The organism is Lysobacter fragariae (assembly GCF_054779775.1).
In genome coordinates this window covers 115,344-171,358 of record NZ_BAAGXP010000007.1, presented here as the reverse complement: position 1 = coordinate 171,358, position 56,015 = coordinate 115,344, and the positions used below count along the sequence as shown (strand labels likewise).

The window sequence follows — 56,015 nt, the reverse complement described above, 5'->3', positions numbered from 1 at the left end:
CCTGCACGGCTGGATCGGCCAGCCCGCGTACAACCGCGCGAGTGCGGACCAGCAGTACCTCTACGTCAACGGTCGTGCCGTGCGCGACCGCAGCATCGCCCACGCGGTGAAGCAGGCGTATGCGGACGTGCTGTTCCACGGTCGCCAGCCGGCGTACGTGCTGTTCCTCGAACTCGATCCGCGTCGCGTCGACGTCAACGTCCATCCGGCCAAGCACGAAGTCCGCTTCCGCGATGCGCGGCTGATCCACGACTTCGTCTACCGCACGCTCAACGATGCGCTCGCGCAGACACGGGCCGGCATTTCCGTTGGCGTGGATGCCAATGCAGGCGCTTCGCATGGCGACGATGCACAATCAGGTTATCGCTGGAATGCACCCCAGGCCCCGCTGGGCCTGCAGGTCGCCGACACGCGTGCCGGCTACGCGGCGCTGTATGGAAATCCTGTGGGGCAGCCGGCAGCGTCCTACGCCACGCCTTTCGCGTCGGGACCGGCAGCAGCGACCATGCCGATGCCGTCCAGCGACGACGCCACCCTGCCACCGCTGGGCTATGCGATCGCGCAACTGCACGGCATCTACATCCTGGCGGAGAACGCCGACGGCCTGATCGTCGTGGACATGCACGCCGCACACGAGCGCATCGGCTACGAGAAACTCAAGTGCGCGCACGACGGTGAAGGCCTGCGCACGCAGCCGTTGCTGGTGCCGATGAACGTGGCCGTGTCCGAACGCGAAGCCGACGTTGCCGAGCGTGAAACGGCGACGCTGGCTGCGCTCGGCTTCGAGGTGACCCGTAGCGGACCGCAGTCACTCACCCTGCGCAGCGTCCCCGCGCTGCTCGCGCACGGCGACGTCGAAGCGCTGCTGCGCGACGTGCTGGCGGACCTGCGCGAACACGGCGAGTCGCGCCGGATCGGCGAGGCCCGTGACGAACTGCTGGCGACGATGGCCTGCCATGGCGCCGTGCGCGCCAACCGGCGTCTCACTTTGCCGGAAATGAATGCGCTGCTGCGGGAAATGGAAGTGACCGAGCGTTCCGGCCAGTGCAATCATGGTCGTCCCACCTGGGCGCGTTTTTCCCTTCCCGAAATCGATCGCTGGTTCCTGCGAGGACGCTGATGTTCCAATTCCAGAAATCCGCCCAGAAATCCGCCGCACTTGTGATGGCGGCGCTGTGCATCGCCGGTTGCTCCGGCAACGACGCCGAAGTGGCACGGCAGGCACAGGCCAAGGCACAGGCCTTCGCAGCAACACAGAAAACCTGGCGCGACGAACGCCGCGCGCGCCTGACGCTTCCCGACGGCTGGACCAGCCTGGTCGGACTGCACTGGCTGGATCGAGGCGCGCACTACATCGGTCATAACACCGACAACGGCATCCCGCTGGCCGCCGGCCCCGAACACATGGGCATGATCGAACTGACGAAGGACAACGCGATCCGCTTCGTCCCGGACAGGGACGCGGTACTGACACTCGACGGCGCACCGCTGCAGGGCAGCACGACGCTGCTGAGCGACGCCAGCGATGCCGGCCCGAGCAAACTCGGCTTCGATGAAGGCAAGGGCCTGCTCACGGTGATCAAGCGCGGCGATCGTTATGCGCTGCGCGTCAAACACGCCGATGCGCCCACGCGGACCGGCTTCAAGGGCATCGAGTATTGGCCGGGCGGACCGGACTGGGTCGTGCAGGCGAAGTTCGTGCCGCATCCGGCCGGTACGACCATCCCAGTCGTGAACATCGTCGGCACCACCGAAGCGGTCAGCAATCCCGGCGCGGTGGAATTCCAGCGCGACGAACAGACCTGGCGCCTCGAGGCGCTGGACGAAGGCGATGGCGAGCTGATGCTGGTGTTTGCCGACGGCACCAGCGGCAAGGGCAGTTATCCCGCCGGACGTTTCCTCTACGCGTCGATGCCGGATGCCAAGGGCAACGTGAGCCTCGACTTCAACAAGGCCTACAACCCGCCGTGTGCATTCACCGCTTACGCCACGTGCCCGCTGCCGCCGCCGGAGAATCGCCTCGAGAAGCTCAAGGTCGAAGCTGGCGAGAAGGCCTATCACTACGAGGAACGCAAGTCGCAATGAAGCACCGCCGCCCCCTTCGCAATCGCGTTGCCGCGTCGCTGTCCGCGTGCGTGCTGCTCGCTTTCGCAGCCAATGCCGCGCAGACCGTACCTGCGGCTGGCATGCCTGCCGCCAAGCAGGCCGCTACTGCGGCCGAGGCAGCTTCGACCCCGCCGCGTCCGGTAATGTGGAAAGTGTCCGACAAGGACAACGCGATCTACCTCCTGGGCTCCTTCCACATGCTCAAGAGCAGCGACTACCCGTTGTCCGCAGATGTCGATCGCGCGTTCGCGGATGCGGAGAAGCTGGTGTTCGAAGTTCCACCGGCCGACCTGCTCAACCCGGAGAACGGGCCGAAGATGATCGCGGCCGCCAGCTATGGCGACGACCGCAAGCTCAGCACCGTGCTGCCGGCCGACCTGCGACAGAAAGTCACGGCCCTATTGGGCGAAGCGGCGATGACGCAGATGGACGGGTACGAACCGTGGTTCGTGAACCTGTCGCTGGTGCTCGGCGTGGCCCAGACGATGGGTTACCAGGCGGACCAGGGCCTGGACCTGCACCTGATGAAGCGCGCGCAGGAAGCCGGCAAGCCGACGCAGGGGCTGGAGACGATGGACGAGCAGCTCAAGGTCCTCGATTCGTCGCCGATGAGCGAACAGATCTCCGGACTGCAGGACCTCATCGAGCATCCCCGTGACATGGTGGAGATGTTCAATGGCATGCACGAGTCCTGGCGTAATGCCGACATCGACGGCCTGTACGCGCTTGTCGTCAAGGAGATGGAAACCAAGACGCCCGAGACTTACCGTCGCATCAACGTGGAGCGCAACGATGCCTGGGTACCAATGTTGAGCCGGATGCTCGACGCGCCCGGAAAGGACGACACGCTGGTCGTGGTCGGTGTGATGCACCTGCTCGGCAAGGATGGCGTCGTCGAGAAGCTGCGCGCGAAGGGTTACAAGGTCGAGCGCATCTGCAGTGATTGCACCCGCGCAGCGCGATAGACGTTACCAGCCGTGCCTGGATCGCGCTTCCGGGCATGGTGCTGACAGGTAGTTGAAGTAGGGTTGCCGCAGTCGCGTCGCAGCGCGTCGGGATCAGGCCGTCGGCACCAAGACGATGCAGTCGACCGGACAGGCGGGAAGGCACAACTCGCAGCCCGTGCACAACGGCTCGATCACGGTGTGCATGTGCTTGGAGCCGCCGATGATGGCGTCCACCGGGCAGGCCTGGATGCATTTGGTGCAGCCGATGCAGTCGGCCTCCACGATCAGCGCGACCTGCGCGGCCTTGTGTTCGCCACGAGTGCGATCGAAGGGTTGGGCGGGCAGACCCAGTGCCTTCGCTAGTGCGCGCGCACCGGTGTCGCCGCCAGGTGGACAGTGATCGATGCCTGCTTCGCCGCGTGCCATCGCTTCCGCGTACGGCCGGCAACCCGCATAGCCGCACTGACCGCACTGGGTTTGCGGTAGGAGGCGGTCCAGGCGTTCGATCAGGTCAATGTCCACGGTCTTCGGCAGGATTGGGTCTGTGGTTCCCGCTCATGCGGTGGCGTGGCTTACATCCAGGCAGTCGGATACCACCGGGTTGCCGCACGCGCGGTAACAACCGCGAGCATCAGCGTACCGGCATGCCTGGCAGCGCACCGCCGTCGGCATCGAGCAGGTGCAGACCGCTACCGTCGAAACCGGCCGACAGGATCATGCCTTCGCTGATGCCGAAACGCATCTTGCGCGGCGCCAGGTTGGCGATGAACACCACGCTGCGGCCGACCAGCTTCTCCGGTTCGCTGTAGGAGCCGCGGATGCCGGAGAAAATCTGGCGCTTGCCCAGGTCGCCGGCGTCGAGTTCGAAGCGCAGCAGCTTGTCGGAGCCTTCCACGAATTCGCACGCCAGCACCTTGCCCACGCGCAGGTCGAGCTTCGCGAAGTCGTCGATGCCGATCGTCGCCACCGCGTCTGCTGCGTTGGCCGCGGGCGCCGTCGCTGCGACAGGCGCGACGGGCTTGGCCGGCGTCGCGGCTGCGACCGGAGCGGTGGGGGCGAGGGTTTCCTTCGATGCTTCGGTCATGGCTTCGATCTGTTTCGGGTCGATACGGGTGAACAGTGGCGCGTAGGCGGCGATGCGATGCGCCAGCAGCGGCGCGGCGACATCGCGCCAACCCGCGACCGGCGCGTTGAGGAATGCTTCCGCCTGCGCCGCCACCTGCGGCAGTACCGGCTTGAGCGCGGTCGCGAGCACGCGGAACAGGTTCAGGCCCTGCGTGCACACGGCCTGCAGTTGCGCATCCACGCCTTCCTGCTTGGCCAGCACCCACGGTTTGTGTTCGTCGATGTACTTGTTGGCGTCATCGGCCAGCGCCATGGTCAGGCGCAGGGCAGTGGCGGCTTCGTTGCGGCCGTACGCATCGAAGATCGGGCCCAGCTGTTCGACGAAGCGCGCATACATCGCGGCATCGGGAAGCTCGAACGCCAGCGCGCCATCGAAGCGCTTCTCGATGAAGCCGGCACAACGACTGGCGAGGTTGACGAATTTGCCGACGATGTCCGAATTCACCCGCGCGGTGAAATCGGCGAAGTTGAGGTCCACGTCGTCGACGCCGCCGGTGGCCTTGGTGCCGAAGTAGTAGCGCAGCGCTTCGGGCGCGAGGCCGTGTTCGAGGAACGTGCGCGCCATGACGAACGTGCCGCGCGACTTCGACATCTTCTCGCCGTTCACCATCAGGTAGCCGTTGACGTGCAGTCGCGTCGGCGCGCGATAACCCGCGCCCTTCAGCACCGCCGGCCAGAACAGGCCGTGGAAGTTGACGATGTCCTTGCCGATGAAGTGATGCATTTCCGTCGCGCTGTCCGGCACGATGTAGCGCGCGAAGTCGATGCCTTCGCGTTCGCTCAGTGCCTTGAAGCTGGCGAGGTAGCCGATGGGCGCATCCAGCCAGACGTACAGGTACTTGCCGGGGTGGCCGGGGATCTCGAAGCCGAAGTACGGCGCATCGCGCGAGATGTCCCACGCGCGCAGGCCGCCTTCGGCATCCAGCCATTCCAGCAGCTTGGCCTTCACGCCGGGAGCGGCGACGTCGCCCGCAAGCCATTCGCGCAGGAAGTGGCTGAAGTCGCCGACTTCGAAGAAGAAGTGTTCGGACTCGCGCACTTCGGGCGTGGCGCCACTCAGCACCGAGCGCGGCTCTTTCAGCTCGCTCGGCGAATAAGTGGCGCCGCAGTTTTCGCAGTTGTCGCCGTACTGGTCGGGCGTGCCGCAATTCGGGCAGATGCCCTTGACGTAGCGGTCGGGCAGGAACATGCCCTTGACCGGATCGTACAGCTGCGCAACGGCGCGCCGCTGGATGTGGCCGTTGGCTTCGAGCTTCAGGTAGAAGCTCTCGGTCAGGACGCGGTTGTGTTCGGAGTTGGTCGAGTCGTAGTGGTCGACCGTCACGCCGAAAGCCTGCAGGTCGCGTTCGTGCGATTCCTGCATGCCGGCGATGAAGGACTCCGGTGTCATTCCGGCCTTTTCCGCCGCCAGCATGATCGGGGTGCCGTGGGTATCGTCAGCGCTGACGAAGCGCACCGTATCGCCGTCCATTCGCCGCGCACGCACCCAGATGTCGGCCTGGATGTAGCCGACCAGGTGGCCGAGATGCAGCGCACCGTTGGCGTAGGGCAGGGCGAAGGTGACCAGGAGATCGCGGGGCATGGCGACGGCGGTTGCGAGGGGATCGCGATTATCGCATGCGGCCACGGCCTGCCTGCCGCCGTAGCCCCGGGCTCGGCTCGTCGGCGTGGGCGCGGCGCGCCGTGTCGCTCAGAGCTCGCGCTGCCATTCCTGCGAGCGGCAGATGAAGGCGATGCAACCCGACACGCCGAGCTTGCTTCCGCCGTCGCGCAGTTCGAGTTTCGACCTGTAGGTCTTGCCTTTCTCCGGATCCAGGACCGTGCCACCTCCCCAGCCGTGGCTCGCGGGCTTGAGCCCCCACAAGATCACCATGCCCTTGATCGGCTTGTTGTGGTTGCCGCCGGAGCACTTGTCGCACAACGGATTGGGGCCGTCCTTCGTGTCGAGGATCTCCACGACCTTGCCGGAATAGCCGCCATCGCGCGCCAGGTAGACCTCGACGACGGACTTGGTCTTGCCGGTGGCATCGTCGATCGTGCGCCAGCGGCCGGCGGGCGATGATGGTTGCTGCGCTAGTGCGATCGCCGGCAGGGTCAACAGCAGTACGGTCAGGGTGCGCTTCAGGAGCATGGGAGGTTCCGGTCTGGTGCTTCGGGGCCCCTCAAGACAAACGGCCCGAAAGGCGGGCCGTTTGTTGGGGCAACGTTCCTGTTCGGATGCCAGCGATCAGTTCTCGCGGGTCCAGGTCTGGTGCTTGCAGATGAAGCCAATGCAGCCGGCCACTTCGAACTTCTTGCCGCCGTCGATCAGCTCGGCCTTCGACTTGTAGGTCTTGCCGTTGCTCAGCTTGAGCACTGTGCCACCCGAGAACTCATTCTCGCCATCGGGCTTGAGGTTCCACAGGATCACCATGTCCTTGATCGGCTTGTCCTTGTTGGCGCCGGTGCAGGCCGTGCAGTTGGCGTTGGGCGCGAACAGCGTTTCCACGACCTTGGCGGCGTAGCTGCCGTTCTTGGCCAGGTAGATGTCGACGATCAGGCGCGGCTTGCCGGTATCTTCGTCGTAAGTCTTCCAGCGCCCGGCCGGCGAACCGGAATTCTGGAAGGCAGCCGCCGTGGAGGCGAGCAGGGGCAGGGCAAGCAACAGGGCAAGCAGTTTGATACGCATCGTTAGTCCCCCTCCGGACCTGGTTGAGCATGTCCACGCCATCGGGGCGCGGTCGGGGTCTTTTATACCGCATCCGGAGCCGTACGGCGGCTGAAGCCGGGGCGGTCAGTCCTCGTGTGCACCTCCATCGGTTCAGCTGGTGCCGCGAGGGGAACGCTTGTCCTGCGGGATACGATAGGAGGATGAATTCGACCACTCCGATCGATCCCGCGCAGCTCTACCACCAGGCCGTCGAAGCCCTCAATCGCAGCGACTGGCCGCGGGCATTGACCCTGGCGCGGCAGCTGGTGCCTATCAAATCCGATCACGCCGGGGTGCACTTCGTGGCCGGCGTTGCCGCGATGCAGTTGAAGCAGATGCCGATGGCGCTGCAACACCTGAAGGCGGCCGTCACGCTCAATCCGAACCGGGCTGATTACGCGGCCCAGTGGGCCAGAGCGCTGGCGTCGGCCAGCCTGTTCCGCGAGGCCGTGGAAGCGGCGGATGTTGCGGTCAACCTGGGCCCCGCGGATCCCTTGACCTTCGACACGCTGGGCGTGGTTTATTCGCAAGCCAACGCCCACGAAAAAGCAGCGCAGATGTTCCGGCGCGCCGCCGTGATGTTGCCGGACGTGCCCAGTTTCAGGTTCAACCTCGCCACATCGCTCACGTTCAGCGGCGACCTGGCTGCGGCGGAGCAGGAGTACGAGGAATGCCTGGCGCGCGATCCCCGCTACTGGAAGGCCCACCTGGGGTTGGCGCAGCTGCGTAGGCAGGAACAGGACAACAACCATGTCCGGCGGCTGGAGTCCCTGGTCCAGCAGTATCCCGGCGATACAACCGCGCAGATGTACCTGCACCTCGCCTTGTCGAAGGAGCTCGAAGACCTTGGCCAGCGCGAACAGTCCTTCGACCACCTCGTCGTGGGCAAGTCGGCGGGCCGCAGAACCGGCTATGCGAGTGATCGTGATGCCGCGATGTTCGACGCCCTGCAGCAGGTCTTTGCGAATCCCGTCGCGGCGGGTGCCGGGCATTCCAGCGAAGAACCGATCTTTGTAATCGGCCTGCCTCGCACGGGAACGACGCTGGTCGAGCGCATCCTGTCCAGCCATCCGCAGGTACATTCCGCGGGCGAATTGCAGAATTTCGGCGTCATCCTGAAGCGTGCATCCGGTAGTCGCACACCGGACCTGCTTGATCCGGACACGATCGCGCGCGCGGCGGGGCTCGACTGGGATCGCGTGGGGCGGGCCTATATCGCCAGCACGCGCCCGGGGACTGGGCACACGCCGCGGTTCATCGACAAGCTTCCACACAACTTCCTCTTCGCCGGCCACATCGCGCAGGCGCTACCCAATGCGAAGATCGTCTGCCTGCGCCGCAATCCGTTGGATAGCTGCCTGAGCAACTTCCGTCAGTTGTTCGCACAGGCCTCCCCGCACTACGACTATTCCTTCGACCTGCTCGACACCGGCCGCTACTACGTGATGTTCGATCGGCTGATGGCGCATTGGCAGCGCGTCCTGCCCGGACGGATCCTCGAGATCGACTACGAAACCATCGTCGACGCGCAGGAAGCGAGCACGCGACGTCTGCTCGAATTCTGTGGTCTTCCGTGGGATGAGGACTGCCTGCGCTTCGAGCAGAACCAGGCGCCGGTCAGCACAGCCAGTGCGGTGCAGGTGCGCGAACCGATCTATCGCAGCGCGTTGCAACGTTGGAAACAGTACGAAAGCCAGCTTGCCGGATTGCGCGTGCTGCTGGAGTCTGCGGGTATCGACGTCGAGCGATAAGCGCCGAGCCAGGCGGGCGATGCAGTCGTCGTGCCGGGGCGGCATTACTGTCCGCAAGGCGTACATAAAAAAGCCCCGCCGTGAGGCGGGGCTTTTGGTTACATCACCACCAGAAGCAGTTATTCCTTGTTGCCAAAGCGGTAACGGGCTTCGAGGAAGTACGCACGACCGTACACGTCGTAGTTGTTGTCGTTATACGGCTGGCCGCTCAGGCCGGTGTAGGAGTGCTGATCCATGTCGGGCATGCGGTTGCCAACGTTGGTCACCAGGAACGACAGCCCCAGGTCCGGCGTCGCTTCCCAGTTCACGCTCGTGTTGAACGTGGTGTACGAACCCACATCGCCGCGGCCATACGCCGACAGGGACGCGGTGGTGAACGCAACGTTGTTGCCGGTACCGCTCAGGTAGTTGGCGTAGATCGTCGCGGTCCAGGCATCCTTGTTCCAGGACAGCGAGGCGTTGGCCTTGTACCTGGGATCGGTGGTCTGGTACTCGTCGTACACCAGGTTGAGGGGTGCGTCGCCCGGGAAGGTCACCTGCTCGTGCTTCAGGTTGCGGGTCCACGAACCGTTCAGGTGCAGGTCACCCAGCGAACCCAGGCTCTGGCTCCAGTGCAGATCCACGGTGACGGCTTCAACTTCGCGATGGGCGATGTTGATCTTGGTCAGCGCGATCGATTGCAGCGCGCCCTGCAGGTTGCGATCAATGGCGGCGAACGCCGCCTGGCAGGTGCCGGAGGTCGGATCCAGCGTGCCCGAGCCACCGTTGGCCACCGAGGTGCAGTCGTACTCGTCGCGCATCAGGCGGGAGGCGCTCTGCAGCTGGGTCTCGTCGTCGATCTTCCAGTTGTAGTAGTCGACGCCAACCGAGAACTTCGAACTCGGAGCCCACACCACGCCAAAGTTCCACACGTCGGCGTTGATCGGCTTCAGGTCCGGGTTGCCGACCTGGGTGCCGAAGTACTGCGCTGCTTCGAGGTTGTTCGGGCAGCCCGCTTCATCCGGGTCGAAACCGGCGATGCTGCAGCGCAGGTCGTCGCGGACGCTGCTGTAGAAGCCGCTGACACCCTGGAACATGTCGGACAGCGTCGGGGCGCGGAAGGCCGTGCCGTACTTGCCGCGGAACAGCAGGCTTTCGATCGGGCGGAACTCCAGGCCCAGGCTGTAGGTCGGCTTGTCGAGCGTGCGGCCGCCAGCATGGAAGGAGTCATAGCGGCCGGAGACCGAGATGGTCAGCGGTTCCCACACCGGCAGGCGCATTTCGCCGGTCACGGCGTAGCGGGTACGCTCACCGGCGCCGCTCACCGAGGTGGTGCCCCAGATCTGCGACTGCAGCGTGACCGGATCCGGGACCAGCAGTGCATCAGGATTGTATTCCCAGCCCTGCTTGCCGCCTTCGAGCGCGATCGCGAGGCCGGCGTCACCGCCCGGCAGCGAGAACAGCGAACCGTTGGTGATCAGACCACGGAGCATGTTGTCGTAGGTCTTGCTGTGCGAGTGCGTGGTCGTGGTGAAGCTCTCGAACGCACCGGCCGGCAACAGCTGGTAGAACGCGGCGTAATCCGGGGTGTAGACCTGATAGGCGCCGAAGTACGGATCCAGGAGCGGATCGCCGTTCGCATCGGTCTGCGCCGGGCCCATGATGTTCGTTTCGAACCAGTCGTTGATCGGGTCGGCCAGGCGTGCCCAGCTGTTTTCGGTCAGCTTGTACTCGGTGCGGGTGAAGCCCAGGTCGTAATCCCAGTTCGAGTCGCCGAACGTGCCGTTGACGCCGAGGGTGACCGCGTACGACTTGCTGTTGTCATGATTCATCGACTGCTGCCAGCCGCCGGCCATGTCTTCAGGCGCGAAGGCGCGCTGCAGCTGGAAGAAGTCGTCCAGGTTCGGGTCGTAGAAGTAGCCCCACTTGACGCTGCTGCCCCACCAGGTGAAGCCCGAGCCGATGTGGTAGTCGACGCGTTCCTTGTTGTACAGCACGTCGCCGTACAGCTGGGTGTTGTCGTTGATGTCGAACGTGGCGTGCGTATAGACCTGGGTCGATTCCTTGCCGTTGCGCAGGGTGCGGTAGCCCGGGGTGAACATCGAGCCGCAGTACGGCGCCGGACGCGCGGGACGGGTCTGCACCGTGGTGGTGCCACCGAAGGCCGAGGCGACGTTGGCGCAGTTGGCCGGGTCAAGGAAGTTGTAGCTGGTGAACGGGCTGAAGACCAGCCAGTCGCGGCTGGCGACCGGCACGCCGTCGGTCGAGCTGGCCGGGTTGTCCAGCGGGTGCTGGTTGAACTGCTTGGTCAGGTCGCGCTGGTAACCCCAGATCGGGTCGCGGTCATCGTGCTGGATGCCGGCCAGGATGTTCAGACGGTCGTCGAACGCACTGAAGCTGTCGGCGATGCTGATGCGACGGCTGCTGCCGCCACCTTCGTGGTAGCCGCCCACGCGGCCGGTGATGACGCCACCATCCATCTTCTTCTTGAGGATGACGTTGACGACGCCGGCGATGGCGTCCGAGCCGTACAGCGAGGACTGGCCGCCCGGCAGGATTTCGATGCGCTCGACCAGTTCGACCGGGATGCCGCTGATGTTGTTGAACGTGTCGGTGCCGTTGTACAGCGCCGGGTAGTTGGCCATCGGGCGGCCGTCAATCAGGTACTTGGTGTAACCAACCGGCAGGCCGAACAGGCTGTTGGTTTCCGCGCCCTGGGTGAAGGACGCCGACGATTGGTTGCCCTGCACGCCACCGGTGGCCATGGAGCTCTGCGAGAGTGCTTCCTGGACGTTGTTGAAGCCACGGGACCGGAGGTCTTCCGCGGAAATGACCGTGACCGGCTTGAAGGTTTCGAGCGTCGTCTGCGGGATCAGCGAACCCGTGACCACGACCTTGTCGAGATCGGTCGCCTTCTTGTTGGTGCCGGTGTTCTGGTCAGCGGTCTGGGCGTCCTGCGCCATCGCCGCATTCGCGGACAGGAGCAGGGCGCTCATCAGCGCCGCCGTCAGCCTGCTGCGCTGCAGGCGATTGGTGTTGCGAAGTGCCATCGTTTTTCCCCTTGGATCAATAGATAGGCATTGCTTTGGAGTGCCAGCCTTGGCGGTTGGATTTGTAACCAACATCCCGAAATTAACATGGGTTTAACGCGGAAGTCATTCTGCAATAGCAAAAAACTGAGATGCCAGATCCAGCACAGTCCGCCAGCCCGGATTTCCCGGGCGACGGGACGGGCGGGCCGCCGTAACATGTTGCAGAGCGGCAAACCTGCCGCGCGCCACAGGCCTTCCCCTTGAACGACTCCTTCCAGTCCCGCCTTGCCGATCTGATCCTCCCTGATCTCGGGCTCACGCTCGGCGAAGCCGGGGCCAAGATCCGGGTCGCCGAGGCCGACGGCCGGTTGGCGATCGAGGTCACGCTGGGCCTGCCGGTGGCATGGCTCGAGCCATGGCTGCGCGTCGAGGCAGCCCGCATTGCCGGTGAAACCGGGTCGTCGCTGGCTTCGCTCGCCCTCAACCAGCGGATTGCCAGCCACGCGGTGCAGGAGAAGCTCTCCCCGCTGCCCAACGTGCGCAACATCATTGCCGTCGGTTCGGGCAAGGGCGGCGTCGGCAAATCCACGGTGGCGGTGAACCTGGCGTTGGCGTTGGCGGCGGACGGCGCCCGGGTCGGTGTCCTCGACGCCGACATCTACGGCCCGAGCGTCCCGCTGATGTTGGGCCTCTCCGGCCGACCGGACAGCCCGGACGGCAAGACCATTGAACCCATGCGTGCCCATGGCGTGGAAGCGATGTCGATCGGCCTGCTGGTCGACCAGGACACGCCGATGATCTGGCGCGGCCCGATGGCTACCTCCGCGCTGACGCAGCTGCTGACCGAAACCCGCTGGGGCGACCTCGATTACCTGGTCCTGGACCTGCCGCCCGGTACCGGCGACATCCAGCTAACCATGGCGCAGAAGATTCCCGTAGCCGGCGCGGTCGTCGTCACCACGCCGCAGGACGTCGCGACGCTCGATGCGCGCAAGGCCTTGAAGATGTTCGAGAAAGTCGAGGTCCCGGTGCTGGGCCTGGTCGAGAACATGGCGGTGCATGTGTGCTCGAACTGCGGTCACGCCGAGCACGTTTTCGGCGAAGGTGGTGGCCAACGCATGGCGGCGCAGTACAACGTGCCGTTGCTGGGGAGCCTGCCGCTGGAGATCGGCATTCGCGAACAGGGCGACGCCGGGTCACCGATCGTGATCGCCGCGCCCGAATCCGCGGCCGCGCAGGCTTTCAGGCTCACCGCGCGCCGGTTGGCGGTTGAACTTGCCCGGCGACCCCATGTTGCGCGCCCTCTGGCGGTGTCACTGCTCGGCTGAAGCTGGATTTTCCAGGCCTGCTGCGCTAACGACACGCAGGTCGGAGCCGCTAGAATCGCGCCTTCCTCCAGACACCGGAACGCCCCGCCGCATGAGCATCAAGTCCGACCGCTGGATCCGTCGCATGGCCGAGCAACAGGGCATGATCGAGCCGTTCGAGCCCGGCCAGGTCAAGACGGCCGCCGACGGCCACCGCATCGTCAGCTATGGCACCTCCAGCTACGGCTACGACGTGCGCTGCTCGCGCGAGTTCAAGGTGTTCACCAACATCAACTCGACGATCGTCGATCCCAAGCACTTCGACAGCGGCAGCTTCGTCGACATCGAAGCCGACGTCTGCATCATCCCGCCCAATTCGTTCGCGCTGGCACGCACGGTCGAGTATTTCCGCATCCCGCGCGACACGCTGGTGGTGTGCCTGGGCAAGAGCACGTACGCGCGCTGCGGCATCATCGTCAACGTCACGCCGCTGGAACCGGAATGGGAAGGCCACGTGACGCTGGAATTCAGCAACACCACGCCGCTGCCGGCGCGCATCTACGCCAACGAAGGCGTGGCGCAGATGCTGTTCTTCCAATCCGATGAAGTCTGCGAAACCTCGTACCGCGATCGCGGCGGCAAGTACCAGGGCCAGACCGGCGTCACGCTGCCGCGCACCTGAGCGCGTTGGCATTTTTTCACCACAGCACAGACCGCCGCACGGCGGGTTTTGCTTGTAGGGCGGGTCTTGACCCGCCGTCCGAGCACTCGGTGGGAAAGAGGTGTGCTGGCTCGGGATCAAGTCGCTTTCGACGCCAGTCCCGAGCGCCGATGGGGATTGCGGGCGGGTCGAGACCCGCCTTACGGCTTCTGGTAGGTGACGAAGAATCCCTGCAGGTCGCCGTTCTCGATGTACGGCGCCACGTCGACCACTTTGTAGCCCTTGCTGGCAAAGGCGGAATGCGACTTCGTCAGGTTGTTGGCGGCGCCTTGGTTGCGGAATCCCCAGCTGGCGTCCACCCAGATGGTCACGGCGGGCAGGTTCTGCGCCGCGGCTTCCTCGGCGGCGACTGCGGGCTTCTTCTCGAACAGCGAGGCGTGCGCCGGCATGGCCAATGCGGCGAATGCGAAGAAAGCGGCGAATGAAAGATTGCGCATGGTGGAACTCCGGTGAGGATTTCAGTGTTCGGCGCCGGCAGCGAGCCGGGTGTCGCTGGTAGTGGCCAGCGCAACCTTCAGGGCGATGCGCAGGGCGTCGCTGACGGTTTCGACCGGCAGGGAAGGCGCGCCGGGATGGTGCGCTGCCTGTTCGGGCGAGTAGGGAATGTGGATGAAGCCACCGCGCGCCCTGCGCGTGCGCAACGCGTGCATCAGGCCGTAGAAGACATGGTTGCAGACATACGTGCCTGCGGTCTGTGAAATCTCTGCAGGAATTTCCGCAGCGTGCAGCGCCACGAGCATCGCCTTGATCGGCAGGTCGCTGAAGTACGCCGCGGGGCCGTCGGCGACGACGGGAACATCGATGGGCCGTGCGCCAGCGTTGTCGGGAATCCGCGCGTCGTCCACGTTGATCGCGATGCGTTCGAGGCTGATCGATGCGCGTCCGCCCGCCTGACCCACGCAGAGCACCAGCGCGGGCCGGGATTCGCTGATCGCTGCGCGCAACTGCTTCAGGGATTCGTCGAATTCCACGGGTAATTCGCGCACGACGACGCGATGGCCGTGGATCCGGGTGTTGCGCAGGGCCTTCACGGCTCCCCAGCTCGGGTTGACGGCCTCGCCACCGAATGGGGCGAAGCCGGTCAGCAGTACGGTGGGCGGGACGGACGACTTCGACATGCCGGCATTGTGCATTGGCGGTACATGAATCGCCGCCGGATGGAGGGATTACCGGAACACGATCACGTACATCAGCACCACGTTGCAGGCCAGCAGCAACGCGCCGGTAGGCCACTGTGCGCGGATCACGCCGTAGGGGTCCTTGAGTTCCAGCAGCGCGGCGGGCACCAGGTTGAAGTTGGCCGCCATCGGCGTCATCAGCGTGCCGCAGTAACCCGAGAGCATGCCGATCGCCGCCAACGCACCAGGTTCGGCACCGTGTACCTGCACCAGCAGCGGGAGCGCGACGCCGGCCGTCATCACCGGGAACGCCGCGAAGGCATTGCCCATGACGATGGTGAACAGCGCCATGCCTACCGCGTAGGCGGCCACGACGACGAATGCGTTCTCCACCGGAATGACGGCGCGCACGACGCCCGCCACGGCCTGTCCCACGCCACCGGCCTCGAACACACTCCCCAGCGTTGCCAGCAGCAGCGGCAGCAGGGCGGCCCAGCCGATGGCATCGATCAACCGACGCGACTGCTCCACCGCGCTCCAGGGCGACTGCCGGGTCAGCCGGCACGCCGCAAGCAGCGCGATGACGCATGCGACCGCGAGTGCGATCACGGTCGTCTGTTTCGCATCCAGCAGCGTGACGCCGCCGATCGGCAGTTCCGCGAGCGAGAAGCCGAACGCCTTGACCGCAAGGGCAAGCGTCGCCAGTGGTATCAGCAGGGCAGGGCCGAACAGGCGATTGCCCAGGCGCGTGGCCTCGTCGTGCTTCTCGCGTGCGCTGCTCTCTTGGTAGCGACCCATGCGCAGGCCGCCGAATCCCGCCAGCAGTGCCAGCACCACGACGACAACGCCCACCAGCTTCGCCGGCATGCGGTCAGCCGCGAACAACAGCAACGCCAGCAGCCCCCAGAACAGCGCGGTGGTGTGGCGGCGCGGGTTGCCCAGGTCGCGCCAGCCTCGCCAAGCCGTCGCACCGAAGTACACGCCCAGCAGCCAGTAAACCCCGGTCAGCGTGATCATGCGTCGGGGGCTCCGGAGCGACGACCAAATAACCGTTTTTCGAAGCGACGCACGCGCAACGCATGGATGGCGAACGCGCACAGCGCCGTCGGAATTCCCCACAGCGCGATCTGGATGGGTTCGAGTGTGATGCCGTGTTCGGCATAGAACGCCTGAATCAGCAACACGGCGCCGAACGCGATGAAGACGTCTTCGCCGAAGAACAGGCCGACGTTGTCGGTGGCCGCGCACATGGCGCGGATGCGCTGGCGCTCGTCGTCGTCCAGCGGTCGTCCGCCCGCCTCGGCGGCGGCCTCCGCCGCACCTTCGGCCATCGGTGCGAGCAGCGGTCGCACGGCTTGCGGATGTCCGCCCAGTCCGGTCAGCCCGACTGCGGAAGCGAGCTGGCGCATCGCCAGGTAGGCGATCAGCAGGCGGCCCATCGTGGCGCCGCGCAGTTTCGCGATCCATGCCTGCGCGTGTTCCTTCAGGCCATGGCGTTCCAGCAGGCCGATCACCGGCAGCGTCAGCAGGAACACCAGCAGGTAGCGCTTCTCGGTGAAGGCAGTGCCGATCACGTCGAGCACGTCCAGCGGCGACAGCTTGGCTGACAGGCCGGTGACGAAGGCGGCGATCACCACCACCAGCGCGGGATTCATCCGCAGGACGAAACCGATCACCACCGCGGCGACGCCCAGCAGGGGCCAGTAACTCATTCGTCTGCTCCCATGGGAAGGATGCGCACGCCACCCGCAGTCAATGCATCGCGGATGGCGCGGGCGAACGCGGTCGCATCGGCGCGGTCGCCGTGCAGGCAAAGCGTGTCGGCGCGTCGGGCGATGCGCTCGCCGGTGCGCGTGATCACGGTGCCTTCGCGGACGAATCGGCGGACCTGCTCCAGTGCAGCATCGAGGCCTTCGATGACGGCGTCATCGTGCGCGCGCGGCGTCAGTGTGCCGTCGGCTTCATAGCGGCGTTCGGCGAAGACCTCATGCGCGACGCGCAGGCCGGCTGCTTCTCCAGCACGGGTCAATTGCGAACCCGACAAGCCGAACAGGATCAGTTGCGGATCGAATTCCGCTACCGCCGTGGCAATCGCGTCGGCGACCGCGCGATCGCGGGCCGCCACGTTGTACAACGCGCCGTGCGGCTTCACGTGCGCCAGTCGCACGCCTTCCTCGTAGGCGACCATGGCCAGGCGCTCCAGCTGTTCGCGAACCAGCAAAGCGACCTGCACCGGGGAAAGCCGCATGTCGATCCGGCCGAAGTGTTCGCGATCGGCATACGAAGGATGCGCGCCGGCCGCGACGCCGTGCTGGCGGCACAGGCGCAACGTCGCGCGCATCGTGTCCACGTCGCCCGCGTGGCCGCCGCAGGCGATGCTGGCAGAGGTGATCAGCGGGATGATCGCGGCATCGTCACCGCAGCCTTCGCCCAGGTCGCAGTTGAAGTCGATGCGCATGGCGAAGGTGGAGCGCTACTTGCGGCTGAACAACAGGCTCAACCCGACGACGACCAGGATTGCCGGCCACCACGTGCTGATCAATCGGCCCAGGCTGAGGCTGGTGTAGCCCAGGTTGTTCAGCAGGAACAACGTGCCGACCACGATCAGCACGAGTGCGGCGACGACATTTCCCTTCATTCCCGGTTTCCCCTGTTGAGATGGTGATGGATCATCACGGCGATTCTGGCCAGTCGTGCGCGTGCAGCGCAAGCCAGCTGCGTCGCGGTTCGTGCATCGCAGGATTCGAAGCGCACCGTCTCGCCAGGCCGCAACTGTGCCAGCCGGTGCAGGTCCGCGCTGATCACATGGCCCAGGCGCGGATACCCGCCGACGGTCTGCGCATCGGCGAGCAGCACGATAGGCAGGCCGCCTGGCGGCAGTTGAATGGTGCCGGGTGCGACGGCGGCGGAGATCTGCTCCTCGGCATCGACGTGCAGCGCGGTGCCTTCCAGGCGTACGCCCTGGCGGTTGCTGCGGGCGCTCGCCTGCCAGGCCTGTTGCGCCAGTTTCAGTGCGGCAGGATGCGCCGACGGGACGTAGTGGATCGGCGCATTGGCGGCGCCTTCGCTCGGATCGAACCACCAGCCTGGCATGCGTGGCTGCGTGCACTCGATTGCCCGGGCGATCAACGGCACGCGATCACCGGCGCGCAATGCGCGCCCTTGCCAACCGCCGAATCCGCCGCGCAGGTCGGTGCTGCGGCTGCCGAGTACCGCTGGCACGTCGATCCCGCCCGCCAACGCCAGCCACGCGCGCGCGCCACCGTGCACGGCGCCCAGTCGCAACGTGCCTGCGGGAAGGTCGACCGGCCGCCCCTTGTGCACCACGAAATCACCCCCGGACGCCGCGGTGAAGCTGGCGGACACGTTGGCGCCGGTCAACGCGATACGCGCGGGTCTGTCGAACCCTAGCGTCGGCCCCTGCAGGGTCAGCTCCAGCAGCGCTGCCCCCTTGTCGTTGCCCACGAGCCAGTTGGCCAGCGCCGCATTGCCCGCATCCAGCACACCGCCACCGGCGACGCCGACGTGGCGCCAGCCGTGGCGGCCAAGGTCCTGCACGGTGGTGAGCAGGCCGGGCGCGAGGACGTCCATGCCCGGTGTCGGCTGTTGGAGCGCGGGATGCGTCGTCATCGTGCAGGCAGGGGCACGAATCGAACGCAGTCGCCGGGCGTCAACAGCGCGGGAGATTCACGGGTCGGATCGAACAGCGCGAGTGGCGTGCGCCCGATCAGGCGCCAGCCGCCCGGACTCTCGTTGGGATAGATGCCGGTCTGCGCACCGCCGATGCCTACGCTGCCGGCCGGCACGTGCGTGCGCGGCGATGCGAGGCGCGGTAGCGCGAGTTCGGGATCCAGTCCCAGCAGGTAAGGAAATCCAGGCGCGAAGCCGATCATCGCAACGGTGTAATTGCCAGCGACGTGGCGAGCCACGAGTTCCTCCGCAGATAGGCCCAGTTCGGCCGCGGACGGTTCCAGATCGGGTCCATGTTCACCACCGTAGATCACCGGGATCTCGACGACGCGCGCCGTGGGTTCAATCGTGCGTTCGACCGTGTCTTCGCGCGTGGCGATGTCCAGCTGCGAAGCCAGCCATTCGCGGACGTCAGCCGCCGACGCGATCGCCGGATCGAAGAAAACCCCGAGGCTCGCATAAGCCGGAACCAGGTCGCGCAGCCACGTTGGCGCCCGTGCACGGACACGCGCCGCAAGCGCATGCACGCGTGCATTCACGAGCGGGTCGATGCGATCGCCAAGCTGCAGCAGCCAGGCGTCGTCCGCGATGGCCTCGATCGTTTCCGTACCGCTGACGGCAATCACGCCAGCGCCGCGCGCAGGCGCTCGATGCGCTTCACCAGTTCTTCGGGCGAATACGGCTGCGCCGTGGCGGTGCCCCACACCGGTCGCGGCCACGCGATGTCGTCGTCGAAGCGCGCGATCACGTGGATGTGCAGCTGCGGCACCACGTTGCCGAGCGCGGCGACGTTGAGCTTCTGCGGCTTGAACACAACCTGCAGCGCGCGGCTCACCGTGCTGATCTCGCGCGTGAGCTCGCCCTGCTGGTCGGCGTCCAGGTCGATCCATTCCACCGCGTCGGGCACCCGCGGCACCAGGATCAGCCAGGGATGGTTGGCGTCGTCCATCAGCTGCACGTCGCACAGCTTGAAGTGCGTGACCGGATGGGTGTCTTCCGCCAGCTGTGGATGCAGGTGCCAGTCGTTGTTCGATTGCCGGTTCCCCGGGGAACCGGTTCCGGGAGCCTTGTTCATCGCAGGTTCTCCGCGAGGAAATCGATGGTGCGCTGCCACGCCAATGCCGCGCTGGGGGCATGGTAATGCGTGTTGTCCACGTCGCGGTTGAATGCGTGGTCGGCGTCGTCGTAGACGAAGACCTTCGCGGTCGGCTGCCTGGTGCGATGCAGTTCGATATCCGTCGGCGGAATGCTCCGGTCGCGTGTGCCGAAGTGGAACATCAGCGGCGCGCGGGCGGCTTCATCCAGGAACGGCACGCTGCGGGCACCGTAATAGCTGACCGAAGGCAGCCCCAGGCGGGTGTTGGCGAGGAAGGCGACGCTGCCGCCCCAGCAGAAGCCGACCACGGCGGTGCGCAGGCCCTCGGACTCCAGCAGCGTGTCCGCCGCCGCGACGATGTCCACCGCGCGGTCGAAGCCGAGGCGGTTGCGCAGGTCGACACCGCGCTGCGCATCCGCTTCGGTGTAGCCCAGTTCGATGCCGGTCTCGACCGGGTCGAACAGCGCAGGCGCCAACGCCACGAACCCGGCGGCGGCGAAGCGCTCGGCCACGGCGCGGATGTGTCCGTTGACCCCGAATATCTCCTGCAACACCACCACGGCGCCGCGCGAAGGCCCCGAGGGCTCAGTCCACCAGGCGCGGACGGGGCCGTGAGGGGTTTCCAGATCGATCCATCGGCTCATGCGGGCGGGCTCGGGCGGGGCTTGCGGGGCGGCCGCCTGCGTAGGGCGGGCCGGGGGAGATGGTTACTTAACGCCTTGCCGACCGCCGACCGCAAGCCTCCGGTCCTGTGGCGGTGGCCGCGCTATAATTGACTGTTTCCCTTGAAGTTTTAGTCAATGACCCTTGCCAATCCCAAGGTCGGTTTCGTCAGTCTCGGTTGCCCGAAGGCGCTGGTCGATTCCGAACGCATCCTCACCCAGCTGAAGGTCGAGGGCTACGACCTGGTGCCGACCTACGACGATGCCGATGTCGTCGTGGTCAACACCTGTGGCTTCATCGATTCGGCGGTGGCGGAATCGCTCGACGCGATCGGCGAAGCGCTGGCGGAGAATGGCAAGGTCATCGTCACCGGCTGCCTGGGCAAGCGCGAGGAGATCATCCGCGAAGCGCACCCGGGCGTGCTGTCGATCAGCGGTCCGCAGGACTACGCCAGCGTGATGGAAGCCGTGCACAAGGCGCTGCCGCCGAAGCACGATCCCTTCATCAATCTGGTGCCGCGTCGGCCGGTCGAGATCGATACGGGCGACATCGGCATCAAGCTCACGCCAAAACACTACGCGTACCTGAAGATTTCCGAAGGCTGCAACCACCGCTGCAGCTTCTGCATCATCCCGTCGATGCGCGGCGACCTGGTATCGCGCCCGGTCGACCAGGTGCTGCGCGAAGCCGAAAAGCTCGCGATGGGCGGGGTGAAGGAACTGCTGGTGATTTCGCAGGACACCTCGGCCTACGGCGTCGACGTGAAGTACGCCGAGCGCGAATGGCGCGGCAAGCAGTACCAGACGCGGATGAAGGCGCTGTGCGAAGGCCTGTCGGAGCTGGGCATGTGGACGCGCCTGCATTACGTGTATCCGTATCCGCACGTCGACGAGATCATTCCGTTGATGGCAGAGGGGAAATTGCTCCCGTACCTCGACATCCCGTTCCAGCACGCCAGCCCGCGCGTGCTCAAGCTCATGAAGCGCCCGGGTGCCGTCGACAAGGTGCGCGAGCGCATCCACAAGTGGCGCGAGATCTGTCCGGACATCACCATCCGCTCGACCTTCATCGTCGGCTTCCCCGGCGAGACCGAAGCGGAGTTCGAGGAGCTGCTGGATTTCCTCGACGAAGCGCAGCTCGATCGTGTTGGCGCATTCGCGTATTCGCCGGTCGAAGGCGCCGCGGCCAATGGCCTGCCCGATCCGGTGCCGGAAGAAGTGAAGCAGGAGCGCCTCGCGCGCTTCATGGAGCGCCAGGCGGAGATCTCCACCGCGAAGCTCGAAGCGAAGGTCGGCACGATCCAGCGCTGCCTGGTCGATGCGATCGATGGCGAACTGGCGATCGCACGCTCCATGGCCGACGCGCCGGAGATCGATGGCCTGGTGCAGATCCAGAACGGCTTCGAGGCCGGCCTGAAGCCGGGTGAATTCGTCGACGTCGAGATCATGGGCAGCGACGAGCACGACCTGTACGGCGAAGTGCCGTTCGACGACTGATCGCACGGCGGCAGGCGACGCGGGTCCTCGCGCCGACGGCTTTTCCCGGGTCTGCATAGTCCCTAAGCTCCGCAGGGTTCCCACCTTCCGGAGCGGCCATGCGGCTTGTCGCCTGTACGTTGTTGTTGTGCGCCAGCGGGACGGTCCTTGCCGGCAACAACGCCGATATCGCTGAATTCGTGCCCGATGGCATGGCGGTCGAATCGCGCCTGGATGCCGATCTCACTGGCGACGGACGGCCCGAAGCCATCTTCATCGCGACCGGTGAGGAAACGCGCGTGTGCACCGTGCTGGGGCGCTTTCAGGTCGATGCCGCACCCGGCCAGAAGGCATACGAAGTGCTGTCGCCCATCGACTCCCTCGCGCTCGAGCTCAGCCCGCTCGGCTCCGGCAGCCTGTCGGCCAAGAAGGGCGTCCTGATGCTGGAAGACCTGACCGGCGGCACCACCGCGACGCAGACGACCTACCGGTTCCGTTTCGATGCATCCGAGGACCGCATGCGCCTGATCGGCCTCGACACCGAACGCTACAGCCGCACCAACAGCCACGGCAGCATCAAGCTCAGCTGGAACCTGCTCAACGGCGCGCACATCGTCCAGCAGGGCGATCTGGACGAAAGCGGCCAGGGCGACGGCGCGTATCGCTACCGGCCCGAGCAGAAGACGGTGCACAAGTCGGAAAAGGTCTTCATGTCCGACACGCCCAATCCCGACGACCTGATCGACGCCGAGATCGTGCCCGAGGGCGAAGACCGCAACTAGGAACGTCAGAACAAATCGAAGTCCGAACGTAGTGAGGAATCTCCAAAAGAACGACTTGGATTTCTCACTACGCTCGAACGACAGTTGCCAGCGGTTTCCTTCGCAATCGGCTTGCACTGCAAGAACCTGCAGAAGCGCGATCCGGGCTCCTGCCGATGGCGTTGCAGTGGATTACTTGCCAGCCAGTTCCACGAGTGCGGCGGCCGTCGTTGGCCCGCGCGCGTAGGTGTCCGTGTGCGACGCGATCATCGTGCGGAACTCCAGCGCCGCAGCGAAACCGGTGGTCATCCCTTTTTTCTTCATGATGGCTTCGACTTTGTCGTCCTGCGCGTCGCTGGTGTCTGGCGCAATGTTGACGAAATCCCAGCTGTCGCCGTCCATGTGCGCGTACAACTGCGGCGCGGCTATGCCGGCTTCGCTGCCTGCAGCGTCGCGGGCAGCCAGCCAGCGCAGGAATTCCAGGTGCTTGCCTGGGGCGACGCGGTAGATCGACACGACAACGGTGCCGGATTCCTGGCTGCTGGCCGGGGGCGCCCAGGCCGCCAACGCGAGCACCAGGGGAGCGATCAGGGAAAGCACGGGACGGGAGCGGGACATGGCGAAACTCCTCTACGGGCGGGGGCCCGGTGTGCCGGCGCGACGGCCGGCCGGGGAGTGCCGGCGGAACTCCCTGGTCGAGTCTGCGGAAGGCCGGGCAACGCCATCGGGTCGCTTCCGCAGCCGGATGAACGGACGGATCGACACCGGACGGCCACGGAACAGCCGCCCGCGCATACTGGCCATGTCTCCCGGTCGTGCGAGGTTTGTCATGCAGGGCAATGGATTCACGCATCTGGCCAGGATTGCGGCCAGATTCACGGGCCGGCCGCTGTCGTTCGGGGTGGCGCTGGGTGTGGTGCTGGCCTGGGCCGTTACCGGTCCGTTCTTCGGCTTCAGCGATACGTGGCAGCTGGTGATCAACACCGGAACCACCGTCGTCACCTTCCTGATGGTGTTCCTGATCCAGTGCACGCAGAACCGCGATACCGAGGCGATGCACATCAAGCTCGACGAGTTGATACGTGCCACCCGCGGCGCGCACAACCGGCTGCTGGACCTGGAGGAGCGGGAGGAGGGCGAGCTCGACCAGCTGCGGCAGCGCTACGAAGACATGGCGACGCAGGCGCGCAATCGTGGGGAAAAAGAATAGCGTCGGGTTAGGGCACAGGCTGGCTGTCCCGGATCCTCGTCAGCATCTGCGAAGACACTCGGAAGTGTCTGGCGAGGTACTGCTGAGGTCTCGCGAGAGGTTGCTGACGTCTCACGAGACACGTCTGGCATCTGACGAGATGCTCTTTGGCATCTGCCCAGATGCGGCCGCCCCTATGCGAGATGTGGCAGCCCCCTCCCGAGATACTTCCAGCCTCTCTCGAGATGGCGCTGGGCATCTGCCGAGACATCGCCAGCCTCTCGCCAGATGGTTGCCGGCCTTCCCCAGACCTTTGCAGGTACCCGCGAGATGCTGCCGGGTCCTCCTGTGATGCGGCTGCACATCTGCCGAGACCGTGGAGAGCATCTCGGCCGTCGTCAAAGCGTCAGGAATATGCGACTTCGATGATCACGAACCGCTGCAGTCCGCCTGGCAACTGGGCTTCGAACTCGTCGTCCAGCCGCTTCTTCAGCATGGCGCGCGCCAAGGGCGAATCGATGCTGATGTAGCCCAGTTTCGCGTCGGTCTCGTCGGGGCCGACGATTCGGTAGCGGCTGACGTCGCCGCTGTCGACGTTCTCCACGTCAACCTGCGCGCCGAAGAAGACCGCCTCGCGGTCGGTGGGGGCGTCGGCCACCACGCGCAGTACTTCCAGCCGCTTGGACAGATACCGCACACGACGGTCTATCTCGCCCAGCTGTTTCTTGCGATAGGTGTACTCGGCATTCTCCGAGCGGTCGCCTTCGGCCGCTGCGGCAGCGAGCGCCTTCACCACTTCCGGGCGCTTCAGGCGCCACAGTTCGTCCAGCTCGGCCTTGAGTCGTGCATGCCCTTCGCGCGTGATCAGCGCGGTGCTTTTTTCGCCCGGTGGACGCCAACGTCCCATTTCTGCTCCGACAGCCCAAACAAGGAAGGCGGCCCATTCTGGCGGGCCGCCTTCGGCTTGTGGAGCTTTTGTCGACCGCGCGAGGCGGTCGCTGCCAGTTACTGCATCTGGCGCTTGAGCGTATGCGCGACCGCTAAGGTCTTGCCGTCGGCGTCGAGCTGGTCGATCTGCTCGTGCGAGGTCACGGCGTAAACGCGGTCCGGCTCGGCCTTGCTGTTGGGATCCAGGCGGACGCGCTTGCCGTTCTCTTCGGCGGTCCAGGTGCCGTCGAAGGCGACGGTGTGGCCCTTCGGGCCCTGGTACACCTCGTTCAGCTTGAACGAACCATCGGGAGCGAGTTCGATCTTCGCGTCGACACCCGCACAGTCGGCGCAGGGCAGGGTGCCGGTGAAGGTGCCGGCGAAGCCCTTGATGTCGAACGGCATCTCGGCGGGCGCTTCGGCTGGCATGGGCTCGGCGGCAACCGGCGCGGCCTCGGCTGCCGGGGCGGCTTCGGTGGCGGGAGCGGCGGGTTCGGCCGGCGCCTGCGGCTTGCAGGCGGACAGGACGACGACGGAGGAAGCCAGGGCGAGCAGCAACAACTTGCGGTTCATCGAATGCTCCAGGGTGGGGTTTGCGTCCAAGAGAGCGCGCATTCGATGGCAAGCGCGGCGCAGGGTCAACCTGCGCTGCAACAAAACGCCGGAGTCTGGTTCAGTCCGGCGACGCGGGTTGACGCGCGATTGGGGTCAGCGCTTCAGCGGCGCCCGCCGAAGATGCTGCCCAGCACGCCCCGCAGGATCTGCCGGCCGATCTGGCTGCCGACGGTGCGCGCGGTCTGCTTGGCCATCGACTCGACCATGCCCTGGCGCCGCTTGGTGCCGAACACCGCATCTTTCACGGACTGGCCGAAGCCACCTTCGTCGGCGTCGTCCTGTGCGCGGGTCCGTGCGGCCGGTGCTTCGGTCTTCTCGGTGGCGACTTCCACCTTCTTCGCCAGCAGTTCGGCGGCGGATTCGCGGTCGACCGCCTTGTCGTACTTGCCACCGACGGGGCTGCCGGCGCGTACCTGCGCGCGTTCGGCGTCCGTGATCGAGCCCATGCGGCAACGCGGCGGCGCGATCAGGGTGCGCTCGACCGGCATCGGCACGCCCTTGTCCTGCAGCGTCGACACCAGCGCCTCGCCGGTGCCGAGCTGCGAGATGGCTTCGGCGACGTCGAGCTTGGGATTGGCGACGAAGGTCTCCGCCGCCGTCTTCACCGCCTTCTGGTCGCGCGGCGTGAAGGCGCGCAGCGCGTGCTGCACGCGGTTGCCAAGCTGGCCGAGGATCTCGTCGGGCACGTCGTCCGGGAACTGCGAGCAGAAATACACGCCCACGCCCTTGGAACGGATGAGCCGCACCACCTGTTCCACGCGCTGGCGCAGCGCTGGCGGCGCGTCGTCGAACAACAGGTGGGCTTCGTCGAACACGAACACCAGCTTCGGCTTGTCCAGGTCGCCCACTTCCGGCAGCTGCTCGAACAGCTCCGACAGCAGCCACAGCAGGAACGACGAATACAGGCGCGGCTTCAGGACCAGTTGCTCGGAGGCGAGGATGTTGATGACGCCGCGGCCGTTGGTCGTCGTGCGCATCAGGTCCGACAGCTCCAGCGCGGGTTCGCCGAAGAACATCTCGCCGCCTTCCTGCTCCAGCCGCAGCAGCGAACGCTGGATCGCACCCACCGACTGCGTGCTGACCAGGCCGTAGGACGTGGAGATGTCCTTACGCTCGTCGGCGACCAGGCCGAGCAGCGCGCGCAGGTCCTCCAGGTCCAGCAGCAGCAGCCCGCGGTCATCAGCGAGCTTGAACACGATGTCCAGCACGCCCGACTGGGTGTCGTTGAGTTCGAGGATGCGCGACAGCAGCGTCGGCCCGATCTCGCTGATCGTGGCGCGCACGGGATGGCCGTTCTTGCCGAAGAGGTCCCAGAACACGACCGGGCTGCCTTCATTGGCGTAGTCGGCGATGCCGATGTCCTTGATCCGTCCCTGCAGCTTGTCGCTCATCGTGCCCGGCATCGCCAGGCCGGCAACGTCACCCTTCACGTCGGCCATGAACACCGGCACGCCCATGCGAGAGAAGCCTTCCGCGATGGTCATCAGCGTGACGGTCTTGCCGGTGCCGGTGGCGCCGGCCACCAGGCCATGGCGATTGCCGAGCTTTCCCTGGAGGTACACCAGGCCGGACTCGGGCGTGGTGACCGCCTTGCCTAGGAGGATCGCGTTGTCAGCCATGTGGGTGTCCGGAGTGGGAGTCGCCCGGATTCTAAGCTACGGACTGTTGTTGTCATCCCGCGCATGCGCTGGGCCAACAGGCCCTGGTGCGGCATGGATGCCCGTCGCTGGATGTGCGTGAACCTCCAGGCGAACCGACAGTCGCTGCAAAACGTGACCCATTGCCGTAATTCCACCCGCGGGACTACCCTGCGTCCTTGTCCGAATCGTGTAAGTCCATGCCTGCATTCCCCCGATCGCTGCTTGCCCTCGTCATCCTGGCGACGATGTCCCTCGACGCCTCCGCGCTCTCGCACCGCGACCAGTCCGCGGTGGACGCACTCAACCAACGGATGCAGGCCGCCGAGGCGAAATACCGCGAAGGGATGGTGCAGGTCGGTAACTCCGATCCGGACGGACAGAAGGTCACCGACGAAGCGCTGGAGGACATGGAGGATGTCGTCAACGCCTGCATGAAGCAGCGCGGCTGCTCGATCGGCACGATGCTGGTCACCTACAAGCGCCTGCTCAAGCTCACTGCCGACGCCGAGGCGGACGTCTCCGACGAACCGGAGGACGAAGACGACGAACACGGCAATCCACTCGCCACCGACGTCCCGGAAGCCGCGCGCGCCGCCCACCTGCTGTCCGAAGACCATCGTTTCGACCAGATGGTGCAGTTCAATCCTGCGGTGCAGGCCGGCATCCGTCGCTGGCTCACCGACATGCGCGGCTCGCTGATCTCCACCCACGAGAACTACCAGTACCTGCGTTACCAGATGTGGCCCGCCTACGAGCGCAGCGGCCTGCCGGAAGCGTTGCTGTTCGGCATCATGGCCAAGGAGTCCAACGGCAAGGTGCATGTCACCTCGCGCACCGGTGCAGGTGGGCTGATGCAGTTCATGCCTACCACGGGCCGCCGGTTCGGCCTGGGCAACGATGGCACCGGCTTCGACACCCGCTACGACCCGCGATCGGCGGCGCAGGCGAGCGCGTCGTATCTCAACGAACGCATGGCCGAACTGAACCGCAGCATCGAGATGGCGCTGGCGGCCTACAACGGTGGCGAAGGCCGGGCGCTGCGGGTGTTCCAGAACAGCGGCGGACGCAACTTCTGGGATGCGAGCGTCTACAACCAGTTTCCCGCCGAGACGCAGGACTACGTGCCGATGGTAATCGCGGCGGCCTGGCTGTACCTGCATCCGAAGGAATACGGCCTGAGTTTCCCCAGGATCGATGCGCGGCCGGCATCGCTGCGACTGGCGCAGCCCAGTTCGCTCTACCAGCTGACCATCTGCCTGGGCAATCGCGGCCAACGCGAGGGCTACCTGCGCGCGCTGCGCAACCTCAATCCGCGCCTGGCAGTCGACGCATGGCTGTCCGCGGGCACCACGCTCAACGCAACCACCCGGATCGTCGGCCTCTACAACCGCTGGTGCGTTTCCGGCCGCCGCGCCGAGCTTGCGCGCACGCTGGTGCTGAGCGATGCGCGTTCGGCGGTGGTGAGCCTGGGGCCGATTTCGACCGTCGGAAGCGATGCATCGGATGCCGTCGAGGCTCCCGCGGACGCGAATGCACCGACGAAACCGGTGGATCGTCCGGCTGCGAAGGCTTCCCGCGACGATGACAAGAAGAAGCGCAAGCACCCACGGGATTACCGCGTGCAGCGCGGCGAGACGCTGACGGCGATCGCGCAGAAGTTCGAGTGCGACATGGGCGTGCTGGCCAAGGCAAACAAGATCAAGGGGCCACGGTTCGCGATCCGACCCGGCCAGAAGCTGAAGCTTGAAGGTTGCGGCAATTGAATAGTCGCGAGGGCGGGGTGGCGCCGCAGCTGATGACCGCGCCAGCGAGTGGGGTGCGTCGCTGGGTGATGGCGGTCGCGATCGCCGCGTCGCTGGCGATTGCCGGTGCGCTGGCGCCCGAGCTGCGCTGGCTGCATTACGTTGCCAAGCCGACGGCGACGCTGCTTGTTGCCGCGATGGTGTGGCGGTCGCCTGCCATCGAACCGCGCTATCGCAGCGCCATCCTGGCGGGCCTGCTGTTGTCGACGCTGGGCGACGTGTTCCTGATGTTGCCATCGATGGCAAAGGGGCCGGACTGGTTCGTCTTCGGCCTGGCGAGTTTCCTGTTCGCCCATGTCGCTTATCTGGTCGCGTTCTGCAGTCGCGTTCGACTGTTCGCGGTGAAATGGCCGTTCGCCCTTTACGCGATCATCGCTGGCGGCGTGCTGTCGGTGCTGTGGCCGCACCTGCCGGCCGAGCTGCGGGTTCCGGTTGTCGCGTACGTGGCCGTGCTGGCGACGATGGCGGCGCAGGCGGCTGCGGTGTGGTCGCGCCTGCGCACGCCGACCGCTGCGGTGGCAGCGCTCGGCGGTGTGTTCTTCGTGGCGTCGGACGCAACCCTTGCCATCGACCGGTTCGTCGCGCCTTTCGGTGCGGCCATCGTGATCGTGCTGGCAACCTACTGGGCGGCGCAGGTGCTGATCGGCGCGTCGGCGCGACGCTCGCACTGAGTCGCGCGAAATTCCCGTCGACGCGTGGCGCTCGAACCAGCGCTCGAACCAGCGTTCAAGCCAGCGTCGCGAGTCGCTCGCCCAGTTGCACCGCCGTTTCGCCGCGCAGGTGCGCCGCGAGCCCGGCAACGCCCTTGGGCAGCAGCACGATTACCGTGGAGCCATAGTTGAACCGCGCCATTTCGGCGAAGCGTTCCAGCGCGATGTTGGCGCCGCGGTAGTCCTTGGTCGTGATTGGTCCGCCGTAAGCCGGGATCTCGACGCCGCTCCACACCGTCTCCACGCCGGACACCAGCAGCGCACCGACCATCACCACGGCCATCGGGCCGAAGTCGCAGTCGAAATGGCACACCAGCCGCTCATTGCGCGCGAACAATCCGGGCACGTTGGCCACGGCGTCCGGACCGACGCTGAACAACCGGCCCGGCACGTGCACTGTTTCGCGCAGGGTGCCGCCCCAGGGCATGTGCACGCGGTGATAGTCCTTCGGCGAGAGGTACACGGTGGCGAACACGCCGTCCTCGAATGCCTGTGCGGCGTCCTCGTCTCCCAGCAGCTGCGCGGTGGTGAATCCCTGGCCCTTCGCCTGGAAGATGCGGTCGCCGTCGATCGCACCGCATTGGCTGATGCGACCGTCGGCGGGCATCAGCAGCGCGCGCGGGTCGGCATCGGGTGTGCGGGCGCCGGGCTTGAGCGCGCGGGTGAAGAACGCGTTGAAGGTTTCGTACTTCGTCGGATCGGGTTCGGCGGCTTCGGACAGGTTCACGCCGAATTTCCGCGTCACCGTGTCGATCAGCCATTGCTTGACCGCGTGGCTGCGCGAGTACGCCAGCCTTCGCGCGAGCGAGGACAGCAGGCGGTGCGGCAGGACGTAGGTGAGGGCGGTGATGACTTTCATGGATGGACTCGTAGGCGTCGCGCCGATCAGGCGCCGATGCGGCTTGTCGCCGGGCAGTGTTGTCGCTACAGCTGGGTGCGCAGGTTCAGAGCGGCGTGTTCAAAGCAGCATGCTCAAGGAGCGTGTTCAAAGCGGCGTGGCGGCCAGCTTCGACATGTCGGTTGCGATATCCGCCGGTGCCAGCGGCGGCGGGATGAAGCCGGTTAATCGGCCCTTGGGATCCAGCACCGCCAACGCCGCGCTGTGTTCCATCGAGTACTGGTCCGCCGGCGCGCCGGCCGGGGCCGGAACCTTCGCGAACACCATGCTCAGCGACCTGGCGAACGCTTCCAGCGCGGGTACGTCCGCGGTCGCTGCCAGCGTGTCCTTGTGGAAGGCGTGGGCGTATTCGCCGATGGCATCGGGCGTGTCGCGTTCGGGATCGACGGAGACGAACAGCACGCGCGGTCGCGTCGCTTCGGGCATCGTCGCCCATTGCTTCTGTGCCTGCGACAGTTCCTGCAGGGTCAGCGGACATACGTCCGGGCAATGGGTGAAACCGAGGAAGACCAGGGTCCAGTGACCCTTGAGCTCGCCCGGCACCAGCGCGGTGCCGTCGGACTGGCGCAGGGAGAACGCGGGCAGTTCGCGGGCAGGTTCGAACAGGCGCACCACCTTGAGGGCGGGCCGCGCGGCCGAGGGCGCATGCGCGAACCAGCCCTGCGCGGCCCACAGGCCGAGTGCGGCTGCGATCGCGGCGATCAATACGTAGAGGGTGGTGCGGTTGAACATCGCCGGGGTCCCGGGAAAGCGGCGGACATGATAGCCGCCCACGATAGCCCCAGCCCCGGCATCGCTGATGCCGCGCGGGCGGCCGACACTGGCAAGTCGCTGGCTTTCAATCGCGATATGTCCGGGAAATCAGGTCAGCCAGGGGAGGATCCCAAGCCCCCGACGCCACCAATGCCGCGCGCGCGGCCGACATGGCAAATAGCCGGCTACTGATCGCGATATGCCCTGGGCCTCAAACCACGGGACACTGGGCTTGCCCCATATAATTGCCTCCCCCTCCGAAGCAGACCCCGCCGTGCCCGCCGAATCCCCCCGCTTTGAACAGGTTGCGTTCGAGCAGGTCTCGATCATCGACCTGATCCGCTACGGCGGCAGCCGTTTCAACGAGGCCGGCCTGACCTTCGGCCACAGCTACGACAACGCGCTGGACGAAGCCACGCAGCTGGTCCTGCACGCCCTGCACCTGCCCCACGACCTGAGCCCGGTGTATGGCGCCTCGCGCGTCACTGCGGCGGAGCAGGCGAAGGTGCTGGCGCTGTTCGAACGCCGCGTCAACGAGCGCGTCCCGGCGGCCTACCTCACCGGTGAAGCCTGGTTCGCTGGCCTGAGCTTCAAGAGCGACCGCCGCGCGCTGGTGCCGCGTTCGCCGATTGCCGAGCTGATCATCGGGGGCTTCGAGCCGTGGCTGGGTGGCCGCGACGTCGAACGCGTGCTGGACCTGTGCACTGGCTCGGGCTGCATCGCGATTGCCACCGCGCACTACCACCCGAACTGGCAGGTCGACGGTGCCGACATCAACGATGACGCGCTGTCGCTCGCGGCCGAGAACAAGGATCGCCTGCAGGCGAGCAACTGCACGTTGCGCAAGTCGGACCTGTTCAACGGTCTGAAGGGCGAGGTGTACGACCTGATCGTCACCAATCCGCCCTATGTCACCAACGCCGAAACCGATGCGCTGCCGAAGGAATACTCCTACGAACCCGACCTGGGATTACGCGCCGGCGACGATGGCCTGGACTTGGCGCTGAAGATCCTGCGCGACGCGCCGGACCACCTGAGCGAGCACGGCGTGCTGATCTGCGAAGTGGGCGAAGCCGAGCACGCGCTGGCCGCACTGCTGCCGGAAGTGCCAATGGCGTGGGTGGAGTTCAAGGTGGGGCAGATGGGGATCTTCGTGGTCGAGCGCCACGATCTGGTCGAGCACCACGCCCGGATCAAACAGCTGGCCGACGCGCGCGGCTGACACGGTTGGTAGCGGAGTTCTGCTCCGCTGCTTTCCCCTTGTGTCCGAAGGCATGAAAGGTTGAGACAGGCAGCGAACAAAGGTCCGCGCTACAGGTTCGGACGTCCTGCCGATCTTTCATAAGCGCACATCGAACCGGTTCCAGTCGCAACCGCTTTTTTCCCGTATATTTCAGGGCCTTACCCCCGCAATCTCACCCGCGCGCTCACGCCCGCGCCAGGACTCAACGTGGCCAGCAACACCTTCGGCAATCTGTTCGCAGTGACGACTTTCGGCGAAAGCCACGGTCCGGCGATCGGCTGCGTGATCGATGGCTGCCCCCCAGGCATCGCGATCGCGCCGGAGGAGTTCCGCCACGACCTGGAGCGCCGAGCGACCGGCAAGACGCGCCATACTTCGGCGCGGCGAGAGGCGGATGAAGTCGAAATCCTCAGTGGCGTGTACGAAGGCGTCACCACCGGCACGCCGATTGCACTGCTGATCCGCAACACCGACGCGCGCAGCAAGGACTACGCGAACATCACCGCGCAGTTCCGTCCTGGGCACGCCGACTACACCTATTGGCAGAAGTACGGCATCCGCGACCCGCGCGGCGGCGGGCGCTCCAGCGCACGCGAGACCACGATGCGTGTCGCTGCGGCGGTCATCGCGAAGAAGTGGCTGGCTTCAAGGTACGGCGTGCAGGTGCGCGGCTTCCTGTCGCAGATCGGTGAGGTCACTCCCGGCAACGACGCGTTCGATGCCGGCAACATCGACTGGAACGTTGTCGAATCCAATCCGTTCTTCTGGCCGGATGCGTCGCAGGTCGACGCGCTGGAAAGCTACATGGATGCCCTGCGCAAGTCCGGCGATTCCGTCGGCGCGCGCGTGGACGTCATTGCCAATGGCCTGCCGCCGGGCTGGGGCGAGCCGATCTATGGCAAGCTCGATGGCGAACTGGCCGCGGCGTTGATGTCGATCAACGCGGTGAAGGGCGTCGAGATCGGCGACGGTTTCGCGTCTGTCGCGCAGAAGGGCAGTTACCACCGCGACGAAATCAGCGCGGACGGCTTCCTCAGCAACCACGCCGGCGGCATCCTCGGTGGCATCAGTACCGGACAGGCGCTGCGCTGCTCCACCGCGTTCAAGCCGACCTCGAGCCTGCGCCTGCCGGTGCAGAGCCTGGACACCGACGGCAATGCGGTCGAAGTCGTCACCACCGGCCGCCACGACCCCTGCGTCGGCATCCGCGCTACTCCTATTTGCGAGGCCATGGTCGCGCTGGTGCTGATGGACCAGGCGCTGCGCCATCGCGCGCAATGCGGCGACGTGGGCGATATGGCGCCGCGGATTCCCGCAAAAGCGGACCCGGGTAAACGATAGCGGCCGGTTGCTTGCAGCTTCCCGGAATCCGGGTTCGGCAAGCCCCTGTTGCAACCGCGCCGCGCGTCCCCGCCCATCCAGCATTCCGCCCGCAAGCCCAATTCCGCTGCCGGCAAGGCGCACAATCTCCACGCCGCCGGTCGCCACCTCACAGGAACATCGCACCAATGAGCAAGACCTATACCGTTGCCGTAGTGGGCGCCACCGGCGCCGTCGGCGAAACCATGCTGAAGGTGCTCGCCGAGCGCCAGTTCCCCATCGGCAAGCTGCACGTGCTGGCAAGCGAGCGCTCGGCCGGCACGAAGGTCGAGTTCGGTGCGCGCCAGCTGGTCGTCGAGAACCTGGCCACGTTCGATCCGACCGGCGTCGACATCGCGCTGTTCTCAGCTGGCGGTTCGGTGTCGCGGGAATACGCGCCGAAGTTCGCCGCGGCGGGCGCGGTGGTCATCGACAACTCCTCGGTGTTCCGCGGCGACGCCGACGTCCCGCTGGTCGTGTCCGAAGTGAACCCGGAAGCCGCGAAGAACCGTCCGCGCGGCATCATCGCCAACCCGAACTGCTCGACCATGCAGCTGATGGTCGCGCTGGCGCCGATCCACCGTGCGGTCGGCATCGAGCGCATCAACATCGCCACCTATCAGTCGGTGTCTGGAACTGGCGTCAAGGCGATGGAGGAACTCGGTCGCCAGACCGCCGCACTGCTCAATTTCCAGGACGCCGAGCCCAAGGTCTATCCGGTGCAGATCGCCTTCAACGTGATCCCGCACGGTGGCGACTTCCTCGATAACGGCTACACCACCGAGGAGTGGAAGCTGGTGACCGAGACCCGCAAGATCCTCGGCGACGACCGCATCCTGGTGAATGCCACCGTGGTGCGCGTGCCGGTGTTCTACGGTCACTCCGAAGCCGTCCACATCGAAACGCGCGAGAAGCTCAGCGTCGAGAAGGCGCGCGAACTGCTGGCCGCGCAGCCCGGCCTGGAACTGGTCGACGAACGCAAGGCCGGCGGCTATCCGACGCCGGTCACCCATGCATCCGGCACCGACCCGGTCTACGTCGGCCGCCTGCGCGAAGACGTCTCGCACCCCCGTGGCCTGGACCTGTGGGTGGTCGCCGACAACATCCGCAAGGGCGCGGCGACCAATGCCGTGCAGCTGGCGGAGCTGGTGATCGCCGAGGGTTGAGGTGAAGTAGGGCAGCCTCGTGAAAGCGAGGCTGCCTTCCGGCGCGCATTCCAGGGCTGTCGACCGCCCGATGAGCGGGATCTGGCTCCGTTCGGCCGCTGGAGTCGAACGAAAATATGAACCAGCTCAGTGATTTGCGGCAGCTTCATTGCAAACCGCGTGCACTCGGGGCTAGAGTCGCCACGAGGGGACAGTCGAGAGACCGGTCGTGAAAGCAATCGCGGGAACTGTTTTGGCGGTGGCGGCGATGCTTGCCAGCTTTGGCGCGAATGCGCTGGGGCTCGGGCAGATCGAGGTCAAGTCCAGCGTCGGACAGCCATTCCTGGCTGAAATCCCGATCGTCAGCAGCGATCCGGCGGAACTGGAGAACCTGCAGGCCGCGCTGGCTTCGCCAGATACCTTCGCCCGCATCGGGCTGCGTCCACCGATCGGGATCATTGCCGACCTGCAGTTCACCCAGGCGCTCGACGCCCGCGGTAACCCGATCATCCGGGTCACCAGCACGCAGTCGGTCAACGAGCCGCTCCTGACCTTCCTGCTGGAAGTGGATTGGGGCCAGGGCCGACTGGTCCGCGAATACTCCGCGCTGCTCGACACCCCGCGCACCGTTTCCGCGCCGCTGCAGCCGGCGGTTGAAGCGCCGACCGTCGAAGCCCCGGCGATCATCGAACGCCCCGAGGACGCCGTCGCTGCCGAGCCGCAGCCCGAAGCGCAGCCGACCCAGCCGCCGGCCGAACCCGCGCCGCAGGACACCACGGCGATCGCTTCGACGCCGCGTCCGACGCCGCCTCCGGTCGCAGCCATACCGATCGCCCCGGCGCCGAGCATCGACGGCAGCGATTACGAAGTGAGGCAGGGCGACACGCTGACCGAAATCGCTTCGCGCATGGGTGGCGGATCGCTCGACCAGACCATGATCGCGTTGCTGCGTGCCAATCCCGACGCCTTCATGGGCGGCAACATCAATCGCCTGAAAGCCGGCGCCGTGTTGCGCATGCCAGCCAACGAGGCGATGACTGCGCTGGATGAGCAGCAGGCCAGCGCGATCGTCCATTCCCAGATCCAGGAATGGCGCGCCTCGCGCCGTGCGGTGTCGCAGCCGGTCGACGTGCCCGCGACGGCGAGTGCGCGTTCTGCCGCGAAGCCGCGCACTGCGTCCACTTCCACCAGCAAACCGTCGACGCCGCGTACTGCGGGCGCACGACTGGAAATCGTTCCGCCGGGCGCCAGCGACGCGACCCAGGCGGGCACACAATCCGGTATCACCGCCGGGGGCGAGGGCGCGATGCTGCAGGAACTCACCATTACCAAGGAAACCCTCGCTGCGCGCGACGCCGAGGCCCAGGAACTCAAGACCCGCGTCGCCGAGCTGGAGAAGCTGCAGCAGCAACAGCAGCAGCTGATCGCGATGAAGGACAGCGAGCTGGCCGCCGCGCAGCAGCGCATGGCGCAGGCGCAGAAGCAGCAGGCGCAAGGGGCGATGCTGCCGTGGATCATCGGGATAGTGGGCGCGCTGGGCATCGGCCTGCTGGTCGGCTGGTTCCTGCGTCGTCGCGACAGCGTGCCGAAGTTCCGCGCGCCATCTGCGTCGAGCGGTCCGTCGATCGCGGACTCATTCGCACCGAAGGTTGCCAAGGACAAGCCGGACGCCCGCAGCGAAGCGCCTTCGAACGCTGCGCCGGCACCCGAACCCGTGCGCGCCGCTCCCACGCCGCCCCCGCCGAGCCGTTCCGCTCCCGCCTGGCATACCGGTTCGGCAGCGTTGCAGACCGGCGGCAACCAGCAGGACCTGCTTGATCCCGCTGCCCAGTCGGCCTACGAGCGTCTTGACCTGGCCCGTGCCTACCTGGACCTGGGTGACATTCCGAGCGCTCGCCAGCTGCTCGGCGAGATCGCGATCACCGGCGACCACGCCGCCCGCCAGCAGGCGTCGCGGATGCTGCGCGAGATCGAATAAACCCGCTGCGTCGCGCCTTCCTCGATTGCAGGGAGGCGCTCCACGTATTCCGATTCCCGGCAGCGGCCGGGAGCACGCCACGCAGCCTTCCGATGACGTTCGTGCAGGGGCTTGATCACCCTGCGACTACCCCCGTCTCCCGGCTGCAGTAGATTCCCCTGATGTCGTCCAGCCTTCCTGAAACACCCGTACCCACCGATACCGGCGCGGCTCCTGCCACGCAGCGCTACGCCATGGGCATCGAATACGACGGGAGTCTCTTCAGCGGCTGGCAACGCCTGAGCAAGCACGGCGAACCCGATCCTGAGGGCTACGTCACCCTGCAGGCCACGATCGAGGACGCTCTGTCCTTCGTCGCCGGCGCGCCCATCCAGACCATCTGCGCCGGTCGCACGGACGCCGGTGTGCATGCGACGGGCCAGGTGATCCACTTCGACAGCCCGGTACAGCGCGATCCGCGCGGCTGGGTGCTCGGCGCCACCAGCAAGTTGCCGCCGGAGGTGTGCGCACTGTGGTGCGTGCCGGTGCCGGACGAATTCCATGCGCGCTTCTCGGCGCGCGCGCGACGCTATCGCTACTGCATCCTCAATCGCGTCGTGCGACCCGCATTCAACCGGCAGGTGCTGGCATGGGAGCGCCGTCACCTGGATGCCGACGCCATGCATCGCGCCGCGCAGTCGTTGCTGGGCGAAAACGACTTCTCCGCCTTCCGCACCGTGCATTGCCAAGCCCCGCACGCGCGCCGCGACCTGCAGGAAGTCACCATCCGTCGCGAAGGTGACATCGTCAGCGTCGAAATCCAGGCCAACGCCTTCCTTCACCACATGGTGCGCAACATTGTCGGAAGCTTGCTGATGGTGGGGCGGGGCGAACAACCCGAAGCGTGGATGGCGCAGCTGCTGGCCGGTCGTGACCGCACGAAGGCCGGCCCGACGGCGCCGTCGCAAGGGCTGGTATTCCTGGGTCCGCTGTATCCCGCCGACACCGTCGCCACCTGTGGCCTGCCCGGACACCTGAGCCTGTGAAGCCCAATTTCTTCCGTACCCGGATCAAGTTCTGCGGCATGACCCGCGCCGGCGACGTGCGCCTGGCCAGCGAGCTGGGCGTGGACGCGGTCGGTTTCGTCTTCGTGAAGAAGAGCCCGCGTTGCGTCGCCGCGGAGGAAGCGCGGGCGATGCGCGGCGCGCTGGCGCCGCTGGTGGATTCGGTCGCGCTGTTCATGGACAACCCGGCCGAGGAAGTGCGCGAGATCGTCCGCCAGGTCCGCCCGACGCTGCTTCAGTTCCACGGCACCGAGGACGACACGTTCTGTCGCAGCTTCGGTCTGCCCTACCTGAAAGTCGTCGCGATGGGCGATGTCCGGAACCATGAAGGGATGGATCACCCCGGACTGACCTTGCGCGCGGGTTATCCGAACGCGGCCGGATTCCTTTTCGACAGCCACGCGCCCGGAGCGCAGGGCGGCAGCGGTAGGACCTTCGATTGGACGCGGATTCCGCAGGACCTGGGGCGCCCGTGGCTGCTCGCCGGCGGACTCAAGCCGGAGAACATCTTCGATGCCGTCGTGGCGACACGGCCGTGGGGCGTCGACGTTTCCAGCGGGATCGAGCTTTCGCCGGGGGTCAAGGACGGCAACCGCATGCGGCAGTTCGTCGAGGAAGTGCGTCGCGCCGACGCCGCGGAAGACTGAGCGTTTCGGCGGCCGAACCCGCTAGGACGCGGAATCCGCGAGCGCCCCGCGCAACCACGACGCCAGTCGCGCCACCCGCGCATCGCCGCTGCGGCGTGACGTGCACAGCACCCAGCGCGCATCGGTTTCGATGAATCCCCACGGCGCCAGCAGGCGCCCGGCCGCAATGTCCTCGGCCACCAGTGGCTCGGGCGCGATGGCGACGCCGAGCCCGGCGACGGCGGCCTCCAGCAGGTAGTACAGATGTTCGAAGCCGGTGCCCATGCGCAACGCGTGGGCGTCCAGGCCCGTGCGGCTGGCCCAGTCGCTCCACGCCTGCGGGCGCGAGGCCGTATGGAGCAGGGCGGTGTCGAGCAGTGCGGACGGCGCAGCGTCGCGCAGCGCGTCAAAGCCGGGAAAACGCGGGCTCACCACCGGCCCGATCCGCTCGACCGCCAGCTCATGCACCTGCCACTCCGCCGGCCAGGGCGCCTGGGCGATCAGCAGCGCGGCATCGAGCCCGCCCAGTTGCGCGTCCGGGGGTGCCTCGCTGGCGGACAGGTGGAGCTTCAGATCCGGCATCTCCCGCGCCAGGCGATCCAGGCGCGGAATCATCCAGCGCGCCAGCACGCTGCCCGGGCAGCCGAGCACGAGTGGCGTCTGCCCCGGACGACGAAGCAGCTCCGCCCACGTCGTGCGGAGCGGGTCGAAGGCAGCCCCCGCAGCTTCCTGCAGGCGCCGCCCGGCCGGTGTCAGCGCAAGCCCGCGCCCCTGTCGGACGAACAGGGCGGTGCCGGCGGCGTCCTCCAGCGCCCGCAGTTGCCGGCTGACGGCGCCATGCGTCACGTGCAGCTCCTCTGCGGCGCGACTGACGCTGTCCAGGCGGGCAACGGCGTCGAAGGCGCGCAGGGCGTTCAGTGGGGGCAGGTCTCGGCTCGCCATATGTGAGTTTTACTGACAGGTAAGTCAGATTTTATGCATTTTTTGTCCCGTATGTGCGCGATAAAGTGACAGAAAGGCCCGGTCGCGCACCGATGCCAGCCCCCGACCCGGAACGCCCCGATGAATGCCCGAATCGAAGACTTTCACGCCTACCCCGACGCCAACGGCCATTTCGGCCGCTTCGGTGGCCGTTTCGTCGCCGAGACCCTGATCGGTCCGCTCGAACAGCTGGCGAAGGCATACGACGAAGCCCGCGTCGACCCCGCCTTCAACCGCGCCTTCGACGAAGACCTGGCCCACTACGTCGGCCGTCCGAGCCCGATCTACTTTGCGCAGCGCCTGAGCCGCGAAGTCGGCGGCGCGCGCATCCTGCTCAAGCGCGAGGACCTCAATCACACCGGCGCGCACAAGATCAACAACACCATCGGCCAGGCGCTGCTCGCCGGCCGCATGGGCAAGACGCGGATCATCGCGGAGACCGGTGCGGGCCAGCACGGCGTCGCGTCCGCGACGGTCGCCGCGCGCCTCGGTCTGGAATGCGTGGTGTACATGGGCGCCACCGACATCGAGCGCCAGAAGATCAACGTTTACCGCATGAAGCTGCTCGGCGCGACAGTCGTGCCGGTGACCAGCGGCTCGGCGACGCTCAAGGACGCGCTGAACGAAGCGATGCGCGACTGGGTGACCAACGTGCACGACACGTTCTACATCATCGGTACCGTCGCCGGTCCGGATCCGTATCCGCGCATGGTGCGCGACTTCAACGCCGTCGTTGGCCGCGAGGCACGCGCGCAGATGCTGGCTGAATACGGCCGCCTGCCGGATGCAGTGACCGCGTGCGTCGGGGGTGGCAGCAACGCGATCGGCGTGTTCCACGCGTTCCTCAACGATCGCGATGTGCGCCTGGTCGGCGCCGAAGCCGCGGGCGAGGGCATCGATACCGGCCATCACGCCGCGTCGCTCGCTGCCGGCCGCCCTGGCGTGCTGCACGGCAATCGCACTTACGTGCTGTGCGACGACGACGGCCAGATCATCGAGACGCACTCGGTGTCCGCAGGTCTGGACTATCCGGGCGTCGGGCCGGAACACGCTTTCCTGAAGGACGCCGGCCGCGCGCAGTACGTCGGTGTGACCGACGACGAGGCGCTTGCCGCGTTCCACCAGCTTGCCCGCAGCGAAGGCATCCTGCCGGCACTGGAATCCAGCCACGCGATCGCACAGGCGATGAAGCTGGCGCGTGAGCTACCGAAGGACGCCATCGTGCTGTGCAACCTGTCCGGTCGTGGCGACAAGGACGTGCACACGATCGCGGGACGCGAAGGCATCACTTTTTGACTTGTCATCCCGAGCGAAGCGAGGGATCTGCTTTTGTTCGGGTTAAAAAAACAGCAGATCCCTCGCTTCGCTTCGGGATGACCGACCAGATGAACCGCATCGACACCCGCTTCGCCGCACTCCAGTCCGCCAACCGCAAGGCGCTGGTCCCCTTCATCACGGCCGGCGATCCTTCGCTCGAAGCCACCGTCCCGGTGATGCACGCGCTCGCGGCCGCCGGCGCCGACGTGATCGAGCTGGGCGTGCCGTTCTCCGATCCCATGGCCGACGGCCCGACCATCCAGCGCAGCTCCGAACGCGCCCTGGCGCGTGGCGCGGGCCTGTCGTACGTGCTCGATTGCGTGCGCACGTTCCGCGAACGCGATGCCGACACGCCGGTCGTGCTGATGGGCTACCTCAACCCGATCGAGATCCGCGGCGCGCAGCGCTTCGCGCAGGATGCGGTGGCCGCCGGCGTCGACGGCGTACTGCTGGTCGACCTGCCGCCGGAAGAGGCCGGCGAGTTCCGCGTCGCCTTCGACGAACACGGGCTGGCGCTGATCCTGCTGGCCTCGCCGACCACCAGCGACGCCCGCTTGGCATTGCTGTGCGACCAGGCGTCCGGCTACCTCTACTACGTCAGCTTCGCCGGCGTGACCGGTGCGGACCGGCTGGATGCCGAGGCTGCCACCGAACGCCTGCACGCCATCCGCGCCCGCAGCCGGGTGCCGGTGGCGGCGGGCTTCGGCATCCGCGATGCCGCATCCGCCACCGCGATGGCCCGCGAGGCCGACGGCGTGGTGATCGGCAGTGCGCTCGTTTCGACGCTGGATGGCGCTGTTGATCCGGCGGCGCGCGCGCGGGAATTCCTGGCGCCGATCCGGGCGGCGCTGGACGCGTAGGGCGGGTTTCCAACCCGTCGGGCCGAAGCGGCGATGGCGGGTACGGCGATGGCTGGTATGGCGATGGCGGGTATGGCGATGGCGGGTCAAGACCCGCCCTAATCGCATAGGGTCGCCAATCCCATCGCTCCCCCTTGCGAACCCCACGCACGGGGTCGCCAACCTCATCGTCCCCCTTGGCGGACCTCATGCACCGGGTCGCCGACCCCATCGCACCCCCTCGCGGACCTCGACGCACGGGATCGCCGACCCCATCGCACCCCCTCGCGAACCCCGCGCACGGGGTCGCCAACCCCATCGCGTCCCGCTCGCGGACCCGGTGTACGGGGTCGCCAATCCCATCGCACCCCCTCGCGGAGCCCAGGCATGGGGTTGCCAACCTAATCGCACCCCCTCGCGAACCCCGCGCACGGGGTCGCGAACCCCCATCGCATACCGTTCGCGGACCGGTGTACGGGGTACAGCCTGGACGCGTAAGGGGGCAGTTGCCCAGCCTTCGACTATCCCGCTGTCATCCGAGCGCAATCGGGGGCCTGCAGGTCAACATGGTTGGCCGCCGGCGCGGCATTGATACCCCTGTGTCCATGCGGATTCGTGGGCCAATCCGCGACGTTCGCCACACATTCGCCCCGCGACCCGCCCGGGAGCGGCTTCCCGTCGCGCTCGCGCTAAACTGCGCCGTTCGCTCCAAGCCTCATCAGGGATCACGCCACGCATGTCCTGGCTCAAGAAACTAATGCCCTCCGGCATCCGCACCGACACCGGCACCGCCAAGCGCCGCAGCGTGCCCGAGGGGTTGTGGGAGAAGTGCGACCGCTGCGGCGTCGTGCTCTACCGCCCGGAGCTCGAGGAAAACCTCGAGGTCTGCCCGAAGTGCAATTTCCACATGCCCATCCGCGCCCGTGCGCGGCTGGCGTCGCTGTTCGATCCGGACGGCACCACCGAGATCGGTGCCGCGCTGGGTCCGGTCGACGTCCTGAAGTTCAAGGACCAGAAGAAGTATTCCGATCGCATCAAGGCCGCGCAGAAGTCCACCGGTGAGCGCGACGCGCTGATCGCGCTGGAAGGCAAGCTCAAGGGCCGTGACCTGGTGGCCGCCTCGTTCGACTTCGCCTACATGGGCGGTTCGATGGGGTCAGTGGTCGGCGAACGCTTCGCCCTGGGCGCGGAGCGCGCGGCGGACCTGGGTTGCCCGTTCGTGTGCTTCTCCGCCAGCGGCGGCGCGCGCATGCAGGAAAGCCTGTTCTCGCTGATGCAGATGGCCAAGACGTCCGCCGCGCTGGGTCGCCTGCGTGCCAAGGGCCTGCCGTACATCTCGGTGATGACCCATCCCACCACCGGTGGCGTGTCCGCGTCGTTCGCGATGCTGGGCGACATCAACATGGCCGAACCCGAAGCCCTGATCGGTTTCGCCGGCCCGCGCGTGATCGAGCAGACCGTGCGCGAGAAGTTGCCGGAAGGCTTCCAGCGCTCCGAATTCCTCGTAGACCACGGTGCGGTGGACCAGATCTGCGATCGCCGCGAAATGCGCGATCGTCTCGCCCACCTGATCGCGTTGATGATGAAGCAACCGATGCCGCAGGACGACAACGAGGTCGTGGCTTGAGCCGAAAGGTCAATTTCGTATCCGGACAACTGCCTTCCTGGCAGCTGTCCGGACCAGCCAATCCGGTCCAGGCCCGGACTGGCTGGCGCCGGACGCGCGCTTACGCGCACGTGCGCGGGCGGCACATCCATGTGTCGCGTAACGACGATCATGCGGAGGTCTCCGCATGAGTCGTCGTTACTTCGGAACCGATGGCATCCGCGGCCGCGTCGGCGAAGGCGCGATCTCGGCCGACTTCGTCCTGCGCCTGGGCAATGCCTACGGCCACGCACTGACCAAGGCCTTCGAGGGTCGCGACTGGCGCAAGCCACAGGTCATCATCGGCAAGGACACGCGCATCTCGAACTACATGTTCGAAGCCGCGCTCGAAGCCGGGCTGGTGGCGGCGGGCGTCGACGTGCAGCTGATGGGCCCGATGCCCACCCCGGCCGTGGCGCACCTGACCCATTCGATGCGCGCCGACGGCGGCATCGTGATTTCGGCATCGCACAACCCGCACTACGACAACGGCATCAAGTTCTTCTCGGCCGAAGGCGAAAAGCTGGACGACGCCACCGAGCTGGCGATCGAGGCCGCGCTCGAACAGCCGTTCCTCACCGTGGCTTCCGAGCGGCTGGGCAAGGCGGTGCGCACGCGCGACGCCCTGGGCCGCTACATCGAACACTGCAAGAATTCCGTGCCGAAGGGTTTCGACCTGGGCGGCATGCGGATCGCGATGGACTGCGCCAACGGCGCGACGTACCAGCTCGGCCCGCTGGTTCTGCGTGAGCTGGGTGCGCGTGTCGACACCATCGGGATCGATCCCAATGGCCTGAACATCAACGAAGGCGTGGGTTCCACCCACCCGGAAGGCCTGGCTGCCCGCGTCCGCGAGACCGGAGCGCACCTGGGCATCGCGTTCGACGGCGACGGCGACCGGGTGATGTTCGTCGACAGCGACGGCAACGTCCGCGACGGCGACGACCTGCTGTACGTGCTGGCGCGCGACTGGAAGCAGTCCGGCCGCCTGGTCGGCCCGGTGGTCGGTACGCTGATGACCAACTTCGGGCTGGAGCAGGCGCTCGCGCGCGAAGGCATCGGTTTCGTGCGCGCCAAGGTCGGCGACCGCTACGTCCACCAGCAGCTCGTCGCCAACGACGGCGTACTGGGTGGCGAGGCGTCGGGCCACATGCTGTGCCTGGATCGCAGCGGTACCGGCGACGGCATCGTCAGTGCGCTGCAGGTGCTGGAAGTGCTGCGCCGCCGTGGCATCGGCCTGGGCGAAGCGCTGCAGGGGCTGGTGCGGGTGCCGCAGAAAACCATCAACGTGCGTTACGCCGTCGGCGCGGCGAAGCCGTCGGAGGCCGCGTCCGTGCAGGCCGCACTGGCGACGGCGCAGGCGGCGGTGGCGGGTCGGGGCAGGGCGTTCCTGCGACCGTCCGGCACGGAGCCGGTGGTGCGCGTGACCGTCGAGGCGGACGATGCGGCCCTGATGCAGGGCACGCTTGACGCGCTGGCCGAAGCCGTTCGCGTGGCAGCGAAGTAAGACACAACGTCAAATACGCACAGATAGAAGAGACACGCCATGGCGTCGCAGATCCCGACCCTCGATATCCGCCGCTTCACCGAGCCGTCCAGCAGCGGTGACCGCGAAGCCTTTGTCGCCGAACTCGGCGCGGCCTACCGCGAGTGGGGATTTGCCGGCATCCGCAACCACGGCATCGCGCAGTCGCTGATCGACGGTTCCTACGACGTGTTCAAGGCGTTCTTCGCGCTGCCTGACGACGTGAAGCGCAAGTACCACGTCCCCGGTGGCGGCGGTGCGCGCGGCTACACGCCGTTCGGCATCGAGACCGCGAAGGACTCCAAGTACTTCGATCTCAAGGAGTTCTGGCACGTCGGTCGCGAGATTTCCCGCGATTCGAAGTACGCGGATGTAATGCCGCCCAACCTGTGGCCGGCGGAAGTGCCGCAGTTCCACGAACTCGCCTACGGCCTGTACCAGGCGCTGGACCAGCTGGGTTCGCAGGTGCTGAGCGCGCTGGCGCTGCACATCGGGCTTCCAGAGAGCTATTTCGCCGACAAGACCGACTTCGGCAATTCGATCCTGCGTCCGATCCACTATCCGCCGATCACCACCGACGACATCCCCAACGTCCGCGCCGGTGCGCACGAGGACATCAACCTGATCACGCTGCTGGTCGGGGCGAGTTCGGAAGGGCTGGAAGTGAAGTCGCACAAGGGCGAGTGGGTGCCGTTCACCGCGGACGCCGACACCATCGTGGTCAACATCGGCGACATGCTGCAGCGCTTGACCAACCACGTATATCCGTCGACCACGCACCGCGTCGTGAATCCGCCGGGCGAGAAGGCGCGCCAGCCGCGTTATTCAACGCCGTTCTTCCTGCACCCGAATCCTGATTTCCTGATCGACGTGTTGCCGTCGTGCATCACGCCGGACAATCCCAGTCGCTATCCCGAACCCATCACCGCGCACGGCTATCTGGAAGAGCGGTTGGCGGAGATCAAGCTGAAGTAATCGCGGAGGTCGTGAATTCGGCCTGCTGGGGCGACGATGCAGTGCTGTCGTCCCAGCCCTGTCATCCCGAGCGTAGCGATGGACCTGCTTTCAAGCCTGCTGCACGGTTGATCCGCCACTTGAGTGGCGGGCTGCTGTTGCTGGATTGCTGCTGAAAGCGGCTCCTTCGCCAGGCTCGCGATGACGCAGAAAGCGGAAGCTGTTCCGCGAACCGCAACTCCGCGCCTTCAAGCCATCCAGAAGAAAACCGCCGCCATCCGCTTGGTTTCCAGCGTCTGGCCCCAGTATCCGGTCGCGCTGTGGATCATGTTGGCGCGATAGACCAGCAGGCGGTTGTAGCGGTGCGGCACGATGACGTCCTCGGCGAACGATTCCGGCGGAACGAAACGCGTGCCCAGCGCCTGCACAAGGTTCGCGTGCGGCGGCTGCACCATGTTGCCGCCCAGCTGTCCGCCCGGCATGCGCTGGCGATAGAAGCTGGTGCCGCAATCGTTGGGCACGTTCGGATTCAGGTAGAGCACCGCGGCGTAACGGCAGAGCGCGCGGGAATCGGTGTGCGGCCGCGACTCGCATTCGTTGTAGCCCACTACCTGCACGCAGTTGTGGTTGAGGGTGCCGCCGTCGGCCGTGCTTCCGACCCACAGCTTGCCGGCGCCGGTCTGCTGCTTGACCCATTCCTCCAGCGGCGCAAGTTCCGCCGGCTCCAGCGCGGGCATGGCGCGCATGCCGGGCCAGCTTTCGGGTTTGTGCGGATAACCCTCGTACCAGTCAGTGCGAGCCAGCAGGCGGGCGCGGACTTCGTCGGCGTTGGGCAGGGCGTCGTCGAGCAGCCAGTAATCGCGCCCCAGCGTGGGCTTGCGGTAGGGCAGCGTCGGAAGGCGCGGTGCGGTCGAACCTGGCTTCATGGCGGATCGGGCGACTGGGAATGTGTCCATTCTCGCAGTCCCGGCGGCTTAAGAATCATTCCCGGCGCTGTTAAACTGCGCGCCTTTCGCACACGGGGCCGACAATGCGCCGCAAGATCGTTGCCGGAAACTGGAAACTGCACGGTGATCGCAAGTTCGCCCGTGAGCTGCTCGATGCCGTGATCGCAGCGGATGCCCCCGAGGGTGTCGAGCGCATCATCGTGCCGCCGTTACCATACCTGGGCGAGCTGATCTGGCAGTACGGCCCCAAGGGGTTGCAGTTCGGTGCGCAGGACGTCAGCGCCAACGAGAAGGGTGCGTACACAGGCGAAGTGGCAGCCGCGATGCTGGTCGACGTCGGTGCCCGTTACGGCCTGGTCGGGCATTCCGAGCGCCGGCAGTACCACCACGAGACCAGCGAACTGGTCGCGCGGAAGTTCTTCGCGGCAAAGGCGGCGGGCTTGATCCCTATCCTCTGCATCGGCGAGACCCTGGGCGAACGCGAGAACGGTCAGATGGAATGGCGCCTGCAGGAACAGCTCGCGCCGGTGCTGGAAAAGGGCGCCGATGCGCTTGATGGCGCGATCATCGCCTACGAGCCCGTCTGGGCGATCGGTACCGGCCGGACCGCGACGCCGGAGCAGGCGCAGGAAGTCCACGCATTCATCCGTGGCGAAATCGCCCAGTACGATGCTAGAATCGCTGGCTCGCTGCCGATCCTGTACGGCGGTAGCGTCAAGGCCGACAACGCCGCCTCGCTGTTCTCACAGCCGGACGTCGATGGCGGCCTGGTTGGCGGGGCCTCGCTGGTCGCCGCCGACTTCAACGCCATTGCCGCTGCGGCGGTATGACTTCACAGATCTGAACCACGGATTCCTGCCGATGCTGTTGTTCCTCAACGTCATCTACGTACTGGTCGCCATCGCGATGGTCGCGCTGATCCTGATGCAGCGTGGCGCGGGTGCGCAGGCCGGCTCGGGCTTTGGCTCCGGCGCCTCGGGCACGGTGTTCGGTTCGCGCGGCGCTTCGAACTTCCTTTCCAAGTCCACCAAGTGGCTGGCGATCGTGTTTTTCGCGATCAGCCTGTTCATGGCGTGGAATGCCAGCAAGGGCGCCCAGGTCCAGGCCACGACGGCCACCGAGCAGCCGAAGGGCGGCATCATGGCGCAGATCCCGACGGCCGCTCCGGCCAAGTCGGAAGCCGCGCCGGCCGTAGTGCCCTCGGCCCCGGCTTCGGCAGTGCCGACCGCGCCGGCCAACGTGGCTCCCGCCACTGAGGTCCCGGCCGCCCCGGCATCGCAGCAGCCGGCTCCGGCTCCGGCCCCGACCGGCGGCTGATCCGGCAAAAGCAGTACCATTCGGTTTCAAATGGCCTGGCATGGATACGCCGGGTGTCGGTCGGTGCCGATACGTCGGTGTTGATCGGATCGCTCCGGTTGGCATGACGGGTCGGTGGCAGGGATTGCCGATAAACGTAGTTTTTGCCCAGATGGCGGAATTGGTAGACGCACTACCTTGAGGTGGTAGCGACTTAGGTCGTGGGGGTTCGAGTCCCCCTTTGGGCACCAATCTCCTGAAGGGGTTCGTACGGTTGTACGGCCCCTTCAGCGTAAGCAACAACGGCACCCAGATGCCGAGCCAACGCCGCTAAGACGCGGCATACAGCCGAGAGAACGCGAGTGCTGGCCGAATACCTGCCGACCCTGCTGTTCCTGATCGTCGCCGGTGGTATCGGCGTCGCCCTGCTGGTAGTGGGCCGCCTGCTCGGCCCGCAGCGCCCTACTGTCGAGAAGCTCTCGCCCTACGAATGCGGTTTCGCCGCGTTCGAGGACGCGCGCATGCAGTTCGACGTGCGCTACTACCTCATCGCCATCCTGTTCATCGTCTTCGACCTGGAAATCGCCTTCGTCTTTCCGTGGGCGTTGGTGTTCCGTGAGCTCGGGGTGTTTGGCCTGATCGAGATGGGCGTGTTCCTCGCGCTGCTCGTCATCGGCTTTGTCTACGTGTGGAAGAAGGGCGCGCTGGAGTGGGAGTGATTCGATGAGCATCCTTCAGACTGTTTCGGGCCTGATGCACAACCCGCTGCCGGAAGGGCGGCTGGATGACCTGCTGCTGCCGGAAGACCAGAACCCGGTGATGCAGCAGGGCTTCGTCACCACCAACCTCGACACGCTGTGGAACTGGGCGCGTACCGGTTCGATGTGGCCGATGACCTTCGGTCTGGCCTGCTGCGCGGTCGAGATGATGCACGCCGGTGCCGCGCGCCTGGACCTTGACCGCTACGGCGTCGTGTTCCGTCCGTCGCCGCGTCAGTCCGACGTGATGATCGTGGCCGGCACCCTGGTCAACAAGATGGCCCCGGCGCTGCGCAAGGTCTATGACCAGATGCCCGACCCGAAGTGGGTGATCTCGATGGGCTCCTGCGCGAACGGTGGCGGCTACTACCACTATTCGTATGCCGTCGTGCGTGGCTGCGATCGCATCGTGCCGGTCGACGTCTACGTGCCGGGTTGTCCGCCGACTGCCGAGGCGCTGATCTACGGCATCCTGCAATTGCAGAAGAAGATCCGTCGCGGCACCAATTTCGGCGAACACAAGCAGGGTGTACGCTGACATGGCGACCAATGCATCTGCACTTGCCGAACGCCTGCGCGCCCGCTTCGAAGGCGCGATGGTCGCCGTCGCCGAGCCGCGTGGCGAAGTGACGATCGACGTTGCCGCCAATGCCTGGCTGGGCGCCGCACAGGCGCTGCGCGACGAATTCGGTTTCGAACAATGCGTCGACGTCAGCGGCGTCGACTACCTGAGTTACGGCAGCGACGAATGGGACACCGACGTGTCCTCCGAAGGTTTCTCCCGTGGCGTCGAAGGCAAGAGCGCCGGCCGCTTCGCCTGGGGCGAGGCCCCCAATGGCGCCGCGAATTCCCCGGAACGCCGCTTCGCCGCCGTCGCGCACCTGCTCTCGTACCAGCACAACCAGCGCGTGCGCCTGCGCACCTTCGCCGAGAACGACGACCTGCCGGTGGTTGCCTCGCTGACAGGGGTGTGGCCGGGCGTGAACTGGTTCGAACGCGAAGCCTTCGACCTGTACGGCATCATCTTCGAAGGCCACCCGGACCTGCGTCGCATCCTGACCGACTACGGTTTCGTCGGTTATCCGTTCCGCAAGGACTTCCCGCTGATCGGCAACGTCGAAGTGCGTTACGACACCGAGAAGAAGCGCGTGGTGTACGAGCCCGTTTCGATCGAGCCGCGCGTGCTGGTGCCGCGCGTGATCCGTGACGACGCGCGTTATGAGACCGCCGCCGGTGAACAAGCTTCACGGGAGCAGGCGCAGAAGGCGGAGGTGAAGAAGTGAGCTCCGTGCTTTCGAAATCCAATGGTTCCGGCCTCCTCAATGCCGAGATCCGCAACTACACGCTGAACTTCGGTCCGCAGCACCCGGCTGCGCACGGCGTGCTCCGCCTCATCCTCGAGATGGACGGCGAAGTCGTGCAGCGTGCCGATCCGCATATCGGCCTGCTCCATCGCGGCACCGAGAAGCTGGCCGAATCCAAGCCGTTCAACCAGTCGATCGGCTACATGGATCGACTGGATTACGTGTCGATGATGTGCAACGAGCATGCCTACGTGCGTGCGATCGAAACGCTGCTCGGCATCGAGGCGCCGGAACGGGCGCAGTGGATCCGCACGATGTTCGACGAGATCACGCGCATCCTGAACCACCTGATGTGGGTGGGTTCTAACGCGCTCGACCTCGGTGCGATGGCGGTTTTCCTGTACGCGTTCCGCGAGCGCGAAGAGCTGATGGACTGCTATGAAGCGGTCTCCGGCGCGCGCATGCACGCGACCTACTACCGCCCGGGTGGTGTCTATCGCGACCTGCCGTCGCAGATGCCGCGCTACAAGGAATCGCCGTGGCGCAAGGGCGCCAGCCTCAAGCGCTTCAACGAATGGCGCGAAGGCTCGCTGCTGGATTACCTCGAGCGCTTCACCGAAGACTTCCCCAAGCGCGTCGACGAATACGAGACGCTGCTGACCGACAACCGCATCTGGAAGCAGCGCACCGTCGGCATCGGCGTGATTTCGCCGGAGCAGGCGCTGGCGTGGGGCATGACGGGCCCGATGGTTCGCGGCTCGGGCATCGCCTGGGACCTGCGCAAGAAGCAGCCGTACGCCAAGTACGCGGAGGTCGATTTCGACATCCCGGTCGGCGTCGGTGGCGACTGCTACGACCGCTACCTGGTCCGCGTCGCCGAGATGCGCCAGTCCAACCGCATCATCCAGCAGTGCGTGAAGTGGCTGAAGGCCAATCCGGGCCCCGTGATCGTCGACAACTTCAAGGTCGCGCCGCCCAAGCGCGAAGAGATGAAGGACGACATGGAAGCCCTCATCCACCACTTCAAGCTGTTCTCCGAAGGCTACTGCGTCCCCGCCGGCGAAACCTACGCCGCGGTGGAAGCGCCCAAGGGTGAGTTCGGCTGCTACCTGGTTTCCGACGGCGCCAACAAGCCGTTCCGTTGCAAGCTGCGTGCGCCGGGTTTCGCGCATTTGTCGTCGATGGACGAGATCGTCAAGGGCCACATGCTGGCTGACGTGGTGGCGATGATCGGTACTTACGACATCGTGTTTGGCGAAATTGACCGATAAGAGCAGGACCGATGAAGGCCACTGGCAACTTTGAAAACGCGCGCAATGTCGATCCGATGGTCGTCCTGTCGGAGAAGACGCGCGCCCACATCGATCATTGGCTGTCCAAGTTCCCGGCGGACCGCAAGCGTTCGGCGGTTCTGCAGGGTCTGCACGCCGCGCAGGAACAGAACGACGGCTGGCTGAGCGACGAACTGATCGCCGCGGTCGCCAAGTACCTCGATCTCCCGCCGGTGTGGGCCTACGAGGTCGCTTCGTTCTACTCGATGTTCGAGACGGAGAAGGTCGGGCGCCACAACGTCGCCTTCTGCACCAACATCAGCTGCTGGTTGAACGGTGCCGAAGACCTTGTCGCCCACGCTGAAAAGAAGCTCGGCTGCAAGCTGGGCGAATCCACCTCCGATGGCCGCATCTACCTCAAGCGCGAGGAAGAATGCGTGGCCGCGTGCTGCGGCGCGCCGGTGGTGGTGATCAACGGCCATTACCACGAGAAGCTCGACGCCAAGCGCGTTGACGAGCTGCTCGACGAGCTGAAGTGAGTCCGCACGACATGGCACATCAAGACCATAGCCATTCAGAGCCGCACGGCCCGGTCGGTCCTGTCCCGCAGGAGCACAACGTCGTCTATACGACGCTGCACTTCGACAAGCCCTGGTCGTACGAGAACTATCTGAAGACGGGCGGTTACGCCGCGCTGCGCAAGATCCTCACCGAGAAGATCGAGCCCGCAGCCGTCATCGAGATGGTCAAGCAGTCGGGCCTGCGCGGTCGCGGCGGCGCGGGCTTCCCGACCGGCCTGAAGTGGAGCTTCATGCCCAAGGGCAGTGGCACGCAGAAATACATCCTGTGCAACTCGGACGAATCCGAACCGGGTACGGCCAAGGATCGCGACATCCTGCGCTACAACCCGCATGCGGTGATCGAAGGCATGGCGATCGCGTGCTACGCGACCGGTTCGACCGTTGCGTACAACTACCTGCGCGGCGAGTTCCACCACGAGCCCTTCGAGCATCTCGAGGAAGCACTCGCCGAAGCCTACAAGCACGGCTGGCTGGGCAAGGACATCCTCGGCTCCGGCGTCGACATCGACATGTACAACGCGCTGGGCGCCGGTGCGTACATCTGCGGCGAAGAAACCGCGCTGATGGAATCGCTGGAAGGCAAGAAGGGCCAGCCGCGCTACAAGCCACCGTTCCCGGCCAACTTCGGTCTCTACGGCAAGCCGACGACGATCAACAACACCGAGACCTATGCCTCGGTGCCGGCGATCATTCGCAACGGTTCGGAGTGGTTCCTCAACCTGGGCAAGCCGAACAATGGCGGCCCGAAGATCTTCTCGGTCTCCGGTCACGTCGCTCGTCCAGGCAACTATGAGATCCGCCTAGGCACGTCGTTCGCCGATCTGCTTCAGCTCGCCGGCGGCATGCGCGATGGTCGCAAGCTCAAGGGCGTGATCCCGGGTGGGTCCTCGATGCCGGTGCTGCCGGGCGAGACCATGATGGCGCTCACCATGGATTACGACTCGATCCAGAAGGCCGGTTCCGGCTTGGGTTCGGGCGCCGTGATCGTGATGGACGACACCACCTGCATGGTGCGCGCTTGCCAGCGCATCTCGCGCTTCTACTTCAAGGAAAGCTGCGGCCAGTGCACGCCGTGCCGCGAAGGCACCGGCTGGATGTACCGCATGCTGACCCGCATCGTCGAGAAGCAGGCCACCCTGGAGGACCTGCAGATGCTGCGCGCCGCCGCCGGTCAGATCGAAGGTCATACCATCTGCGCTTTCGGTGAGGCCGCTGCGTGGCCGGTGCAGGGCTTCCTGCGTCATTACTGGCATGAGTTCGAATACGCGATCGTGAACAAGCGTTTCCTGGTCGATGACCAGCGGGCCGGCACCGTCGTGGAGAAGGTCGCCGCATGAGCGCTGCATGCCTCCAGAACCCCAATTGTTCGCAAGCGAACAATTCGCCCCTTGACTCAAGGGACTGCGTCGCTTTGTTTGAAGGAGTCACGGCGTGAGCGCGCAACCCATTAATCCGAACCTGCCGCCGGATCACGTCACCGTCTTCATCGACGGTGTCGAGTGCGCCGCGCCCAAGGGCTCGATGATCATCAGTGCCGCCGACAAGGCCGGTATCGCGATCCCGCGTTTCTGCTACCACGACAAGCTGAGCATCGCGGCCAACTGCCGCATGTGCCTGGTTGAAGTGGAGAAGATGCCCAAGCCCGCGCCGGCCTGCGCCACGCCGGTGATGGATGGCATGAAAGTCATTACGCGCAGCGACAAGGCGTTGAAGTCGCAGCGCAACGTGATGGAGTTCCTGCTGGTCAACCATCCGCTGGATTGCCCGATCTGCGACCAGGGCGGCGAATGTGAACTGCAGGACCTGTCGATGGGCTATGGCCGTTCGGTCAGCCGCTTCTCCGAACGCAAGCGCGTAGTGCCGGACGAAGACATGGGGCCCCTGGTCGCTACGGAGATGACCCGCTGCATCCAATGCACGCGCTGCGTGCGCTTCACGGCTGAGGTCGCCGGCACCTATGAGTTGGGCGGCATGTCGCGCGGCGAAAACCTACAGATCGGCACCTTCGACGGCAAGCCGCTGACGACCGAACTGTCCGGCAACGTCATCGACGTCTGCCCGGTTGGCGCGCTGACCAACAAGGTGTTCCAGTTCAAGGCGCGCCCCTGGGAACTGACGGCGCGCGAATCGCTTGGCTATCACGATGCGCTGGGAAGCAACCTGTTCCTGCATGTGCGTCGCGGCGAAGTGCTGCGTTCGGTTCCGCGCGACAACGAAGCAGTCAACGAATGTTGGCTGTCGGACCGCGATCGCTATTCGCACCAGGGCCTGTACGCGGCCGATCGTGCGAACAAGCCGCTGATCCGCGTGGGCAACAACGGCGACGGCACGGACTTCCGCGAAGCTTCGTGGGAAGAAGCGCTGGCCAAGGCCACCAAGATTCTGCGTGACAACGCCGGCGACGGCCTTGGCGTGCTGGTGCACCCATCGACATCGAACGAGGAGGGCGTGCTGCTGGCCCGCCTCGCTGAAGCGCTGGGTACCGGCAATATCGACCATCGCATTTCCCAGCGTGACCTGTCCGATTCTGCCGTCGCCGAGTCCTTCGGCATGCCGGTCGCGGACATCAGCAACGCCGATGCGATCGTCATCGTCGGCAGCAACCTGCGCCATGAAGTTCCCCTGCTGCACGCCCGCGTGCGCAAGGCGTGGACGCGTGGCGCCAAGGTGCATGTCGTCAATCCAGTCGACTTCGACTTCACCTTCAAGAACGCGAGCAGCCGGATAGTCGTACCGTCGCAGATCGCCGCGACGTTGGCCGACGCCGGCTTGCGCGATGCGCTGAAGGACACGACGCGCGCCGTCGTCATCGTGGGTGGCGTGGCAGAGAACAGCCCGTACGCCGCTGCGATCCGCAAGGCCGCTGTTGAACTCGCCGCTGCGACCAACGCCAAGCTCTGCCGCATTCCGCAGGGCGCAAATGCCGTGGGCCTGGCCAAGCACGGCGTGCTGCCACGCACGCGTGATGTGCAGGCCATGCTGTCGCAGCCGCGTTCGGCCTACATTCTGTATGGCATCGAGCCGGGTCTGGATTTCGCCGACACAGCCGTCGCGAACAAGGCGCTGGGTGGCGCGCAGGTCGTTGCGTTCAGCCAGTTCGCTTGTCGCTCGACGCGTGCGGTGGCTGACGTGATCCTGCCGATCGGCGCGTTGCCGGAAGTCGAAGCGACGCTGACCAATCTCGAAGGCATCGAGCAGTCGGCCGCTGCCGGCGGCAAGCTGCCCGGTGACGCGCGTCCCGGCTGGCGCGTGCTGCGCGCCGTGGGCGGCGAACTCGACGCAGCCGGTTTCGACTTCACCGATCTTGCGGGCCTGCGCGCCGGCATCCATCGACAGGACCTGCGTCCGGTGGCGGGCGCGGCACCGACGGTTGCGGGCGAAGGCCTCGAACTGGCGGTGAGCACTGCGATCTACCGCAGCGATGCCGTCGTGCGTCGTGCTGCCAACCTGCAGTCGCATCCGTTGAACGTCGAACCGCACGCTGTGATCCACCCGGCCGACGCCGAGGCGCTCGGTTTCCGTGACGGCGTGATCGGCAAGTTCACCGCCGCCGCCGGTACGGCGACGCTGCCAGTCGCGATCAGCGACCAGGTCGCGCGCGGCACCATCTGGATTGAAAGCGGCCACGGCGCCACAGCGCCGCTCGGCGCCGATCGCGTGCAGGCGGGGAGGGCATGATGCAGGCCGTTGATACCTTCCGCGACTGGATGCTCGGCTTCGGTGCAGGCGGCAACGTCGCCTGGATCTTGCTGAAGATCCTGCTGATCGCGATGCCGGTGATCATCACCGTCGCTTTCTATGTGGTGTGGGAACGCAAGCTGATTGGCTGGATGCATGTGCGTCGCGGCCCGATGTACGTAGGCAAGGGCATACTCCAGGCCTTCGCCGACGTGTTCAAACTGCTGTTCAAGGAAGTGATCCAGCCGACCAAGGCCGAGCGCTTCCTGTTCAAGCTGGCGCCATTGCTGGCGCTGGCGCCGGCCATGGCGGCGTGGGCGGTGGTGCCGTTCGACACGAAGATCGTGTTGTCGAACGCCAACGCCGGACTGCTGTACCTGCTGGCGATGACCTCGATGGGCGTGTACGGCATCATCCTGGCCGGCTGGGCATCGAACTCGAAGTACGCGTTCCTGGGCGCCATGCGCGCCGCGGCGCAGATGGTGAGCTACGAAATCGCGATGGGCTTCGCCATGGTCGGCGTGCTGATTG

The 56,015-nt window shown here is 66.0% G+C and carries 55 protein-coding genes and 1 tRNA gene (2 of these 56 cut by a window edge); 33 read left to right on the top strand and 23 right to left on the bottom strand.

What is annotated here, in order from left to right; all coding sequences use genetic code 11:
- The 3 genes in view from mutL to ACYVD7_RS09710 are tightly spaced (each overlapping or abutting the next) and all read left to right on the top strand, a layout consistent with a single transcriptional unit that may run on beyond the window.
- Positions 1-1,120, top strand: the 3' portion of a protein-coding gene (mutL, locus tag ACYVD7_RS09720; protein WP_460762283.1) for a DNA mismatch repair endonuclease MutL. The gene continues 713 nt to the left of window position 1, outside the view; the window shows 1,120 of its 1,833 coding nt (coding positions 714-1,833); the start codon falls outside the window, past its left edge; it ends in the stop codon at positions 1,118-1,120.
- Positions 1,120-2,085, top strand: a complete 966-nt coding sequence (locus tag ACYVD7_RS09715; protein WP_460762280.1) for a DUF1684 domain-containing protein — start codon at positions 1,120-1,122, stop codon at positions 2,083-2,085. The genes mutL and ACYVD7_RS09715 overlap by 1 nt, the downstream gene beginning before the upstream one ends.
- Complete coding sequence (locus tag ACYVD7_RS09710; RefSeq protein WP_460762277.1) at positions 2,082-3,071, top strand: TraB/GumN family protein; 990 nt, start codon at positions 2,082-2,084, stop codon at positions 3,069-3,071. Before ACYVD7_RS09715 ends, ACYVD7_RS09710 begins: the two co-directional genes overlap by 4 nt.
- A gap of 93 nt (positions 3,072-3,164) precedes the next feature.
- Here the strand turns inward: ACYVD7_RS09710 and rnfB are convergent, their stop codons facing one another.
- From rnfB to ACYVD7_RS09690, 4 genes are all read right to left on the bottom strand, one after another.
- Positions 3,165-3,575, bottom strand: coding sequence for an Rnf electron transport complex subunit RnfB (gene rnfB, locus ACYVD7_RS09705; protein ID WP_460762274.1), 411 nt, complete (start codon positions 3,573-3,575; stop codon positions 3,165-3,167).
- A 109-nt stretch (positions 3,576-3,684) separates the two neighbouring features.
- Positions 3,685-5,760, bottom strand: coding sequence for a methionine--tRNA ligase (metG, locus tag ACYVD7_RS09700; RefSeq protein WP_460762272.1), 2,076 nt, complete (start codon positions 5,758-5,760; stop codon positions 3,685-3,687).
- Between the two features lie 108 nt (positions 5,761-5,868).
- On the bottom strand, positions 5,869-6,303 hold the full coding sequence (locus tag ACYVD7_RS09695) for a DUF2147 domain-containing protein (protein WP_460762675.1): 435 nt from the start codon (positions 6,301-6,303) through the stop codon (positions 5,869-5,871).
- Between the two features lie 102 nt (positions 6,304-6,405).
- Positions 6,406-6,846: a DUF2147 domain-containing protein gene (locus ACYVD7_RS09690; RefSeq protein WP_460762269.1), complete on the bottom strand. Its 441-nt coding sequence runs from the start codon at positions 6,844-6,846 to the stop codon at positions 6,406-6,408.
- 182 nt (positions 6,847-7,028) lie between these two features.
- Here ACYVD7_RS09690 and ACYVD7_RS09685 point away from each other — a divergent pair, with 182 nt between their 5' ends.
- Positions 7,029-8,618, top strand: a complete 1,590-nt coding sequence (locus ACYVD7_RS09685) for a tetratricopeptide repeat-containing sulfotransferase family protein (protein WP_460762266.1) — start codon at positions 7,029-7,031, stop codon at positions 8,616-8,618.
- A gap of 119 nt (positions 8,619-8,737) precedes the next feature.
- On the opposite strand, the gene ACYVD7_RS09680 is transcribed toward ACYVD7_RS09685, so the two are convergent.
- On the bottom strand, positions 8,738-11,647 hold the full coding sequence (locus ACYVD7_RS09680) for a TonB-dependent receptor plug domain-containing protein (RefSeq protein WP_460762263.1): 2,910 nt from the start codon (positions 11,645-11,647) through the stop codon (positions 8,738-8,740).
- A 242-nt stretch (positions 11,648-11,889) separates the two neighbouring features.
- Between ACYVD7_RS09680 and apbC the strand changes: the two genes are divergently transcribed.
- Both apbC and dcd read left to right on the top strand, forming a co-directional pair.
- Positions 11,890-12,957: an iron-sulfur cluster carrier protein ApbC gene (gene apbC / locus ACYVD7_RS09675; protein WP_460762260.1), complete on the top strand. Its 1,068-nt coding sequence runs from the start codon at positions 11,890-11,892 to the stop codon at positions 12,955-12,957.
- A gap of 91 nt (positions 12,958-13,048) precedes the next feature.
- A complete protein-coding gene (dcd, locus tag ACYVD7_RS09670) occupies positions 13,049-13,618 on the top strand; it encodes a dCTP deaminase (RefSeq protein ID WP_460762258.1) in 570 nt (189 codons plus the stop codon).
- 179 nt (positions 13,619-13,797) lie between these two features.
- Here the strand turns inward: dcd and ACYVD7_RS09665 are convergent, their stop codons facing one another.
- From ACYVD7_RS09665 to ACYVD7_RS09620, 10 genes are read right to left on the bottom strand one after another with little or no spacing between them, the layout of a single operon-like run.
- Positions 13,798-14,094, bottom strand: coding sequence for a hypothetical protein (locus ACYVD7_RS09665; RefSeq protein ID WP_460762254.1), 297 nt, complete (start codon positions 14,092-14,094; stop codon positions 13,798-13,800).
- Positions 14,095-14,115: 21 nt separating this feature from the next.
- Positions 14,116-14,775 carry a pyroglutamyl-peptidase I gene (gene pcp, locus ACYVD7_RS09660; RefSeq protein ID WP_460762251.1) on the bottom strand — a complete coding sequence of 220 codons (660 nt, stop codon included), beginning with the start codon at positions 14,773-14,775 and terminating at the stop codon, positions 14,116-14,118.
- Positions 14,776-14,823: 48 nt separating this feature from the next.
- Positions 14,824-15,792 carry a DUF979 domain-containing protein gene (locus ACYVD7_RS09655; RefSeq protein ID WP_460762248.1) on the bottom strand — a complete coding sequence of 323 codons (969 nt, stop codon included), beginning with the start codon at positions 15,790-15,792 and terminating at the stop codon, positions 14,824-14,826.
- Complete coding sequence (locus tag ACYVD7_RS09650) at positions 15,789-16,487, bottom strand: DUF969 domain-containing protein (RefSeq protein WP_460762245.1); 699 nt, start codon at positions 16,485-16,487, stop codon at positions 15,789-15,791. The genes ACYVD7_RS09655 and ACYVD7_RS09650 overlap by 4 nt, the downstream gene beginning before the upstream one ends.
- Positions 16,484-17,233, bottom strand: coding sequence for a LamB/YcsF family protein (locus tag ACYVD7_RS09645; protein WP_460762242.1), 750 nt, complete (start codon positions 17,231-17,233; stop codon positions 16,484-16,486). Before ACYVD7_RS09645 ends, ACYVD7_RS09650 begins: the two co-directional genes overlap by 4 nt.
- A gap of 15 nt (positions 17,234-17,248) precedes the next feature.
- Positions 17,249-17,413, bottom strand: coding sequence for a LiaI-LiaF-like domain-containing protein (locus ACYVD7_RS09640; protein WP_460762240.1), 165 nt, complete (start codon positions 17,411-17,413; stop codon positions 17,249-17,251).
- Entirely contained in the window at positions 17,410-18,405 is a 996-nt protein-coding gene (locus ACYVD7_RS09635) for a 5-oxoprolinase subunit C family protein (RefSeq protein ID WP_460762237.1), read from the bottom strand. The genes ACYVD7_RS09640 and ACYVD7_RS09635 overlap by 4 nt, the downstream gene beginning before the upstream one ends.
- A complete protein-coding gene (gene pxpB / locus ACYVD7_RS09630; RefSeq protein WP_460762235.1) occupies positions 18,402-19,091 on the bottom strand; it encodes a 5-oxoprolinase subunit PxpB in 690 nt (229 codons plus the stop codon). The genes ACYVD7_RS09635 and pxpB overlap by 4 nt, the downstream gene beginning before the upstream one ends.
- On the bottom strand, positions 19,088-19,540 hold the full coding sequence (locus ACYVD7_RS09625) for an HIT family protein (RefSeq protein ID WP_460762232.1): 453 nt from the start codon (positions 19,538-19,540) through the stop codon (positions 19,088-19,090). Before ACYVD7_RS09625 ends, pxpB begins: the two co-directional genes overlap by 4 nt.
- Positions 19,537-20,205 carry a dienelactone hydrolase family protein gene (locus ACYVD7_RS09620; protein WP_460762229.1) on the bottom strand — a complete coding sequence of 223 codons (669 nt, stop codon included), beginning with the start codon at positions 20,203-20,205 and terminating at the stop codon, positions 19,537-19,539. The genes ACYVD7_RS09625 and ACYVD7_RS09620 overlap by 4 nt, the downstream gene beginning before the upstream one ends.
- Positions 20,206-20,361: 156 nt before the next feature.
- On the opposite strand from ACYVD7_RS09620, the gene rimO reads away from it, so the two are divergent.
- Positions 20,362-21,720, top strand: coding sequence for a 30S ribosomal protein S12 methylthiotransferase RimO (rimO, locus tag ACYVD7_RS09615; RefSeq protein WP_460762227.1), 1,359 nt, complete (start codon positions 20,362-20,364; stop codon positions 21,718-21,720).
- Positions 21,721-21,818: 98 nt separating this feature from the next.
- The gene (locus ACYVD7_RS09610) at positions 21,819-22,481 is read left to right on the top strand and encodes a hypothetical protein (RefSeq protein ID WP_460762224.1); all 663 of its coding nucleotides are present in this window, start codon (positions 21,819-21,821) and stop codon (positions 22,479-22,481) included.
- Positions 22,482-22,652: 171 nt separating this feature from the next.
- On the opposite strand, the gene ACYVD7_RS09605 is transcribed toward ACYVD7_RS09610, so the two are convergent.
- Entirely contained in the window at positions 22,653-23,078 is a 426-nt protein-coding gene (locus tag ACYVD7_RS09605) for a hypothetical protein (protein WP_460762221.1), read from the bottom strand.
- 211 nt (positions 23,079-23,289) lie between these two features.
- Here ACYVD7_RS09605 and ACYVD7_RS09600 point away from each other — a divergent pair, with 211 nt between their 5' ends.
- Positions 23,290-23,670, top strand: coding sequence for a low affinity iron permease family protein (locus ACYVD7_RS09600; protein WP_460762672.1), 381 nt, complete (start codon positions 23,290-23,292; stop codon positions 23,668-23,670).
- A gap of 385 nt (positions 23,671-24,055) precedes the next feature.
- Here ACYVD7_RS09600 and greB read toward each other — a convergent pair whose 3' ends face one another.
- From greB to ACYVD7_RS09585, 3 genes are all read right to left on the bottom strand, one after another.
- Positions 24,056-24,556, bottom strand: coding sequence for a transcription elongation factor GreB (gene greB, locus ACYVD7_RS09595; protein WP_460762218.1), 501 nt, complete (start codon positions 24,554-24,556; stop codon positions 24,056-24,058).
- A 98-nt stretch (positions 24,557-24,654) separates the two neighbouring features.
- Positions 24,655-25,149: a copper resistance protein NlpE N-terminal domain-containing protein gene (locus ACYVD7_RS09590; protein ID WP_460762215.1), complete on the bottom strand. Its 495-nt coding sequence runs from the start codon at positions 25,147-25,149 to the stop codon at positions 24,655-24,657.
- Between the two features lie 143 nt (positions 25,150-25,292).
- On the bottom strand, positions 25,293-26,810 hold the full coding sequence (locus tag ACYVD7_RS09585) for a helicase HerA-like domain-containing protein (protein WP_460762212.1): 1,518 nt from the start codon (positions 26,808-26,810) through the stop codon (positions 25,293-25,295).
- Between the two features lie 218 nt (positions 26,811-27,028).
- Between ACYVD7_RS09585 and ACYVD7_RS09580 the strand changes: the two genes are divergently transcribed.
- Together ACYVD7_RS09580 and ACYVD7_RS09575 are read left to right on the top strand one after the other, a co-directional pair.
- Positions 27,029-28,594 carry a transglycosylase SLT domain-containing protein gene (locus ACYVD7_RS09580; protein ID WP_460762209.1) on the top strand — a complete coding sequence of 522 codons (1,566 nt, stop codon included), beginning with the start codon at positions 27,029-27,031 and terminating at the stop codon, positions 28,592-28,594.
- 32 nt (positions 28,595-28,626) lie between these two features.
- A complete protein-coding gene (locus ACYVD7_RS09575) occupies positions 28,627-29,304 on the top strand; it encodes a lysoplasmalogenase (protein WP_460762206.1) in 678 nt (225 codons plus the stop codon).
- 55 nt (positions 29,305-29,359) lie between these two features.
- Here ACYVD7_RS09575 and asd read toward each other — a convergent pair whose 3' ends face one another.
- Together asd and ACYVD7_RS09565 are read right to left on the bottom strand one after the other, a co-directional pair.
- Positions 29,360-30,202 carry an archaetidylserine decarboxylase gene (gene asd / locus ACYVD7_RS09570; RefSeq protein WP_460762203.1) on the bottom strand — a complete coding sequence of 281 codons (843 nt, stop codon included), beginning with the start codon at positions 30,200-30,202 and terminating at the stop codon, positions 29,360-29,362.
- Positions 30,203-30,328: 126 nt separating this feature from the next.
- Positions 30,329-30,973 (bottom strand): SCO family protein, encoded by a 645-nt coding sequence (locus ACYVD7_RS09565; protein WP_460762200.1) that lies wholly within the window; start codon positions 30,971-30,973, stop codon positions 30,329-30,331.
- Positions 30,974-31,268: 295 nt separating this feature from the next.
- Between ACYVD7_RS09565 and prmB the strand changes: the two genes are divergently transcribed.
- The 6 genes from prmB (at position 31,269) to ACYVD7_RS09535 (ending at position 38,409) form a co-directional block, all read left to right on the top strand.
- Positions 31,269-32,216: a 50S ribosomal protein L3 N(5)-glutamine methyltransferase gene (gene prmB / locus ACYVD7_RS09560; RefSeq protein ID WP_460762197.1), complete on the top strand. Its 948-nt coding sequence runs from the start codon at positions 31,269-31,271 to the stop codon at positions 32,214-32,216.
- A 228-nt stretch (positions 32,217-32,444) separates the two neighbouring features.
- The gene (gene aroC, locus ACYVD7_RS09555) at positions 32,445-33,578 is read left to right on the top strand and encodes a chorismate synthase (protein WP_460762194.1); all 1,134 of its coding nucleotides are present in this window, start codon (positions 32,445-32,447) and stop codon (positions 33,576-33,578) included.
- A 167-nt stretch (positions 33,579-33,745) separates the two neighbouring features.
- Positions 33,746-34,762, top strand: a complete 1,017-nt coding sequence (locus ACYVD7_RS09550) for an aspartate-semialdehyde dehydrogenase (protein WP_460762191.1) — start codon at positions 33,746-33,748, stop codon at positions 34,760-34,762.
- Between the two features lie 247 nt (positions 34,763-35,009).
- The gene (locus ACYVD7_RS09545) at positions 35,010-36,719 is read left to right on the top strand and encodes a FimV/HubP family polar landmark protein (RefSeq protein ID WP_460762188.1); all 1,710 of its coding nucleotides are present in this window, start codon (positions 35,010-35,012) and stop codon (positions 36,717-36,719) included.
- Between the two features lie 233 nt (positions 36,720-36,952).
- On the top strand, positions 36,953-37,744 hold the full coding sequence (gene truA, locus ACYVD7_RS09540; protein ID WP_460762671.1) for a tRNA pseudouridine(38-40) synthase TruA: 792 nt from the start codon (positions 36,953-36,955) through the stop codon (positions 37,742-37,744).
- The gene (locus ACYVD7_RS09535; RefSeq protein ID WP_460762185.1) at positions 37,741-38,409 is read left to right on the top strand and encodes a phosphoribosylanthranilate isomerase; all 669 of its coding nucleotides are present in this window, start codon (positions 37,741-37,743) and stop codon (positions 38,407-38,409) included. The genes truA and ACYVD7_RS09535 overlap by 4 nt, the downstream gene beginning before the upstream one ends.
- Before the next feature lie 21 nt (positions 38,410-38,430).
- Here the strand turns inward: ACYVD7_RS09535 and ACYVD7_RS09530 are convergent, their stop codons facing one another.
- Positions 38,431-39,330, bottom strand: a complete 900-nt coding sequence (locus ACYVD7_RS09530; protein ID WP_460762182.1) for a LysR family transcriptional regulator — start codon at positions 39,328-39,330, stop codon at positions 38,431-38,433.
- A 120-nt stretch (positions 39,331-39,450) separates the two neighbouring features.
- On the opposite strand from ACYVD7_RS09530, the gene trpB reads away from it, so the two are divergent.
- From trpB to ACYVD7_RS09505, 5 genes are all read left to right on the top strand, one after another.
- On the top strand, positions 39,451-40,665 hold the full coding sequence (gene trpB / locus ACYVD7_RS09525) for a tryptophan synthase subunit beta (protein WP_460762179.1): 1,215 nt from the start codon (positions 39,451-39,453) through the stop codon (positions 40,663-40,665).
- A gap of 89 nt (positions 40,666-40,754) precedes the next feature.
- A complete protein-coding gene (gene trpA / locus ACYVD7_RS09520) occupies positions 40,755-41,546 on the top strand; it encodes a tryptophan synthase subunit alpha (RefSeq protein ID WP_460762668.1) in 792 nt (263 codons plus the stop codon).
- Between the two features lie 715 nt (positions 41,547-42,261).
- Positions 42,262-43,152, top strand: a complete 891-nt coding sequence (gene accD / locus ACYVD7_RS09515) for an acetyl-CoA carboxylase, carboxyltransferase subunit beta (RefSeq protein WP_460762176.1) — start codon at positions 42,262-42,264, stop codon at positions 43,150-43,152.
- Positions 43,153-43,318: 166 nt separating this feature from the next.
- A complete protein-coding gene (gene glmM, locus ACYVD7_RS09510; RefSeq protein WP_460762173.1) occupies positions 43,319-44,677 on the top strand; it encodes a phosphoglucosamine mutase in 1,359 nt (452 codons plus the stop codon).
- Positions 44,678-44,716: 39 nt separating this feature from the next.
- A complete protein-coding gene (locus ACYVD7_RS09505) occupies positions 44,717-45,670 on the top strand; it encodes an isopenicillin N synthase family dioxygenase (RefSeq protein ID WP_460762171.1) in 954 nt (317 codons plus the stop codon).
- Between the two features lie 227 nt (positions 45,671-45,897).
- Here ACYVD7_RS09505 and ACYVD7_RS09500 read toward each other — a convergent pair whose 3' ends face one another.
- Positions 45,898-46,605, bottom strand: coding sequence for a DUF6445 family protein (locus ACYVD7_RS09500; RefSeq protein ID WP_460762168.1), 708 nt, complete (start codon positions 46,603-46,605; stop codon positions 45,898-45,900).
- Positions 46,606-46,679: 74 nt separating this feature from the next.
- On the opposite strand from ACYVD7_RS09500, the gene tpiA reads away from it, so the two are divergent.
- From tpiA to nuoH, 11 genes are all read left to right on the top strand, one after another.
- Positions 46,680-47,426 carry a triose-phosphate isomerase gene (gene tpiA / locus ACYVD7_RS09495; RefSeq protein ID WP_460762166.1) on the top strand — a complete coding sequence of 249 codons (747 nt, stop codon included), beginning with the start codon at positions 46,680-46,682 and terminating at the stop codon, positions 47,424-47,426.
- Between the two features lie 31 nt (positions 47,427-47,457).
- On the top strand, positions 47,458-47,913 hold the full coding sequence (gene secG, locus ACYVD7_RS09490) for a preprotein translocase subunit SecG (protein WP_460762163.1): 456 nt from the start codon (positions 47,458-47,460) through the stop codon (positions 47,911-47,913).
- A 145-nt stretch (positions 47,914-48,058) separates the two neighbouring features.
- Positions 48,059-48,143, top strand: a tRNA-Leu gene (locus ACYVD7_RS09485).
- A 111-nt stretch (positions 48,144-48,254) separates the two neighbouring features.
- On the top strand, positions 48,255-48,611 hold the full coding sequence (locus ACYVD7_RS09480) for an NADH-quinone oxidoreductase subunit A (RefSeq protein WP_460762160.1): 357 nt from the start codon (positions 48,255-48,257) through the stop codon (positions 48,609-48,611).
- Positions 48,612-48,615: 4 nt separating this feature from the next.
- Entirely contained in the window at positions 48,616-49,188 is a 573-nt protein-coding gene (locus ACYVD7_RS09475) for a NuoB/complex I 20 kDa subunit family protein (protein WP_460762158.1), read from the top strand.
- Position 49,189: 1 nt separating this feature from the next.
- On the top strand, positions 49,190-49,933 hold the full coding sequence (locus tag ACYVD7_RS09470; protein ID WP_460762155.1) for an NADH-quinone oxidoreductase subunit C: 744 nt from the start codon (positions 49,190-49,192) through the stop codon (positions 49,931-49,933).
- Positions 49,930-51,225 (top strand): NADH-quinone oxidoreductase subunit D, encoded by a 1,296-nt coding sequence (locus ACYVD7_RS09465; protein WP_460762152.1) that lies wholly within the window; start codon positions 49,930-49,932, stop codon positions 51,223-51,225. The genes ACYVD7_RS09470 and ACYVD7_RS09465 overlap by 4 nt, the downstream gene beginning before the upstream one ends.
- A gap of 11 nt (positions 51,226-51,236) precedes the next feature.
- Entirely contained in the window at positions 51,237-51,764 is a 528-nt protein-coding gene (nuoE, locus tag ACYVD7_RS09460) for an NADH-quinone oxidoreductase subunit NuoE (RefSeq protein ID WP_460762149.1), read from the top strand.
- Between the two features lie 11 nt (positions 51,765-51,775).
- Positions 51,776-53,143: an NADH-quinone oxidoreductase subunit NuoF gene (gene nuoF / locus ACYVD7_RS09455; protein ID WP_460762146.1), complete on the top strand. Its 1,368-nt coding sequence runs from the start codon at positions 51,776-51,778 to the stop codon at positions 53,141-53,143.
- Positions 53,144-53,237: 94 nt separating this feature from the next.
- Positions 53,238-55,484 (top strand): NADH-quinone oxidoreductase subunit NuoG, encoded by a 2,247-nt coding sequence (gene nuoG / locus ACYVD7_RS09450; protein ID WP_460762144.1) that lies wholly within the window; start codon positions 53,238-53,240, stop codon positions 55,482-55,484.
- Positions 55,481-56,015 carry the 5' portion of an NADH-quinone oxidoreductase subunit NuoH gene (gene nuoH, locus ACYVD7_RS09445; RefSeq protein WP_460762142.1) on the top strand. 524 nt of this gene lie beyond the right edge of the window, so 535 of the gene's 1,059 nt are visible here — the first part of the coding sequence; its start codon is at positions 55,481-55,483; its stop codon lies off the right edge, out of view. Before nuoG ends, nuoH begins: the two co-directional genes overlap by 4 nt.

Bases quoted from the DNA above. Each gene is read 5' to 3' on its own strand.
- ACYVD7_RS09635 (WP_460762237.1), bottom strand. From the start codon at position 18,405: ATGACGACGCATCCCGCGCTCCAACAGCCGACACCGGGCATGGACGTC.
- ACYVD7_RS09645 (WP_460762242.1), bottom strand. From the start codon at position 17,233: ATGCGCATCGACTTCAACTGCGACCTGGGCGAAGGCTGCGGTGACGAT.
- asd (WP_460762203.1), bottom strand. From the start codon at position 30,202: ATGAAAGTCATCACCGCCCTCACCTACGTCCTGCCGCACCGCCTGCTG.
- ACYVD7_RS09640 (WP_460762240.1), bottom strand. From the start codon at position 17,413: ATGAAGGGAAATGTCGTCGCCGCACTCGTGCTGATCGTGGTCGGCACG.
- ACYVD7_RS09575 (WP_460762206.1), top strand. From the start codon at position 28,627: ATGACCGCGCCAGCGAGTGGGGTGCGTCGCTGGGTGATGGCGGTCGCG.
- metG (WP_460762272.1), bottom strand. From the start codon at position 5,760: ATGCCCCGCGATCTCCTGGTCACCTTCGCCCTGCCCTACGCCAACGGT.
- ACYVD7_RS09500 (WP_460762168.1), bottom strand. From the start codon at position 46,605: ATGGACACATTCCCAGTCGCCCGATCCGCCATGAAGCCAGGTTCGACC.
- ACYVD7_RS09590 (WP_460762215.1), bottom strand. From the start codon at position 25,149: ATGAACCGCAAGTTGTTGCTGCTCGCCCTGGCTTCCTCCGTCGTCGTC.
- trpB (WP_460762179.1), top strand. From the start codon at position 39,451: ATGAATGCCCGAATCGAAGACTTTCACGCCTACCCCGACGCCAACGGC.
- ACYVD7_RS09625 (WP_460762232.1), bottom strand. From the start codon at position 19,540: ATGAACAAGGCTCCCGGAACCGGTTCCCCGGGGAACCGGCAATCGAAC.
- nuoF (WP_460762146.1), top strand. From the start codon at position 51,776: ATGGCACATCAAGACCATAGCCATTCAGAGCCGCACGGCCCGGTCGGT.
- trpA (WP_460762668.1), top strand. From the start codon at position 40,755: ATGAACCGCATCGACACCCGCTTCGCCGCACTCCAGTCCGCCAACCGC.
- nuoE (WP_460762149.1), top strand. From the start codon at position 51,237: ATGAAGGCCACTGGCAACTTTGAAAACGCGCGCAATGTCGATCCGATG.
- ACYVD7_RS09545 (WP_460762188.1), top strand. From the start codon at position 35,010: ATGCTTGCCAGCTTTGGCGCGAATGCGCTGGGGCTCGGGCAGATCGAG.
- ACYVD7_RS09600 (WP_460762672.1), top strand. From the start codon at position 23,290: ATGCAGGGCAATGGATTCACGCATCTGGCCAGGATTGCGGCCAGATTC.
- dcd (WP_460762258.1), top strand. From the start codon at position 13,049: ATGAGCATCAAGTCCGACCGCTGGATCCGTCGCATGGCCGAGCAACAG.
- secG (WP_460762163.1), top strand. From the start codon at position 47,458: ATGCTGTTGTTCCTCAACGTCATCTACGTACTGGTCGCCATCGCGATG.
- ACYVD7_RS09565 (WP_460762200.1), bottom strand. From the start codon at position 30,973: ATGTTCAACCGCACCACCCTCTACGTATTGATCGCCGCGATCGCAGCC.
- ACYVD7_RS09530 (WP_460762182.1), bottom strand. From the start codon at position 39,330: ATGGCGAGCCGAGACCTGCCCCCACTGAACGCCCTGCGCGCCTTCGAC.
- greB (WP_460762218.1), bottom strand. From the start codon at position 24,556: ATGGGACGTTGGCGTCCACCGGGCGAAAAAAGCACCGCGCTGATCACG.
- ACYVD7_RS09655 (WP_460762248.1), bottom strand. From the start codon at position 15,792: ATGATCACGCTGACCGGGGTTTACTGGCTGCTGGGCGTGTACTTCGGT.
- ACYVD7_RS09610 (WP_460762224.1), top strand. From the start codon at position 21,819: ATGCGGCTTGTCGCCTGTACGTTGTTGTTGTGCGCCAGCGGGACGGTC.
- accD (WP_460762176.1), top strand. From the start codon at position 42,262: ATGTCCTGGCTCAAGAAACTAATGCCCTCCGGCATCCGCACCGACACC.
- ACYVD7_RS09715 (WP_460762280.1), top strand. From the start codon at position 1,120: ATGTTCCAATTCCAGAAATCCGCCCAGAAATCCGCCGCACTTGTGATG.
- ACYVD7_RS09685 (WP_460762266.1), top strand. From the start codon at position 7,029: ATGAATTCGACCACTCCGATCGATCCCGCGCAGCTCTACCACCAGGCC.
- ACYVD7_RS09665 (WP_460762254.1), bottom strand. From the start codon at position 14,094: ATGCGCAATCTTTCATTCGCCGCTTTCTTCGCATTCGCCGCATTGGCC.
- rimO (WP_460762227.1), top strand. From the start codon at position 20,362: ATGACCCTTGCCAATCCCAAGGTCGGTTTCGTCAGTCTCGGTTGCCCG.
- pcp (WP_460762251.1), bottom strand. From the start codon at position 14,775: ATGTCGAAGTCGTCCGTCCCGCCCACCGTACTGCTGACCGGCTTCGCC.
- ACYVD7_RS09680 (WP_460762263.1), bottom strand. From the start codon at position 11,647: ATGGCACTTCGCAACACCAATCGCCTGCAGCGCAGCAGGCTGACGGCG.
- ACYVD7_RS09620 (WP_460762229.1), bottom strand. From the start codon at position 20,205: ATGAGCCGATGGATCGATCTGGAAACCCCTCACGGCCCCGTCCGCGCC.
- ACYVD7_RS09580 (WP_460762209.1), top strand. From the start codon at position 27,029: ATGCCTGCATTCCCCCGATCGCTGCTTGCCCTCGTCATCCTGGCGACG.
- ACYVD7_RS09650 (WP_460762245.1), bottom strand. From the start codon at position 16,487: ATGAGTTACTGGCCCCTGCTGGGCGTCGCCGCGGTGGTGATCGGTTTC.
- ACYVD7_RS09505 (WP_460762171.1), top strand. From the start codon at position 44,717: ATGGCGTCGCAGATCCCGACCCTCGATATCCGCCGCTTCACCGAGCCG.
- tpiA (WP_460762166.1), top strand. From the start codon at position 46,680: ATGCGCCGCAAGATCGTTGCCGGAAACTGGAAACTGCACGGTGATCGC.
- ACYVD7_RS09710 (WP_460762277.1), top strand. From the start codon at position 2,082: ATGAAGCACCGCCGCCCCCTTCGCAATCGCGTTGCCGCGTCGCTGTCC.
- truA (WP_460762671.1), top strand. From the start codon at position 36,953: ATGGGCATCGAATACGACGGGAGTCTCTTCAGCGGCTGGCAACGCCTG.
- ACYVD7_RS09470 (WP_460762155.1), top strand. From the start codon at position 49,190: ATGGCGACCAATGCATCTGCACTTGCCGAACGCCTGCGCGCCCGCTTC.
- ACYVD7_RS09585 (WP_460762212.1), bottom strand. From the start codon at position 26,810: ATGGCTGACAACGCGATCCTCCTAGGCAAGGCGGTCACCACGCCCGAG.
- glmM (WP_460762173.1), top strand. From the start codon at position 43,319: ATGAGTCGTCGTTACTTCGGAACCGATGGCATCCGCGGCCGCGTCGGC.
- ACYVD7_RS09690 (WP_460762269.1), bottom strand. From the start codon at position 6,846: ATGCGTATCAAACTGCTTGCCCTGTTGCTTGCCCTGCCCCTGCTCGCC.
- ACYVD7_RS09475 (WP_460762158.1), top strand. From the start codon at position 48,616: ATGAGCATCCTTCAGACTGTTTCGGGCCTGATGCACAACCCGCTGCCG.
- ACYVD7_RS09605 (WP_460762221.1), bottom strand. From the start codon at position 23,078: ATGTCCCGCTCCCGTCCCGTGCTTTCCCTGATCGCTCCCCTGGTGCTC.
- ACYVD7_RS09550 (WP_460762191.1), top strand. From the start codon at position 33,746: ATGAGCAAGACCTATACCGTTGCCGTAGTGGGCGCCACCGGCGCCGTC.